Raw genomic sequence first — 53,728 nt, 5'->3', positions numbered from 1 at the left:
GTGGCGGGGGCTCTCGCCGCGCGCGGCGGCGCCCTGTTCATCGACCGGGACCGGCTGCGGGCGCTGCCGGACACCGTCGCCCGGATCGCCGGGGCGCTGCGGTCCGGCGCGGCCGTCGGTGTCTTCCCCGAGGGCAGCACCTGGTGCGGGCGGGCCCAGGGGCGGTTCCGCCGCGCGGTGTTCCAGGCCGCGCTCGACGCCCGCGTCCCCGTCCAGCCGGTCCGCATCCGCTACTTCCTCGCCGACGGCGCGGCCACCGCCCTGCCCGCCTTCGTCGGCGAGGACGCGCTGCTCACCTCGGTGTGGCGGGTGGTCACCGCGCGGGGGCTGACCGCCGAGGCCGACGTCCGCCCCGTCATCCCCCCGCACACCCGCCCCGACCGCGGAGCCCTGGCCCGAGCAGCGGAACGAGCCACGACGGACACCCGGGAGGGAAGCGCGGGGACCGACGCGACGAGCGGCGCCCGCCCCGCACCCGCGGTGCACGGCGGCTGACCGCCCAGGAGGGCGGGGAACCGCGCGGCGAGCAGCGGGGAACCCGCACCCGTGATGTGCGGCGGCGTGGACCGTGCCGAACGCCGGTGACGACCTCCCGGAGCCGGACACGCCGGTGCACACGGTCCCGTCGTCACGCCGCCCCGCGGGACGCAAAGACGGCGGGACCGTGTCCGCCGTTCTCCAGGTGTGCTCCCGGCGCCTCCGACACGGGCGCAGGGGCCGTGAGGGGGGCGCACAAGGGGCAGCCCCAGGGCCTGTCTGACGATTCGCGTCGTCGCCCGAAGGGCGGCCGCGCGCCGTCAGGTGCGTGCTCTCGGCGTGCCGGCCCCAGACCCTCGTGCCGGACGTACTCGGGTCCGGGGCCGGTGCGTCGAGAGTGCGTGCACGGCGGCGCGCGGCAGACGGGAACGGTTCAGACAGGCCCTAGCCGCCGATGACCGAGGCCAGTCGCCGGTAGGAGTCCAGCAGCGCCTCCCGGTCGTACGTGCTGGTGGTGACCAGCACCTCCTGCGCGCCGGTCTCCTTCAGCACGGTCTCCAGTTCATGGGCGACCTGCTCCTCGGTGCCCGCGAGCTGCCCGGTCAGCCCGGACTCGTAGAAGCCGCGCTCCCTGCCGCTCATCGCGAGGGCCTCGACGCGCTCGGCGGGCGGCAGCGGCGGGAAGGTGCCGTGCGTCCGGGAGTACGCCATCGACCATGCCTCCGGCACCAGCAGCCGTCGCGCCTGCTCGGGCGTGGCCGCGACCGCGATCGTGCCGGAGGCGATCACGTACGGCTCGGCGGCCCACTCGGAGGGGCGAAAGCGCGTGCGGTAGAGGTCGATGCCGCGCAGCATCTTCTCGCGGTTCCTGAGATCGCCGATCACCATCGGCAGGCCCGCCTCGGCCGCGATCGCCGCGCCCTCGCCCATGGCCAGCACGAACGGCGGCACGGTCAGGCCCTCGGCGGGCCGGGCGCGCACGCCCGTCGGGGAGGTGCCGCGGAACCAGCCCAGCAGCTCCTGGAGCCGGCCCGCGAAGTCCTCCGCGTCCTCCTTGTCACGGCCCAGCGCCTTGCGCACCCCGGTGGTGAAACCCACCGAGCGTCCGAGACCCATGTCGACACGGCCCGGGAAGAGGGACTCCAGCACGCCGAACTGCTCGGCGACGACCAGAGGGTTGTGGTTGGGCAGCATCACCCCGCCGGTACCCACCCGGATCGTCCGGGTCGCCGCGGCGACGGCGGCGGCCAGCACGGTCGGCGCGGACCCGGCGACCCCGGGCACACCGTGGTGCTCCGACACCCAGAACCGGTGATAGCCGAGCGCTTCCGCCTCCCGCGCCAGCTCCACGGTGTCCCGCAGCGCCTCGCCGGGGGAGCGGCCCTCGCGGATGCGCGAGCGGTCGAGCACGGAGAAACGGGCCGAGGCGATCACGGAAGTCACACAGGGTTCAACGCCGCCCGGCCGCACGCATTCCCGCAGGCCCGTAAATCGCTGGCATGCTCACGCAGCCCACCCCTACGGTGATGCTCCGGCCCCGCACCGTCCGGTGCGCGGGCGCCGGAGTGCCCGGTGCGCGGGTCACGCGTTCTTCGTGGTTCGAGCCCATGCAGCTCCACCCCTGGGGCTGTCGCCCGCCGGGGGCACCGCGTCACCACCTCGACCTCGGGCACCTCCGGCGGTCCCGTCCTTCTCCCCACCTTCCCTCCCGATCCGAGGAGACCTGTCATTTCCCGTTTCAACAGCCGCCGTTCGCGTGTCCTCGTCCCGTCCGCGCCCCTCACCACCACCGGTGCGCGCACGGTCACCCACGAGGGCGGTGCCGCGTACGTGCGGGACGCGAAGAGCGAACTGTTCCTGCTGTCGGTCGTCAACATGGTCGGACAGCGCACCTTCTACGAGAAGGCGGGAGACAGGGACGCCCGGTACCGCGACCTGGTGCGCGGGCTCGCGGTCCAGGACCCGCAGTGGACGGCCGGACTGCTCGGCTGGCTGCGCGGCTCCGCCCAGATGCGCACCGCATCCCTGGTCGGCGCCGCCGAGTTCGTCGCGGCACGCCTCGAAGCGGGCCTGAGCGGTCACTCGCGGCAGGTGGTCGACGCCGTGCTCCAGCGCGCCGACGAGCCGGGCGAGCTGCTCGGCTACTGGACGCAGACGTACGGCCGTTCGCTGCCCAAGCCGGTCAAGCGCGGTGTCGCGGACGCCGTACGACGGCTCTACACCGCCCGGTCGCTGCTGAAGTACGACACCGCCTCCAAGGGCTTCCGCTTCGGCGACGTCCTCAACCTGGTGCACGCCGCGCCCGACCCCGGCAAGCCGTGGCAGGGCGAACTGTTCCGCCACGCCCTCGACCGCCGGCACCACCCGGAGAGCGCCGAGGCGCCCGAGACCGACGCCACCCTCACCGCGCACCGCGCGCTGACGGCGCTGCCCGTCGACGAGCGCCGCGCGGTGCTCGCCTCCCCGCAGGGGCGGCAGCGGCTCGTGCAGGCGGGCATGACCTGGGAGGCGCTGGCGGGCTGGCTGCAGGGGCCGATGGACGCCGCCGCGTGGGAGGCGATCGCCCCCGCCATGGGCCTGATGGCGCTCACCCGCAACCTGCGCAACTTCGACGAGGCCGGGGTGGGCGACGAGGCCGCCGAGCGGATCGCCGCGCGCCTCGCCGACCCGGAGGAGGTACGCCGCTCGCGGCAGTTCCCCTACCGGTTCCTGTCGGCGTACCGGACCGTGCCCTCGGGGCGCTGGGCGGACGCCCTGGAGCGGGCGCTCGCCGCCTCGACCGCGAACGTCCCGGCGCTGGACGGGCGCACGCTGGTCCTGGTGGACACCTCCGGCTCGATGCTCGGCACGGTGTCGGAGAAGTCCATGATCCGGCACGTCGACGTCGGCGCCCTGTTCGGCACGGCCCTCGCCGCCAGGGGCTGCGAGGTCGACCTGTGGGGCTACGCGGACCGCGCCTTCCCGCACCCGCTCGTCCGGGGCGGCCCGGTGCTGCGGCAGACCGAGGAGTTCTGCGCCCGCGTCGGCGAGGTCGGCTACGGCACCGAGACGGTCGCCGCGCTGCGCGAGGCGTACCGCGGCCACGACCGGGTGGTGATCGTCTCCGACATGCAGGCGTTCGCCCACCCGGGCAACGGAGGCCCCGGCGCACGCGAGTGGGGTCCGCGCGGATGGCAGCGCAAGCGGGTGAACCTCTCGGTGTCCGAGGCGATCCCGGCCGGGGTGCCGATGTTCGGCATCGACACCACCGGCTACGCCAATGCCTCTCTCGACGCGGGCGCACCGCACCGTTACGAGGTCGGCGGCTTCTCCGACCAGCTGTTCACCATGGTGGACCTGCTGTCCCGGGGGCTCGACGCGGGGTGGCCCTGGGAAGCCTGAGAGCTGTCGTACGGATCGGGGCGGCCCCTAGGGTGGGCGGAATGACCACCGGACCCCGACGGCCGATCGCCGTGTTCGATCTGGACAACACCCTCGCGGACACCGCCCACCGCCAGCGTTTCCTCCAGGCCCGGCCGCGCGACTGGGACGCGTTCTTCGCGGCCGCGCCCCAGGACCCGCCGCTCCCCGAGGGGGTGGCGCTGGCGCGGGCGAGCGCCGGGGAGTGCGAGGTCGTCTACCTCACCGGGCGGCCCGAGCGCTGCCGCCGCGACACGCTGGCGTGGCTCGCCGCGCACGGACTGCCCGAGGGGCGCGTCCACATGCGCGGCAACGCCGACCGCAGGCCCGCCCGCCGCACCAAGCTGGAGGTTCTGCGCCGGCTCGCCCGGACCCGCGAGGTGCGGATGCTGGTGGACGACGACGAGCTGGTGTGCCAGGACGCCGAACGGGCGGGCTTCAGGGTCGTCCGGGCCCGCTGGGCCGCTTCCTCCGCCGAGCTGAGGACGGCGCAGGAGCGGGAGGGGCGGACCTGACGGCGGGAGGGGCGTGCCTGACGGCGGGAGGGGCGGACCTGACGGCCCTCGGCCCTCTTCCCGGCCCCGGAGCCCTCTTGCCGGACCCCGGGGCCCGCGGACCCCGGCAGCCCTTCTCGCGGGCCGGGTCAGTCGGTCTCCTCCAGGCGGAAGCCGACCTTCAGGCCGACCTGCCAGTGAGCGATCTCCCCGTCCTCGATCTGGCCCCTGACCTGGGTGACCTCGAACCAGTCCAGGTTGCGCAGGGTCTGCGAGGCGCGGGAGACGCCGTTGCGGATGGCCTTGTCGACGCCCTCGGGCGAGGTGCCGACGATCTCGGTGACCCGGTAGGTGTGGTTCGACATGCGGGTGCTCCTCCTGCGAAGACGACAGCCGGTGACGTCAGCGGGTGACGTCGGCGCCGTGTGGCGCGCGTCACTCCACCGTGCCCCAGGCTGCGGCGGAGCGCGAGGCGTCGGCCCGGTGTCCGGATGCCCCTTGACCTACGCATTGGTCCATACCAAAATCCAGCACACCCGTACGAGTCCGTGTGGCTCGATCCCCCACGTCGGGTTCCTCTCCCCTGTCCGTCAGGCAGAACAGGACCGACCCAGTGAAACGCCGTCTCCTCGCACTCGTCTGCGTCTCCGCCTCCCTGGCCAGCGGCTGCGGCCTGCTGCCGGGCGGCAGCGAACGGCAGACCGTCACCGTGTGGCTGATGAAGGACAGTGCCTCCCGGGACTTCCTCGACCGGTTCACCGAGGACTTCGAGCGCGACAACTCCGGCATCGACCTCGACATCCGCATCCAGGAGTGGACCGGCATCGGCCCCAAGGTGCAGACCGCCCTGAAGGCCAAGGGCGCCGAGGCCACGGACGGCCCCGACGTCATCGAGGTCGGCAACACCCAGGTGCCGCAGTACGTCGACGGGGGCGGACTCGTCGACCTGACGCTGGAGTCCGTGCGGGACTGGGGCAGCCGGGACTGGCTGCCCGGCCTCGCCGAACCGGGCAAGCAGCGCGGCCATCAGTACGGCGTCCCCTGGTACGCCGCCAACCGGGTGGTGATCTACCGCAAGGACCTCTTCGCGCAGGCCGGCATCGACACCCCGCCGAAGACCCGCGAGGAGTGGCTCACCGCCACGGAGAAGCTCGACTCCGGCGGCAACCAGGGCATCTACCTCGCCGGACAGGACTGGTACACCCTCGCCGGGTTCATCTGGGACGAGGGCGGCGAACTGGCCGAGGAGGCCGGCGGCACCTGGCGGGGCACCCTGGACAGCCCCGACGCGCTGCGCGGCATGGACTTCTACCGCGAGCTCCAGGCGCTCGGCGACGGCCCGGTCGACGCCGACGAGGAACACCCGCCCCAGGCGGGCGTGTTCGCGCAGGGCGAGGTCGCCCAGATCGTCGCGGTGCCCGGTGTCGCCCGGGCGATCCTCCAGGCCGATCCCGGTCTGGAGGGCAAACTGGGCTTCTTCCCGGTGCCCGGCCGCACCGCCGCCGAGCCGGGCGCCGTCTTCACCGGCGGCTCCGACCTGGTGATCCCCGAGAACACCGACGACCGCGAGAGCGCCATCGCGGTCGTCGAGGCGCTCGCCGGAGACAAGTGGAACACCGAGCTGGCCCGTGCCATGAACTACGTGCCCAACAAGACCACCCTCGCCTCCGCGGTGGCCGGTGAGGAGGGCGTCGCCGCCATGGCCGCGGGCGCCGCCCAGGGCCGGGCCACCCCCACCACCCCGGAATGGGCGGCGGTGGAGGCGGACAACCCCATCAAGGCGTACATGACCAAGGTGCTGAACGGCGCGGACAGCGAGAAGGAGGCCCGCCGCGCGTCCGAGCGCATCACGGAACTGCGGGCGACCCCCCGGGCCTGACCCCGGGGGGCGGGGCCCGCCCCCGCCACCGCGGGGTCAGGCCAGGGGTCCGGGCCGGCGGTTCACCGGACCGTGCTCAGCGACAGTGCGAACCTCCCCTGAGCGTCCGTCCACCAGTGGCTCAGCTCCAGCCCGGCGGAGGCCAGTTCGGCGCGGACACCGTCCTTGCGGAACTTGGCCGACACCTCGGTGCGCAGTTCCTCGCCCGCCGCGAAGTCGACGGCGAGGTCCAGCGCGGGGATCTTCACGCTCTGGTCGCTCCGCGCGCGCAGCCGCATCTCGATCCACTCGCGCTCGGTGTCCCACAGGGCCACGTGCTCGAACGCGTCGGGGTCGAAGTCGGCGTCCAGCTCGCGGTTGACGACGGTCAGCACGTTCTTGTTGAACGCCGCCGTCACCCCGGCGGCGTCGTCGTACGCCCGGACCAGGACCTGCTCGTCCTTGACCAGGTCGGTGCCGAGCAGCAGCGCGTCTCCCGGGGAGAGCATCGCCCGTACGGACGCCAGGAACCCGGCCCGCTCCGCGGGCAGCAGGTTGCCGATGGTGCCGCCGAGGAACGCCAGCAGCCGCGGCCCGGGGGTGTCCGGCAGGCTCAGTTCGGCCGTGAAGTCGGCGATCAGCCCGTGCACGTCCAGCCCCGGGAAGTCCGCCACCAGCGACTTGCCGGCCTGGGCGAGCGCGCTGTCGCTGACGTCGACGGGGACGTACGTCTCCAGCGACGTCAGCGCGGCCAGCAGGTGCCGGGTCTTGTCGGAGGAGCCCGAGCCCAGTTCGATCAGGGTGCGGGCGGGCAGCGCGGCGGCGATCTCGCCGGACTTCTCCAGCAGGATCTCCCGCTCGGCGCGCGTCGGGTAGTACTCGGGCAGTTCGGTGATCTGCTCGAACAGGTCGCTGCCGTGGGCGTCGTAGAACCACTTCGGCGGCAGCGTCTTGGGGTGCGCGGTCAGGCCGTGCCGGACGTCGGCGCGCAGGGCGGCCTCCATGGCGTCCTCGGCCAGGATGCGGGTGAGAACGAACGGGCTCACGGACGGGGCTCCTTCACGGTTGCGTCGGCCGAGGCGTCGCTCGGTTGTTTGAGCGGGGAGAGCAGCACGTCGGCGTCGGTCGCCACGAGCAGCGTGCGGTCGGGGACCTCCCGCCACAGGGGGTCGTCGTCATGGGGCTCCGAGGCCACGACCGTGCCCTCGCCGGGCGCCGTGCGGTACCACAGGGTGTCCCCCCAGGCCGTCGCGGCGACGGACGTGCCGTCGGTCAGCAGCAGGTTGAGCCGGGAGCCCGGGGCGGCGGCGGCCACCTCGGGGACCGTGTCGGCCAGCGCCCGGCCCATGTCGTCCCCGGCCCGCAGCCGGGCCAGGACCAGCGCCCAGACCAGCGCGGAGTCGTTGCGCGCGGCGAGCGAGAGCAGATCCGCCGGCGGCAGACCCGCGGCGACCCGCGCGAGGGAGTCCGGCCAGCCGGTGACGGCGCCGTTGTGGCTGAACAGCCAGCGGTCCCCGGCGAACGGCGCGGCCGCGGCCTCCCCGTCGGGGCTCGGCACGGTCGCGTCCCGCACCGCGGCGAGCAGCGCGCCCGTCCGCACCACCCGTGCCAGGTCGGTCAGTCCGCAGTCCGCCCAGATGGGCCCGAATCTGCGGTAGCGCGCCGGCACGGGGTCGTGCCCGGCGTACCAGCCGATGCCGAACCCGTCGGCGTTGACCGTTCCGTGCCGCTGACGCCGGGGCGCCCACGACTGGCGGAAGAGCGAGTGCGACGGTTCGGACAGCAGCCGCCCGAGCGGCACCTCGGGCCCCACATAGGCCAGATGACGGCACATCAGACGGACTCCGAGCGCGCGGTGCGGAACCCGGAGAAGATCTGCCGGCGGATCGGGTAGTCCCAGTTGCGGAAGGTGCCCCGGCAGGCGACCGGGTCCACCGCGAACGAACCGCCGCGCAGCACCTTGTACTCGGGTCCGAAGAACACCTCCGAGTACTCCTTGTACGGGAACGGCGCGAAGCCGGGGTACGGCAGGAAGTCGCTCGACGTCCACTCCCACACGTCGCCGATCAGCTGCCGTACGCCGAGGGGCGACGCCCCCGCCGGGTAGCTGCCCGCCGGGGCCGGGCGCAGATGCCGCTGGCCGAGGTTGGCGTGCTCGGGCGCCGGGTCGGCGTCGCCCCAGGGGTAGCGCCGGGAGCGCCCGGTGGCGGGGTCGAAGCGGGCGGCCTTCTCCCACTCGGTCTCGGTGGGCAGCCGGCGCCCGGCCCAGCGGGCGTAGGCGTCCGCCTCGTACCAGGACACGTGCAGCACCGGCTCCTCGGGCGGCACCACCTCGGTCACCCCGAAACGGCGGCGCAGCCACTGACCGGCCTCGCGGCGCCAGAACAGCGGCGCTTGCACCGAGTTGAGGCGGATGTGGGCCCAGCCCTCGGGTGCCCACCAGCGCTCCGTGTCGTAGCCGCCGTCCTCGATGAACGCCTGGTAGGCGCCGTTGGTGACCGGCGTCGTGTCGATCAGAAAGGGCGCCACCTCACGCCGGTGCGCGGGGCGTTCGTTGTCCAGCGACCAGGGTTCGGCGGAGGTGCCCATGGTGAACGGGCCGCCGGGCACGAGGACCTCGGCCGGGCCGGTGAACGGCGGCACCGGGTCCGGGTCCGGGGCGGTCAGCGCCTGCGGGCCCCGGCGCAGCTGATGGGTGATCAGCATCGTCTCGTCGTGCTGCTGTTCGTGCTGCGCGATCATCCCGAACGCGAAACCCGCCTCGGTCAGCCGGGTGCCCTGGAGCGTCGCGCCCTCCAGGACGTCGAGGACACGCCCGCGCACCTCGGCCGCGTATCTGCGGGCCTCGTCGGGCGGCAGCAGCGGCAGCCGGGGCCGCTCGGCGCGCGGGTGCTCGAAGGCGTCGTAGAGGCTGTCGATCTCGGGCCGTATCGCCTCCTGCCCGGCGACGGCCCGCAGCAGCCACTGCTCCTCCTGGTTGCCGATGTGCGCCAGGTCCCACACCAGCGGCGACATCAGCGGCGAGTGCTGCGCGGTGAGATCCGGGTCCTCCACACAGCTGGTCAGCAGGGTGGTGCGGGCGCGGGCGGTGGTCAGGGTGGTGAGCGCCCGCTCGCGGAAGGGCTCGGTGTCGAGGGCCGGCTCGGTGGTCATGCGGAGATGTCCTTCCCGTGCGGGACGGACCTCGCCCCGGCGGGCGGGGGGAGGTGCGTGCCGTGGACGCGGTCGAGCAGATCGTCGGCGGGGCAGCGGCCCCGTGCCACGTAACGGTCCGTGTACGCCGCGACGGCGTCCGTGACCTCGGTGCCCGCCCCCATCCGGGGCAGGGCCTCCAGCGCCGCCGCGAAGCAGATCCCGGCGACCTCGCGCAGCTCGGGGTCGGCGAGTCCGAGACGGGCGGCGTCCCGCCACAGCGGATTGTGCGGCGCGGGCAGCGACAGGGACCGCTCGGACAGCGGCTTGACCGCGCGGTAGGCGGTCTCCGCGGCCTCGGGGTCGTCGAACAGGGCCGTCGTCACCGCGAGCGGCACGATCCAGCCGTCGTCGCCGGGCTGCGCGTCGATCATGCGCAGCTCCAGATGGCCGCGCGGTCTGACCGGCGGGAACAGCGTCGTGACGTGGTAGTCCAGGTCCTCCCGGGTGGGCGGCCGGGGCACGCCGGAGCGGGTCCACTCCCGGAAGGTGAGCCCCTCGGGCACCTCCCAGGCCCCGTCCTCCTGCCGTACGCACATCACCGGCGCGTCCAGCACGTGCCGGGCCCAGGCGGTCCGCGGGTCGCCGTCCAGCGGGGGCGCGCCCGCCCGGCCGGGCCCGATCCGCGTCCACGTCAGCTGCCGGGTGGAGCGCCAGCCGGTGGGCTCGCGGCCGGCCAGCGGGGAGTTCGCAAAGGCGGCCACCAGGACCGCGCCCAGCTGGTGGGCCAGCCACCAGCGCCGCCCGAGGCCGAGCGGCCCCGGCTCCTCGTACCCGGCGTCGAGGCACACCTGCACCGACGCCGAGGTGCACATCATGGCGCGGCCCGCCGGACCGGTGCGGTCCAGGCAGGTCTCCATCGCGTCGTAGCGCGGGGACCGCAGATAGCGCCGGGGCGGGCGCCACGGGTCCTGGCCGAAGCCGAGGAGCGCGAGACCGTCCTCACGCAGGACCGCCCGTACGGCGGCGAGGTCGGCGGAGACGGTCGTGATCGCGTCCGTCAGGGACGCGGCGGGCGGCGAGCTCAGCTCCAGCTGGCCGCCGGGTTCCACGGTGAGCGCCGATCCCAGCGGGACGGCGCGCAGTGCGGCGTAGAGCGCCGCGAGACGTTCGGGCGCCACGGGGAGCCACGGCCGGTGCGGCTCGTGGATCAGCCATTCCACCTCGACCCCGACCGTGCCGGGTGGTCCGGTCTTGAAGCATATGCCCCGTACGAGGGCCTCGACCTCGGCCTCGGTGATGGCCCTCCGGGGCTCCGTACAGTCGCCTGCCGAATCGGACATCTCAGGATCCTCCAGAGAATTCCTTCGTGCCGCCGACCCGGTTACCCAGGGCCCCGGCCGGCCTCATCCGTCCCAGCCAAGACCCTCGCAACGATTCGCACAAGGGTGCCCCGCACGACTTCCGGGAGTATGAACCTCCGATTCCGCGACCTCGTCTTGATCTTGCCTGGTCACTCCGGGGCGGGGGCCGGGGCGGCGCCGTCCGTTTCCCGTGAGCCTCGGAAAACCCTTTGCCCGCACGTCCCAGCATTGCGCAGGATGCATGCATGAGCACCACGGGGGAGGGCGCGGGACGCGCGCTCACGGCGCCGACGGGGGTGGCGCCGTGAGCGCGCGTCTGCGCGATGTCGCGCGGCAGACGGAGGAGATCGTCGCGGCCGGGGTCTACCGGGCACCGGCCGGGCACGAGGTGACGATCGCCGGGGCCGTGGCGGCGGCCCGGGCGGGCACCCGCCTGTACGGCCCCGGACCGGTGCCGGTCCCGCCGGCCGATCCGGTCGTCACGACCGTCGAGGTCACCGGGGAGAGCAGTCTGGAGGCCGCTCGCCGGGTCGGCGGCCGCGTCGCCGTGCTGAACTTCGCCTCGGCCCGCAACCCGGGAGGCGGTTTCCTCAACGGTGCCCAGGCCCAGGAGGAAGCGCTGTGCCGTGCCTCGGCGCTGTACACCTGCCTGCGCGCGGTGCCCGGCTTCTACGACCATCACCGCGCCCACCGTGACCCGTTCTACACCGACCGTGTCATCCACTCGCCGGCCGTGCCGGTCTTCCGTGACGACCGCGGCGGCCTGCTGGACGAGCCGTACCCGGCCGGCTTCCTCACCGCTCCCGCCCCGAACGCGGGCGTGGTGCGCCGCACGGCACCGGAGCGCGCCCGCGAGCTGCCGGACGCCCTGCGCGTGCGCGCCGGACGCGTCCTGGAGACGGCCGCCGCCGAGGGCTACGGCCGGCTGGTCCTGGGCGCCTGGGGCTGTGGGGTCTTCCAGAACGACCCGGCCCAGGTGGCAGGTGCCTTCCATGCGCTGCTGAGGCCCGGCGGCCGGTTCGCGGGGAGGTTCGGGCACGTGGTCCTCGGTGTGCTGGACCGCACCCGGGACGCGACCGTCCGCACCACCTTCGAACGCGTGTTCGCGGACCTCTGAGGGTCTGTCTCAGGTCCAGCCGTAGCGCTGGTGCAGACGGTGCCGGACCCGGTTGAACCGCCCGAGGTCCAGGGCGCACGCCTCACGGCGCATGCCCTGCTCGTGCAGGCGCAGCACACGGTCGACGTCGACCCAGGACTCCCGGCCCGAGCGGTCCCAGGGGCCGCAGCCGATCGGGACCCACTCCCGCTGATGGTCGTGCCGCTTGCTCGACAGCTGCACGGCCAGCAGGGTGCCCCTGCGCTCACGGGCCACCACCAGCACCGGCCGGTCCTTGCCCCGTCCGTCGTGCTCCTCGTAGGGAACCCAGGTCCAGACGATCTCACCGGGGTCGGGGTCGCCGTCGTGGGCGGGCGCGTACTCGGTGTGCACCCGGCCCACCGCGTGCGGATCGACCTCGACGGTCGCGTGCGGGCCCCAGCGGCCCGGGCTGTTCTCTTCGATGGAGGCGGTCACGGGGGCACCCTAGAGGGTGCCGCCGCGACCGTGTGCGCCGATCCGGCTCAGCCCTTGTCGACCTGGACCTTCCGTACGGATTTCACCGGGACTTTCTGGACCGGTACGTCCGCGTCCCCGTTCGCCGGCGGAACGACGCCGTTCGCCGGCGAAGTGCCGTTCGGCCCGCTCTGGTTCATCGAGGCGAGCAGTTGCCGGGCCAGCCCCAGCCCCGTGCCGCCCATGGTGAGGGCCTTGGCGAACAGATCCGCCATGCCGTCCGCGCCGTTCAGCAGCACCATGTTGTCGACGCTGCCGAACGCGGACGCGCCGGCCTGGACGATCTCCGGCCACTTCTCCGCGAGTTGCTGGGCGACGACGGCCTCCTGGTTCTCGGCCAGCGCGGCGGCCCGCGCCTTGATGCCCTCCGCCTCCGCGAGGCCCTGGGCCCGCATCGCCTCGGCCTTCGCCAGACCCTTGGCCTGGGTGGCGGCCGCCTCGGCCTCACCGGTCGCCCGGGTCTCACGTGCCTTGGCCTCGGCCGCGGAGATCCGCGCGTCCCGCTCGGCCTCGGCGAGCGTGCGCTTCTCGTACGCCTTGGCGTCGGCGGGCTTGCGCACGTCGGCCTGGAGCTGCTGCTCGCGCCGGTTCGCCTCCAGCTGGGCGACCCGTGTCTCCTGGACGACGACCTCCTGGCGGGCCGCGGCCTCGGCGAGGGGCCCCGCCTGCCGGGCCGCCGCGGACGCCTTGTCCTGCTCGGCCTGGTAACCGGCCTTGAGGATCTCGCTGTCGCGGGTCGCCTCGGCCATCCGCGCGAACGCCTGCTGCTCCGCCTCGGTGGCGAGCCGGTCGGCCTCCGCCTGCGCGATACGGGCGTCACGCCGCACGGCCGCGGTGTGCGGGGCGGACAGGTTCTTGATGTAGCCGGTCGGGTCCTCGATCTCGTGGATCTGCAGCGAGTCGACGATCAGGCCGAGCTTCTCCATCTCCGTGCCACAGGCGGCGCGCGCCTGCCCGGTGAGTTTCTCCCGGTCCCGGATCATGTCCTCGACCGTCAACCCGCCCACGATGGCGCGCAGATGACCGGCGAACACCGTGTGCACCCGCTCCGCCATGAGCTTCTGCTGGTCCAGGAAGCGGCGGGCGGCGTTCGCGATCGACACGAAGTCGTCGCCGACCTTGAAGATGACCACGCCCCGCACCTTGAGCGGGATGCCCTGGTGGGTCACGCAGTCCACGTGCAGTTCGGTCTGGTTGAGGTCGAGGGACAGCTTGCGCACCGCCTGCACCCCCGGCAGCACGAGCGTCCCCCGTCCGGTGACGATCCGGAACCCCATGCCCTCCTCCAGCCCCTCCAGCCTGTGCTTGGAGCCGGAGATGATCAGAGCCTCGTTGGGTTCCGCGACGCGCCACATCAGTTTGAACAGACCGATCAGAACGAGCAGGGCGGCGAGCGCCGTCCCTGCGATGACGCCGACGGACATCGGCATGCACCCCCTGTTCCGGGTGCCTCTCGGCACCGAGCGTACCCGGAGTGTGAGGCACGCCACAGGCGGTGTACAGGGGCTTCCGGGCCGCTGTTGCCCGCTTGGTACAGAGGCCGGCTGCGCCTCAACTGCCGTACACCGCCGAGACGTAGACGGTCCGCGGCGGCAGATACTCCACGACCGTCACCACCGTGCCCCGCTCGATGCGCTCCGTGCCGGTGGCCGCGTAGGCGAGAAAGTGCTCGGCGCCGCCGCGCACCCGGACGATCACCTCGCCCACGAGCCCGGGCCCGACCGTGCCGGTGACCCGCCCCAGGAGCCCGACCATCGTGGTGTCGTCCATGGTCACAGCGTACGGGTCGCAACCGCCTTACGCCGCCGGTGAGTCCACCCCGGCCTCCCACGGCGGCCGGTGCTCGTGCCAGCGCAGCTCCGCCTCCAGCTGTGCGGCGAGGGACACCAGCAGCGGCTCGCTCGCCGCGGGCCCGAGCAACTGGGCGCCCACGGGCAGCCCGCCGGTGACGAACCCGGCCGGCACGTTGACACCCGGCCAGCCCAGGACGTTCCACGGCCAGGCGTAGGGGCAGGCCGCGATCATCGCCCGGTCGGTGGCGAACCCGCCGAGCCCGAGCATGGCCCCGATCCGGGGCGGGGGAGCGGCCGTCGTCGGGGCGAGGACGACGTCGTACGAGGTGAAGAACGCGCCGATACGGCGGTGCAGCACCGCCTCCGCCCGGCGTGCCGCACGCAGCGGGACCCCGCCGAGCAGCCGGCCCAGCCGGGCGGCGTCCCGGGTGCGCGGGTCCAGCAGCGCGGGGGAGGGCGCCTCGCGCACGTACTCGGCGATGCCGGCGGTGGCACGCGGCACGAAGGCCAGCCCGATCTGCCCGTAGGGCGGGTCCGCCTCCTCCACGGTGTGGCCCCACGCCGCCAGTTTCTCGGCGAGTCCGACGACCCGGGCGCGGATCTCCGGGTGCAGCCGGGCGGGCACGGCGGTGAACGGGGGCTTGAGCGCGAGGGCGATCCGCAGCCGGCCCGGGTCGCGGCCGACCGCCGCCGAGACGTCGAGCGGCGCGGGCCGGTGCGGGTCCAGCGGGTGGCTGCCGCTCGCCGAGTCCAGCAGCAGGGCCGCGTCGGCGACCGTGCGGGCGAGGGTGCCGTTGACGGTGATGCCCTGGAACGCCTCGCCGCGCGGCCAGGTGGAGATGCGTCCGCGCTGCGGTTTGATGCCGATCAGATGGGTCCAGGAGGCGGGGATGCGCACCGACCCGGCGCCGTCCGAACCGAGCGCGGCCGGGACCAGGCCCGCGGCGACGGCGGCCGCCGAACCGCCGGACGAACCGCCGGGCGTGTGGCCCGGGTTCCACGGATTGCGGGTCGCGCCGAACGCGGGCCCCTCGGTGAACGGCCACTGCCCCAGCTCGCAGGTGTTCGTCTTGCCGACGATCACGGCACCGGCCGCGCGCAGCCGCCGTACCGCCTCGCCGTCCTCGGCGACCGGCGGGAACTCACCGGGGCAGCCGAACGCGGTCGGCTCGCCCGCCACGTCCATGTCGTCCTTCACCGCGACCGGCACCCCGAGCAGCGGCCGGCGTGTCCCGGCGGCCAGTTCCCGGTCCGCCGCGTCGGCCTCGGCGAGCGCGGCCTCGGCCCGGACGACCCGGAAGGCGTTGAGCGAGCCCCGGGTCGCCTCGATGCGGGCGAGGCTCTGCTCGACGAGCGCGCGCGAGGTCACCTCCCCGCAGGCCAGCGCGCGGGCGGTCTCGACGAGACCTGCGGCAGGGTCGAGCGTCATACGGACACCTCCGGGGCACGTGGGCACGCGGTCCTACCGAACGGTAACGTCCGCGGCCCGCACACGGAACGCCGTCGGCGGAGAAGATCGGCGTGCGCGGGGCGCGGCTATCGTGGGACGGCCGTTTCACGTTCGTCACCCTGTCAACTCCTCCTAAGGACCGGCCAGATGAGTCTCGACGCCGAACTGCGCACCTTCTTCGAGTCCCGGTACGCCGAGTTGCCCGCCGCCTCCCGCGCGGTCATGGAGCGCGCCGCGGCCGAACTCGCCGAGTCCGGACAGGCCGAGCACGCGCTGGGGGCCGGGGACCGGGCGCCCCGCTTCGTCCTTCCGTCCGCGGCCGGCGGCACCGTCGACCTCGACGGCCTCCTCGCCGAGGGCCCGGTCGTGCTCACCTTCTACCGCGGTGCCTGGTGCCCCTACTGCAACATCGCCCTGCGCGCGCTCCAGCTGCACCACGAGGAGATCCGGGCCCGCGGGGCCCGCCTGGTGGCCGTCTCGCCGCAGATCCCCGACGAGTCGATGTCGCTGGCCGAGAAGCACGACCTCGCCTTCGAGGTGCTCAGCGACATCGGCTCCGACACCGCCAAGCAGTACGGTCTCGCCTTCGACCTGCCCGACGACCTCGCGGCCGTCTACGATTCGTTCGGCATCGACCTCCCGCGCGTCAACGGCGGCCACGCCCGCACCCTGCCGCTGCCCGCGACCTATGTCATCGGCCGCGACGGCATCGTCCGCTGGGCCTTCGTCGACACCGACTACACCCGGCGTGCCGAACCGTCCGACATCCTCGCGGCCCTCGACGCCCTGTAGGGGCCTGGCGGGTTATGGACCTGTGAACCCCGCCCTCTTTGGATCTGTCCGCCGTACCAGTACCCGGGCACAGTGGCAGACACCTGGAGCTGAGCGGAGATTCCCTTGAGCGTCGCCTTCCTGGTGACCACCCTGATCGTGGTGGTCACCCCCGGCACCGGCGTGGTCCACACACTCGCCGCCGGACTGTCCCGAGGCCGCAGGGCGAGCGTGGTCGCCGCCCTCGGCTGCACCCTCGGCATCGTGCCGCACCTGGTGGCGACGGTCACCGGGCTCGCGGCGCTGCTGCACACCAGCGCCGTCGCCTACCAGACCGTCAAGTACCTCGGCGTCGGCTACCTGCTGTACATGGCCTGGGCCACCCTGCGCGACCGGGACGCCCTGACCGTCGCCGCCTCCGGCGAACCGCGGTCCGCCGCGCGGACGATCGTCTCCGGGGTGCTGCTCAACCTGCTCAACCCCAAACTCACGATGTTCTTCGTGGCCTTCCTCCCGCAGTTCGTCCCGGCCGGCGCGGAGGGCTCCGCCCCGGCGATGCTGCGGCTCGGCGGCGTCTTCATGGCCCTCACCTTCGTGGTCTTCACGGCCTACGGCCTGTGCGCCGCGGCCGTCCGCGACCGGGTGCTCGCGCGGCCCGGGGTCCTCACCGGGATCCGCCGGGTGTTCGCCGTCTGCTTCGTGGGCCTGGGTGCCCGGCTGGCGGTGGCGTGAGATGCGCTTCCGCCATGCGTCCGCCGTGCGCGCGCAGTACCCCGAACTGACCGCGGGCGCGCTGTACGCCTCCGGCGTCGGGACCCTCGCCGGAACCGGCCCCGCCGTCGAGGCCCACACCGCCCGGGCCGTGGCCCGGCTGGCCGGTTCCACCGAGGGCGAGTTCCCCGAAGTCCTCGCCTGGCGAAGGGCGTTCACCAGGATGGGCCTCAGACCCACGCAGTACCGCTGCGCCTCGGAGTCCCTGCTGCGCCGGCTCCGCAAGGAGGGCGGTCTCCCGCGCATCCACCCCGTCGTGGATCTGTGCAACGCGCTCTCCGTCGCCTGGGCCGTCCCGGTGGCCGCGCTCGACGCCGACCGCATCGCGGGTCCGCTGCTCGAGGTCCGTCACGCCGAAGGCGGCGAACGGTACACGCCGTTCGGGGGCGGCACCGAGCATCCCGTGCCCGGCGAGGTGACCTTCGTCGACTCCGGGGGACGCGCGCACGCCCGCCGCTGGACCCACCGGCAGAGCGGCCACTCCGCGGTCGGCCCGCACACCCGGCGGATCCTGGTGGTCACCGAGGCCATGCACGACGACGGCCCGCTGACCGTCCCGCTCCTGCTGAAGACACTCGCCGAGGAACTGGCCGCACACCGGCCGGCCGTCGTCGAGTCCGCCGTGCTCACCGCGGAGCGGCCGGAGTTCACCTTTGCCGGCGAAGGCGCGTGACACCATCGGCGGCGTGGACGACGAGGTGGCGAGGGGGACGACCGCAGCCGGGGACCCCCCGCACCCCGACGCGCCACGACGGGCCGCCGCCGACGCCGCGCCGGGGGACCCGCAGGGGCGCGGTTCCGACTTCCTCCTGCTCGACGCCGCCGCCGTGCCCGCCACGGGCAAGGCGGACTGGCTGGCCGGGCGGCTGCGCCAGGCGATCGCCGACGGACGGCTGGCCGTCGGCGGCAGGCTGCCGTCCACCCGGCTGCTCGCCGCCGAACTGGGCCTGTCCCGGGGCGTGGTCACCGAGGCGTACCGGCGCCTCGCCGAGGACGGCCGGACCGAGGGCCGCCGGCGCGGCGGCACGGTCGTGGTCGCGGCACCCCGCCCGGAGCCCGCGGCGCCCGAGGCACCGCCGGACCCGGCACCGGACGCCCTGTTCACCGGGGAGCCCACGACGGACGTCTTCGACGCGCTGCGCGCCGCACCGGCCCGCGTCGACTTCACCCCCGGCCGCCCCGACCTCGCGGTCTTCCCCCGTACGGCCTGGCTGCGCGCCGAACGCGCCGTGCTCGCCGAGCTGTCCGCCGACACCCTCGGCTACGGCGACCCGCGCGGCGCCCCCCGGCTGCGCCGCGCCGTCACCGACTGGCTCGCCCGCAGCCGGGGCATCCGGGTCTCCCCGGACGAGGTGATCGTCGTGGCCGGCACCGCCCAGGCGCTCGCCCTGCTGAACCCCGTCCTGCGCGCGGAGGGCGTCGACGCCGTCGCCGTGGAGGAGCCGGGCTCGCTCGGCACCCGTCAGCATCTGCACTACGCCGGCCTGGCCACCCCGCCGGTGCCGGTCGACGAGGACGGCGTACGCGTCGACGCGCTGCGCGCCACCGGAGCCCGCGCGGTGCTGCTCACCCCGGCCCACCAGTTTCCCACCGGGGTGGTGACCAGCGGCGAAAGGCGCCGTGAGCTGCTGCGCTGGGCGCAGGAGGGCGGGCTCATCCTGGAGGACGACTACGACGCCGAGCACCGCTACGACCGGCCGCCGGTGCAGGCGCTGCGCGCCCTGCTCGCCGACCGGGTCTGCTATCTCGGCAGTGTGTCCAAACTGCTCGCGCCCGCGCTGCGGATCGGCTGGACGGTGCCGCCGCCCCGGTACCGGGCCGCGCTGACCGACGCCAAACGCTTCACCGACCTCGGCAACCCGGTGCTGCCCCAGCTGGTGCTCGCCCGGCTGATGGAGTCCGGCGATCTGGAGAGGCATCTGAGGATGCTGCGCGGCCGTCACCGGCGCCGCCGTGACGCCGTGATGGCCGCTGTCGGCGAGCATCTGCCGGGCGCGGTCGTGCACGGTGCCGCCGCCGGTCTGCATCTCACCGTCACCTATCCGCAGGACGTGCCCGACACCGCGCTCGCCGCGGCCGCGCTGGCCCGTGGAGTGAAGTGCCATCCCCTGTCGTGGCACCGCCAGCTCCCGGGCCGCCCCGGTCTGGTCCTCGGCTACTCGGCCACGCCGCCCGGTGTCGCCGCCGAGGGCGTGGCGGCCCTCGGCCGCGCCCTGCGCGAGCTGTCGTCCTGAACGAGTCCGGCGGCGTGCCGCCGGGCCCGTCCGTCCGGCCCGTCCGTCCGGCGGCGTGCCGCCGGGCCCGTCCGTCCGGCCCGTCCGTCCGGCGGCGTGCCGCCCAGCCCGTCCGTCCGGCGGCGTGCCGCCGGGCCCGTCCGTCCGGCCCCTCCGTCCGGCGGCGTGCCGCCGGGCCCGAGGGGCGTCCGACGGCTTGGGACAGCCGCCGGACGCCCCTCGGGTGCCGTTCGCCGGTGACCCGACCCGACCTGGCGTGATGCCGGTCAGCGCGCGCCGAGAAGCCGGTTCATCTCCTCGATCTCGGCGCTCTGCGCGGTGACGACCTCTCCGGCCATCGTCCGGGCCGGGCCGTACCGGCCCCGCTCCTTCTCGGCGGTCGCCATCTCCACGGCGCCCTCGTGGTGTTCGACCATCAGGGACAGGAACTTCGTGTCGAAGTCCCGGCCGGACGCCTCGGCCAGCGCGGTCATCTCCTCGTGGTCCGTCATCCCGGCCGTGCCGGAGTGACCGGCGTGGCCCGTGCCGGACGCGGGCGCGTCCTCGCCCCAGGCGTCCAGCCAGCCGGACATCGTCTCGATCTCCGGCCCCTGGGCCTTCTCGATGCGCGAGGCCAGGTCCCGGACCTCGGCGGAGGAGGCCCGGTCCGCGGCCAGCCCGGCCATCTCCAGGGCCTGCCGGTGGTGCGGGACCATGCCCTGCGCGAAGGACACGTCCTGGGCGTTGTGGGTGCCGCCGGACGCGCCCGCCGGGGCGGGTTCCCGGCCGGCGGAGCTGTCGGCGGAGGGAGAGCCGGAGTGCGAGGCGGAGTGGGAGCCGGAGGTGCCGTCGCCGCCGCAGGCCGCGAGGACGAGGGCCGCGGCGACGGCCGCCGCGCCGGACGCGGCGCGGCGGAAGAGCGTACGAGTGGTGCTGGACATGCGTGGACTCCTGCGGTGTGCAGTGGTGTCGCGCCCGGGGGCGCAGGACATGGCCGGGGACCGCGCGGCGCCGCCGGGGGCGGCGCACGGCGGGGCCGTGTCCTATATCCGCAGGAGCTGCAGCTCGGCGAGCGAGGGAGGGGAGCGGCCGCCCTCGGGGCCGCCCGTCGCGGCGGGCCGCCCGGCGTACGGCGCCGCGGCCCGGTCGGCCGGGCCGGGCAGCGGCGGGTCCAGCGAGGGGCCCGCGCCGACGGCACCGGAGGCACAGGTCGCGTCGGCGTGGTGCAGGTGTCCGCCGCCGTCGCCGTGGCACACCGACTCGGCGTCCCGGTCCGGCCTCATGGCCGTGCCGTCCTGCGCGGCGGCCATGGCCGGGTGGTGACCGGAGACGGAGGCGGTCCCGCCCGGGGCGAGGCCGTGCATGCCGAGCAGCCCGACCAGCAGCCCCCACGCCAGGAGCACGGACCACCGGTTCGGCGGCACCGCGCGGCGGAGCGGGGTCGGGGCTGTCACGCGGCACATGCTACGGAAACCGGTCGAGTCCGGCCGCAGGGGCCCGCCGTCGGCCGCGTCAGCGCACGTGAGGCCCGCCGGTCGTGCGCGGCCACCTGACGCGCCAGGCCGCCCGGCTCGACGCCCGCCGGTGCCGCTGACGCGGAGCGTCCGGACCCCCCGGCGGCATCGGGCACGCCCCCGGGGAACCAACCGGTGGCGCACGATCTCCGCCCCGGGGCTAGCCTGAACCACAGGGACGAGGCGCTCCCCCTGGAGGTTGCAGCCATGGCCGACTGGCGCGGTCGCGCGGTACGAGCGGGCAAGCGGCCCTTCAACCGGCCGCAGCCCGTGCTGGTCGGCCCCGGCGAGGAAGCGCCCGAGCACACGATGGACCCGAGGGCCGACGAGGAGCAGGAACCGGCGTCGGCCTCCCTGGCGCGCAGCGTCGTCGACGCGGGCCTCTACCGCAACGGGCACCGGATCGAGACCCCCTCCTCGCTGGCGGAGATCTACCGCAGGCTGCCGGGCGAGCCGGGCACGATGGCCTGGATCGGCCTGTACCGGCCCGCGGCGGGCCAGCTGCTGGCGGCGGCCGAGCAGTTCGACCTGCACGAACTGGCCGTCGAGGACGCCATCGTCGCCCATCAGCGGCCCAAGCTGGAGCGCTACGGCGACACCCTCTTCGTGGTCCTGCGCGCCGCCCGCTATCTGGACGAGGTCGAGGAGGTGGACTTCGGCGAGATACACCTCTTCATCGGCCCCGACTTCGTCCTCACCGTCCGCCACTCCCAGGCCCCCGACCTCGGCGCGGTCCGCGCCCGCCTGGAGAAGGACCCGGAGCTGCTGGCCCTCGGCCCGGAGGCGGTGCTCTACGCCGTCCTGGACGCGGTCGTCGACGGCTACGCGCCCGTCATCGCCGGCCTCCAGAACGACATCGACGAGATCGAGACCGAGGTCTTCGGCGGCGACCCCAAGGTGTCGCGCCGTATCTACGAGCTGTCCCGCGAGGTCATCGAGTTCCAGCGCGCCGCCCGCCCCCTGCTGGGCATCATGCGCGACCTGGAGGCGGGCTTCGAGAAGTACGGCACCGACGAGGAGCTGCGCCGCTACCTGCGCGACGTCGCCGACCACGCCACCACCGCGGCCGAGCGCGTCGACGGCTTCCGGCAGATGCTGGAGAACATCCTCACCGTCAACGCCACGCTCGTCTCCCAGGCGCAGAACGAGGAGATGAAGCTGATGGCGGAGGCCGGGCACGCGCAGAACAACGAGATCAAGAAGATCTCCTCCTGGGCGGCCATCCTCTTCGCCCCGACCCTCGTCGGCACCGTCTACGGCATGAACTTCGACCACATGCCGGAACTGCACTGGATCTTCGGCTACCCCTTCGCCCTCGGTCTGATGGCGGTGGTCTGCGTCAGCCTGTACCTCGTCTTCAAACGCCGCGACTGGCTGTGACCCCGGCGGGGACCGTCGTGCGGATCATGCCGTTCCGAGCGCCTGCCGCAGCCGGGCCGCCGGGACCGGGGTCCGCTTGCTGCGGGTGAGCAGCAGGCGCAGGAAGTCGTCCAGGACGAGCGAGGCCCGGGCGTGCCGGTCGACCAGCGCGGCGATCCCGGGCGGGACGGCCACGGGGGAGCGGCCCGCGACCCACGCCCGCAGGAACTCCTCGTGCGGGACCTCGCCGCGCAGCCGGTCGAGCAGGTGATGGCGCAGGAGGTGCGCGGGCGCGTAGGCGCGGTCGTAGTCCAGGTGGCCGGTGAGGAAGGCGCTCTCCTCGGGGGAGAGGTCGAAGTCCCGGCTCAGCGCCAGACCGAAGTCCGCGAAGTACACCCGGTGGCCGTCGGTGAGCAGATTGTCGAAGTGCGTGTCGAAGTGGACCAGGCCCCGCGCGCGCAGGAAGGACGTGCCCCGGGCGAGGGCCTCCTCGGCCCACCGGTAGACCCGGGCGTCGGCCGCGCCCCGTGTCCCGCGCGCCTCGGCGAGCCACGCGCCCAGGGTGTGCGGCACATGCTCCAGGAAGAGCACCAGCGACGAGGAGGCCCGGCCGATCGCCTCCAGCCGGCGCCGTACGGCCCGGGAGCCGTCCCAGTGGGCGACCGCCCCGTCGATGCCGCCGAACACGTCGGCGAACCCGGACGGCGGTTCGTCGGGCAGCACCCGCCAGTGGTGCAGCAGCGGAAACCCGGCGTACTCCTCCCGGAGCACCCAGCCGGTGGTCATGAGCTGAGCGGCCAGTTCGCGCCAGGCGCCGAACCCGGCCGAGCCGATCCCGTACTGGTAGAACAGCGGAAGTCCGAAGACGTTGGCGGTCGACCGCAGATGTCCGGGCCGCAGTTCCAGCTCCGTCAGCGGCACCCGCTTGACGAAGACCGGGGTGCCCGCCACCTCCAGCCGTGCCGACCGCCCGCCGACCCCGGAGCCGAGCGGCTGCGCGCCGGCCACCGCCTCGGCGAGCCGGCGGTCGCTGAGCAGCGACAGCCGGGTGCCCACCGTCACATGGGAGGCCAGCCGGTCCCGGTGCGACGCCCCTGACTCCTCCATACGCCCCCTCCGCGCCCCGCACTTCCGCGACGAGAGCCGATCATGTCAGCCGGGGGTCGCCCCGCGCAGCCGGGCGTGCCCGCCCCGGACACGAGGAAGGGGCCGCCCCGGGCATGCGGACGTGCCCGTCCCGAGCATGTGGGAGGGGCCGTCCCGGGCATGCGGGAGGGGCCGTCCCGGGCATGCGGGAGGGGGCGTCCCGGGCATGCGGACGTGCCCGTCCCGGGCATGCGGAAGGGGGCCGCGCCCAAAGGCTGCGGCCCCCTTCCGGGACTGCGGCGCCGCTCAGGCCGCAGCCGCCTCACCCGCGTGGCCGCGCACGAGGGAGAGAACCTCGACCAGCTGCTCGACGACCTCGGCGTCGTCGGCCGGGTGGATCTCGGCGAAGCGGGTCACCGAGCCGGCGACGGCCAGCTTGACGTCCTCCAGGACCTTGGCACCGGCGATGCCCACGGCCTTGCGGGCCTCGTCCTGCGCCCATACGCCGCCGTGCTGGCCGAAGGCGGTGCCGACCACGGCCACCGGCTTGCCCGCGAGGGCACCGGCGCCGTACGGACGGGACAGCCAGTCGATGGCGTTCTTCAGGACGGCCGGGATGGTGCCGTTGTACTCGGGGGAGAACAGCAGCAGGGCGTCGGCGGACCCGGCGGCCTCACGCAGGCGCAGGGCGGACTCCGGGACGGAGCCCTCGACGTCGATGTCCTCGTTGTAGAAGGGGACCTCGGCCAGACCCTCGTACAGCTCGATCTGCGCGCCCTCGGGAGCGTGCTTCACGGCCGCCTCGGCGAGCTGGCGGTTGTGCGAACCGGCGCGAAGGCTGCCGACGAGCGCGAGGATGCGGACAGACATGACTACTCCTGAGGGCTGGAACTGTGCCGTCTAACTATCCGGACCGGGGTCCGTTGAAAGTTGTACCACTAATCCGGACCGCGGTCCAGTTCTCCGGACCGGCTAACCGGACCCTGGTCCATTTCTGTGTACCAGCTAACCGGACCGCGGTCCAGTTTCATTCCCGATGGTTTACGCTGGTGTCATGTCCGCCGACCTCCCCCTCCTGTCGTCGCCGCCGCAACAGCCGGACACGGGCGTCGAGTTGATCCAGCTCGGAGCGCCCGACGACGAGCCGTGCCTGCGCGCCGACGCCGCCCGCAACCGGGCCAGGCTGCTGGACGCCGCCGCCCGCCTGATCGCCGAGCACGGCGCGGCCGGCGTGACGATGGAGGCCGTCGCCGCGGCCGCCGAGGTCGGCAAGGGCACGGTCTTCCGCAGGTTCGGCGACCGCACCGGACTGCTCACCGCGCTGCTCGACCACTCCGAGCGCCGGTTCCAGGCCGCCTTCATCGGCGGGCCGCCCCCGCTCGGTCCCGGCGCGCCGCCCGTGGAGCGGCTGCGGGAGTTCGGCTGTGCCGTCCTGCGCCGCACGATCGAGCAGCTGGACCTGATGCTCGCCGCCGAACCCAGCAGCGACCGCCGGTTCGCCGCGGCGGCCCGGCGCGCGCTGCACGCCCACGTCGCCATGCTCCTGCGGCAGCAACTGCCCGGGGCGGACGCCGAACTGCTCGCCCACACCCTGATGGGCTACCTCAGCCCCGTGCTCGTCCACCACCTCGTGAGGCAGTGCGGGATGCCCGTCGAACGCCTGGAGGCCGGCTGGCTCGACCTGGTCGCGCGGGTGACGGGCACCGAACCGCCCCGCTGATCCCGTGCACGGCCCCGCGAAAACCTCAACTGCCGTCTACGCGCGGCAAGTCGGTAGAAAACTCAAGCACCGGATCCCGGCCGAAGCCCCCTGCCCCGGCTCTGCCAAGATGCCTGAGTCATGGTGCAGATACCGAAACAGTCCGCCTCGTCGCCGTCCGTGCAGCCCGCCGTCCCCACCAGCGCGGACGTGGCGCGGCTGGCCGGGGTCTCGCGTGCGACCGTCTCCTACGTCCTGAACAACACCAGCGCCGTCCGGATCAGCGAACCCACCCGCCGCAGGGTGCGCGAAGCCGCCGAGGAACTCGGCTACGTACCGCACGCCGCGGCCCGCAGTCTGCGCGCCGGGCACAGCCGCACCGTGCTGATGCCCGCCCCCGCCGTCCCCGTCGGACCGCTCTACAGCCAGTTCCTGAGCGACCTCCAGTGGGCCCTCGGGCGACTGGACTACACCGTCGTCCAGTACGGCACCGTCGGTCTCACCGGCGACGACGCCGCCCGCGCCTGGGCCGAACTGCGCCCCGTCGCCGTCCTGGTGCCCGGTTCCGGCCTCGGCCCGCAGGGCGTGGCCGTGCTCAAACGCTCCGGCGCCCGGGCCGTCGTCACCATCGGACCCGCCTCCGTCGACGGCGCCCACGCCCTGCTGATGGACCACGAGGAGGTCGGCCGCGCGGCCGGCGCCCATCTGCACGCCCGCGGCCGCCGCCGTGTCGGGGTCGTCGTCCCGGCCGAACCCGGTCTGGACGCCTTCTCCGCACCCCGGCTCGCCGGGGTGCGCCGCGCCCTGCACGGCACGGGCGCCGACGTGCGTGAACTCCCCCTCGCCTACGAGGAGGAGTCCGCCGCCGGGCTCGCCGCGCGCTGGCGCGGCCTCGGTCTGGACGCGGTGTTCGCGTACAACGACGAGTACGCGATGCTGCTGATGCGCGCCCTCCAGGACGAAGGCGTCCGGGTCCCCGAGGACACGGCCGTGATCGGTGCCGACGACCTGATGCTCGGACGGCTCCTGAGACCGAGGCTCAGCACCGTCCACATCGAACTGCCCTCCGCGCGCGACCTCGCCGAACTCGTCGACCGCGCGGTCCGCGACCCGGGAGCCGCTCCCGAGACCCACAAGGTCCTGGGGGCCACGGTGATCCCCCGCGACTCCACCTGACCCGCGGGGATCACACCCCGGCCGGGACCCGGCCCGTGGGGGTCACGCCCCTGGGACCCGGCCCGCGGGGTCACGCCCCCTGGGACCCGGCCTGCTGCGCGGCGACCGCCTTGCGCACCTCGTCCATGTCCAGCTTCCGGGCCTGCCCGATCACGTCCGCCAGCGCCGCCTCCGGGAGCGCGCCCGGCTGCGCGAACACCGCCACCTGGTCACGGACGATCATCAGCGTCGGGATCGACTGGATCCCGAAGGCCGCGGCCAGCTCCGGCTGCGCCTCGGTGTCGATCTTGCCGAAGACCAGGTCCGGGTTGTCCTGCGCGGCCTTCTCGTAGACCGGGGCGAACTGACGGCACGGCCCGCACCAGGACGCCCAGAAGTCGATGAGGACGAACTCGTTCTCCGTGACCGTCCGGTCGAAGTTCTCCTTGGTGAGCTCCACAGTGCTGCTCATGGCGTGAATCCCTCTTCCTGGTGTCGGGTGAGCCGTCCGCACCAACGCGAGAGGACGGGCGGGTATTCCAGGCGTGCACCGTCACGCAATCGCGCGCGTACCCGTGTGGCCACGCCGCACACCACCCGCAAGACTGGCCCCATGACGGAAACGGATTCCAACGCGTACGACGTCGTGGTGCTCGGAGCCGGGCCCGTGGGGGAGAACGTCGCCGACCGCACCCGCGCGGCCGGCCTGTCCACCGCGGTCGTGGAGAGCGAGCTGGTCGGCGGCGAGTGTTCCTACTGGGCCTGCATGCCCAGCAAGGCCCTGCTGCGCCCGGTCATCGCCCGCGCCGACGCCCGCCGCCTGCCCGGTCTGAGCCAGGCCGTCCAGGGCCCGCTGGACACGGCCGCGGTCCTCGCCCGACGCAACGGCTTCACCGGGGACTGGCACGACGACGGCCAGGTCCGCTGGATCGAGAGCATCGGCGCCGACCTGTACCGCGGCCACGGCCGCCTCGCCGGACCGCGCACGGTGGAGGTCACCGCCCCCGACGGCACCCGGCACACCCTCACCGCCCGGCACGCCGTCGCCGTGTGCACCGGCACCCGCGCCCAGCTCCCCGATCTGCCCGGCCTCGCCGACGTCAGGCCCTGGACCAGCCGCGAGGCCACCAGCGCCCGGGCCGCGCCCGCCCGGCTGATCGTCGTGGGCGGCGGCGTGGTCGCGACGGAGATGGCGACCGCCTGGCAGGCACTCGGCTCGCAGGTCACCGTACTGGTCCGCGGCAAGGGCCTGCTGAACCGGATGGAGCCCTTCGCCGGGGAACTGGTGGCCGAGGGGCTGAAGGAGGCCGGCGCCGACGTCCGCACCGGCACCTCCGTGGAGTCCGTGACCCGTGAGAACGGCACGGTGGTCGTCACCACCGGCTCCGGGGAGCGTATGGAGGCCGACGAGATCCTCTTCGCCACCGGCCGCGTCCCGCGCACCGACGACATCGGCCTCGACACCGTCGGCCTGGAGCCCGGCACCTGGCTGCCCGTCGACGACAGCCTCCGGGTGACCGGCACGGACTGGCTGTACGCCGTCGGCGACGCCAACCACCGCGCCCTCCTCACCCACCAGGGCAAGTACCAGGCCCGCATCGCCGGCGCGGCCATCGCCGCCCGCGTCTCCGGCGAAGCGGCGACGGAGCCCTGGAGCGCGCACACCGCCACCGCCGACCACGCCGCCGTCCCGCAGGTCGTCTTCACCGACCCGGAGGCGGCCGCCGTCGGACTGTCCCTCGCCGAGGCGGAGCAGGCCGGCCACCGGGTCCGCGCCGTCGACACCGAGTTCTCCTCGGTCGCGGGCGCGGGCCTCTACGCCGAGGGCTACCGCGGACGCGCCCGGATGGTCGTCGACCTGGACGACGGGACCCTGCGCGGGGTCACCTTCGTCGGACCCGGCGTCGGCGAGCTGATCCACTCGGCGACCGTCGCCGTGGCCGGACAGGTCCCGGTCGGCAGGCTCTGGCACGCCGTACCGTCGTATCCCACGCTCAGCGAGGTCTGGCTGCGGCTGCTGGAGGCGTACCGGGACAACTGACGGCCCGGGGCGGGCTGTTCAGCCGGGCAGGTCGAAGCCGAGGGCCCGCGCGGCGGCCGCGGGCGTCGGCTGGGCCCAGCGCTCGGCCATGGCCTGCGCGGACGCGAGCGAGCGCAGCTCGGCCCGGTCGAGGTACAGCGTCCCGTCGAGGTGGTCCGTCTCGTGCTGGACGATACGGGCGGGCCAGCCGGTGAACACCTCGTCGAGCGCGCGGCCGTGCTCGTCCTGCCCGGTCAGGCGGACCATCGCCGGCCGGGCCACGACCGCCTGCCAGCCCGGCACGCTCAGACAGCCCTCGAAGAACGCCGCCCGCGACGGGCCGACCGGCTCGTACGACGGGTTCACCAGCACCCGGAACGGCTGGGGCACCCGGCCCCGCGCCAGCCGCACCTCCTCCGGCACCGGCGCCGGGTCCTCGACGACGGCGATCCGCAGTCCCACTCCCACCTGCGGCGCCGCCAGGCCCACTCCCGGCGCCGCCCGCATCGTCACGCGCAGTGCCTCCACGAACCGGGCCAGCAGAGCGGGCCCGAGCTGTCCGTCGTACGGCTCGGTGCCCTGCCGCAGCACCGGGTCGCCGGCCGCGACGATCGGCAACGGGCCTTCTGCGGCGAGGAGTCGTTCGACCTGCTCGGCAACGGTCGCGTGCGTGTGGGGAGATGCCATCCGGCCAGGATGCCACGCCGCCCCCTGACACCTGTCACCGAACCTGTGGCGCAGGTCACTTCACTTCGCGGGAACTCGCTGCCGGTCGCTCCCGACTACTGGACCGCAACGGCTGACACCCACCGTTTTCCAGCCACCGGAGAGACCCACCGATGACCACCGCTCCCTCGCCCGAGACGGACGAGGCTCCCCAGACCGCGACCCCGGCCGGCCGGCCGGGCGCCCTCAGACCCCTGCGTGCTCTCGTGCTGCGTCTGCACTTCTACGCCGGCCTGCTCGTCGCCCCCTTCCTGCTCGTCGCCGCCACCACCGGTTTCCTGTACGCCGGCTCGTTCCAGGCCGAGAAGATCCTGTACGCCGACGAGATGACCGTCCCCGTCGGCGACACGAAGCTGCCCGTCTCCCAGCAGGTCGCCGCCGCCCGCAAGGCGCACCCCGACGGCGACGTCACCGCCGTACGGCCCTCCGCGCAGGACGACGCCGCCACACGCGTGATGCTCTCCGGTGTCCCGGGCGTGGCCGAGGACCGCTCCCTCGCCGTGTTCGTCGACCCCTACACCGGCGAGGTGCGCGGGTCTCTGGAGCAGTACGGGGGCAGCGGCGCACTGCCGCTGCGGACCTGGATCGACGAGTTCCACCGCGATCTGCGTCTCGGGGAGAGCGGCCGTCTCTACAGCGAACTCGCCGCGAGCTGGCTGTGGGTGATCGCGGGCGGCGGACTGGTGCTGTGGTTCGCGCGGGCGCGCGCCCGGCGCAAGGTGCGCGGCACCAGCGGCCGTCGGCGCACGCTCGGCCTGCACGGCACCATCGGCGTGTGGGCCGCGGTCGGCTTCTTCTTCCTCTCCGCGACCGGCCTGACCTGGTCCACGTACGCCGGCGCGAACATCGACGAACTGCGCACCGCCCTCGGCCACTCCACCCCCTCGGTGACGGCCACCGTCGGCGGCGACCACGCCCAGCACGCCGGAGCGGGAGGCTCCGGCGGTGACGCGGCCGCGGACGGGGTCGGCATCGACAAGGTCCTGGCCGCGGCGCGTGCGGAGGGGCTCGGCGACCCGGTGGAGATCGTCCGGCCGGCCGACGCCTCCTCGGCGTACGTCGTCAAGCAGATCGAACGCACCTTCCCCGGGAAGGGGGACTCGGTCGCCGTCGACCCGGCCACCGGCGAGGTCGTCGACGTGCTGCGGCTCGACGAGTACCCGCTGCTGGCGAAGCTGACCCGGTGGGGCATCGACTTCCACACCGGCACCCTGTTCGGGCTCGCGAACCAGATCCTGCTGATGGCGCTCGCGCTCGCGCTGATCGTGCTCGTCGTGCTGGGCTACCGCATGTGGTGGCAGCGCGGGCGCGGCAGCGCGTTCGGGCGGCCGATCCCGCGCGGTGCGTGGGCCGAGGTCCCGCCCCAGGTCTTCGTCCCGATGCTGGCCGCCGTCACCGTCCTCGGCTACTTCGTCCCGCTCTTCGGCATTCCGCTCGCGGCCTTCGTCGCCGTCGACGTGCTCCTGGGCGAGATCGCCCACCGGCGGGGCCGGCGCCGGTACGGCAGAGGGGTGACGGCGGACGCCGAGTAGCGCGACCGGGGACCGCCCGTGCGCGAGACGGGCGGGGAACGCCCGAAGGGCCCGGCATCCGGGGGGATGCCGGGCCCTTCGGGCGTCCGGGCGGAGGTGCCGCCGCCCGGTCAGTGCCCGTCCGCGGCCTCCAGCGCGGCCAGTTCGGCGTCGGCGCGCTCCCTGATGCGGGCCAGGGCGCGGCCGGCCGCGGCGAGGTCCTCCTCGGGGATCCCGTCGTAGATCCGGGCCGAGATCGGCGCGGTCTCGGCGGTCGTGGCGGTGTGGAGCGCGCGGCCGGCGTCCGTGATCAGCAGGCCGTCCCCCTCCGGCGCGACCAGGCCCCGGTCGGCCAGCTCGCCGACGGTCGCACGGATCTCCGCGGCCGGGACCTTCAGCGACGCCGTGGCCTGCGCCACGACGGCGTCGTGGCCGACGGGCCCCTCGGCGACCGCGAACAGCCGCAGTGTCACCGACTGCCGGAACGTGATGCCGTGCCGGGCGAGGACGCGTTCGAGGACGGCGCGGCTCGCGTAGTGGGCGAGGGCGATGGCGCGGGGGTCGAGAGCGGGGACGGACGTGGCTGCGGTGGTGGTCATGACTGCTCCTGCCTGTTCTCGTGGGATGGATCAAGCGGTGCGTCGAGCAGGGTCGCGAGGTCGCGGGCGAACTCCCGGGTGCGCTCGCCGTCGAGCCCGCCCAGCGGTGCCAGCAGCCGCTCCAGCAGGGCGTGGACGACCTCGACGGCCTGCAGGGTCGTCGCGCGGCCCTGCTCCGTGAGCGAGAGCCGGACCGCGCGGGGGTCCCGGGGGTCCCGCTCCCGCCGGACGAGCCCGGCGCTCTCCAGGGAGCGCGCCAGCTTGGACACGTACAGCGGTTCGAGCCCGGTGCGGTCGGCGAGCTGCCGCTGGCTGGGCCGTTCACCCGTGCGGGCCATGCCGTGCAGCGAGGCGACGACGGAGTACTGGGCGTGGGTGAGCCCCAGCGGGGCCACCGCGCGGTCGACGGCCGTGCGCCATTTCATGGACAGCCGCCACACCAGGAAGCCGGGCGTCGCGCCCTCGGAACCGTTGCTCATGATGAATACAGTACATGGCTACTATGTACATGGCTACTATTTCTTCGGGGAACCCCACGATCGCCCGGTCGCCGCACTGACGGGAGGGTGCCCGCGGGTCTAGGTTGTCCGTCATGAGCAATCTCGACCGCGAGGCGGTTCCCGCCGTGTGCGGCGGCCGCGGATTCGTGGTGGCGGAGCCCGTACGCGAACTTCTCAGCCCGCGCAGCGTCCGGCTCGGCGAGTCGACCGAGGTCCGCCGGCTGCTGCCGAACCTGGGCCGCCGCATGGTCGGCGCCTGGTGCTTCGTCGACCACTACGGACCGGACGACATCGCCGACGAGCCCGGCATGCAGGTGCCCCCGCATCCGCACATGGGTCTGCAGACCGTCAGCTGGCTGCACGAGGGCGAGGTGCTGCACCGCGACTCGACCGGCAGCCGGCAGCTCATCCGCCCGCGCGAACTGGGCCTGATGACCTCCGGCCGGGCGATCAGCCACTCCGAGGAGAGCCCCCGGTCCCACGCCCGCCTGCTGCACGGGGCCCAGCTGTGGGTCGCCCTGCCCGACAGCCACCGGCACACCGACCCGCACTTCGAGCACCACGGCGACCTGCCGGTCGTCACGGCGCCCGGCCTGAGGGCCACCCTGATCCTCGGCGGCCTCGACGGCGCCGCGTCGCCCGGCACGACGTACACCCCGATCGTCGGGGCCGACCTCGCCCTGACCCGCGGGGCCGACGTACGTGTCCCCCTCGAACCGGACTTCGAGTACGCCGTACTGTCGATGTCGGGCGAGGCCCATGTCGACGGCGTCCCCGTCCTGCCCGGCTCCATGCTCTACCTCGGCTGCGGCCGCACCGCACTCCCGTTGCGCGCGGAGTCGGACGCCGGTCTCATGCTCCTGGGCGGCGAGCCGTTCGAGGAGGAACTGATCATGTTCTGGAACTGGATCGGCCGGACCCAGGAGGAGATCGTCCAGGCGCGGCGGGACTGGGCGCAGGGCACCCGGTTCGGCGAGGTGAAGGGCTACGACGGCGACCCGCTGCCGGCCCCCGCCCTGCCGGCGACACCGCTGAAGCCGCGGGGAAGGGTGCGGTGACCACCCGGGCGGGGTGACCGCGGGAGCCCGGTCCGGGCCCGGTTCACAGGGTCGACGCGTGGTCCGGGACGTAGGTCTGCAGGTCGCGCGGGGGGCGCTCGTAGCCGGTGGACGGCGGGCGCTCCGGCAGCTCCAGGACCGGTGGCGGGATCTCCTTGTAGGGCACCGTGTCCAGCAGGTGCGCGATCATGTTGAGCCGGGCGCGGCGCTTGTCGTCGCTCTCCACGATGTACCACGGGGACTCGGCGACGTCGGTGTGGACCAGCATCTCGTCCTTGGCCCGGGAGTACGCCTCCCAGCGGGTGATCGACTCCAGGTCCATCGGGGACAGCTTCCACTGCCGCAGCGGATCCTCCAGGCGGCGCCGGAAGCGGTCCTGCTGCTCGGCGTCGCTCACCGAGAACCAGTACTTGCGCAGCAGGATGCCGTCCTCCACGAGCATCCGCTCGAAGATCGGGCACTGGTGGAGGAAGCGCCGGTACTCGTCCTGGGTGCAGAAGTCCATCACGTGCTCGACCCCGGCCCGGTTGTACCAGGACCGGTCGAACAGCACGATCTCCCCGGCGGCCGGCAGATGCTCGATGTAGCGCTGGAAGTACCACTGGGTGCGCTGGCGCTCGGTCGGCCTGGGCAGTGCCGCGATCCGGGCGAAGCGGGGGTTGAGGTGCTCGGTGACCCGTTTGATGGTGCCGCCCTTGCCCGCCGCGTCCCGGCCCTCGAAGACCACGACCAGCCGCGCGCCCTCCGCCCGCACCCACTCCTGCAGCTTCACCAACTCGGTCTGCAGGCGCAGCAGTTCGTCCTCGTACGTCTTGCGGGACAGCTTCGCCGTCTTCTTGTCGCTCATGTGGCCGCTCCACTGCCGGTCGAACACCAGGACGCCACCGTACTTTCCCGCTCCCCGCCCCGCACGCGGACATCCCGGCTTCACCCGGACTTTGGGACAACGTTCCTTTCCGGGCGTCGACTTCGGGCCGCTCCCGCCCTCGTCAGACCGGACCGGAGTGCTCCGCCGAGGTGTCCGGGAGGGCGAGGTGCGAGGTGAACCAGTCGCGGGCCAGCGAGGCGACCGTGGCGAGCGCTCCGGGCTCGGTGAACAGATGCGTGGCCCCGGGCACCACGGCCAGCCGGTGCTCGCAGTGCAGCCGCTCCGCGACGAGCCGGTTCAGGCTGAGCACCTGGGTGTCCGATCCGCCGACCACCAGCAGGGTCGGTGCCCGCACCCGTGACAGCACGGGGGCGGAGGCGAGGTCGGGACGGCCGCCCCGGGACACGATCGCGAGGATGCCGTCGTCGTCCGCGGCGGCCTCCAGACAGGCGGCCGCCCCGGTGCTGGCCCCGAAGTAGGAGACGGGAAGCCCGGTCTCGCGGCGCAGCCAGCCGGCTGCGGCCCGCAGCCGCCGGGCCAGCAGCACCGTGTCGAAGACGTTGCCGCGGTCGTCCTCCTCGTCCTCGGTGAGCAGGTCCAGCAGCAGGGTGCCCAGGCCCGCGCGGCCCAGCTCGGCGGCGACGTACCGGTTGCGCGGGCTGTGCCGGCTGCTGCCGCTGCCGTGCGCGAACGCCACCACGGCCGGGGCGTCACGGGGGAGCGCGAACCGGGCGGCGAGCCGCGCCCCGTCCGCGGGCACCTCCAGTTCCGGGTCCTCGGGCACGTCCGCGGCCGCCGGTGCCGCGGCGGCCGCGTGTGCCAGCAGGGACGTGACCTCGCTGTCGGAGGTCTGGCCGAAGTCGCGGTACCAGGCGCCGACCGAGCCGAACGCGCCGGGCGTCTCCAGGCACACGACCTCGTCGGCGACGTCGCGAAGCCGTGTCAGCGTGCGGCCGGGTGCGACCGGGACGGCCAGCACGATCCGGGCGGCGCCCTGCCCCCGCACCACCCGGCAGGCGGCCAGCGCCGTGGCGCCGGTGGCCAGGCCGTCGTCCACCACCACGGCCGTCCGCCCGCGCAGTCCGGCCGGCGGGCGTCCGGCCCGGTAGACCCCCACCCTCCGCTCCAGCTCGGCGCGTTCGGCCTCCTCGACCGCCGCCTGCTCGGCGGAGTCCACCCCGGTCGTCACCAGGATGTCGTCGTTGAGGACACGCACGCCGTGCTCGCCGATCGCGCCGAAGGCGAGCTCGGGCTGCCAGGGCACCCCGAGCTTGCGCACCACGAGCACGTCGAGCGGCGCCTCCAGCGCGCGGGCCACCTGGTAGGCGACCGGGACACCGCCGCGGGGCAGGCCCAGCACCACCGTGTCCGCGCCGCGCAGGCCGCTCAGCGCGTCCGCCAGGCGGCGTCCGGCGTCCACGCGGTCGTCGAAGCGCATACGGCCACCTCCTCGCGGTGCCGTCAGCCCGTCTTGTGACCGCCCCAGCGCGGGCCGACCAGCTCCCACTCGCGGCCCCAGCGGTCCAGACACCGCTTCTCCAGGCGCCACCGTGCGACGGCTCCCACGCCCACGGCCGCACCGGCGAAGGCGACGGCCGCGGCCGTGCCGAGCAGGCCCGCCTCCACGGCGGCCTCGGCCCCGGTCGGCGGCCGGGTGGCGAGGGACCCCTGTGCGTCCTGCCAGACCACGACCCGGGCCCCCGGCCTGGTCCCGCCGTCCACGAGGGCGACGCCGGTGCGGGCCCTCCCGTCCGGCGCGGTCCACCGGACCTTGGCCCTGACCTCGTCGGACACGGTCCCCGCGCGCGGGGCGTCGGAGGGCACGTCCTGCACGACGACGGCCTGCACCGGCCTGCGCTCGGCGCGCTGCTCGGCGAACGTGGCGCCGGCGGCGAGTGCCGTCACGGCTCCGGCCACGGCCCCGCCGACGAGGGTGAGCAGCCACACGGCCAGCAGGACCCAGCCCTCGACGACGTCGTGACGCCGCCGGAGCGGGTTCGCCCGCCATCGCCAGAACCATGGCCTGGAGTGCCTGTTGCCGCGCATCCGTTCGCACCTCCCTCCCAGGGTCACACCCCGGGCCCGTGACGGCGACTCCACGGGCCCGCGGGCCGGGCCGGGTGCCCGGGGCCCGGCCCGCCACGGCGGGCGTCTCAGGTGGTCACAGGCCCCGCCAGCTCGACGATGTCGTCCGCGGCCACGTCGTGCAGCCGGACGGCGAGATCCTCCAGGGCCCGGCTGGCGGCGAGTTCGTCGCCGATCTCCGGCACGGGCCGGTCCATGGGGTTGCGCCGGGCCGTGCCCCGGCCGGTGACGCTGTCGCTCTCGTCGGCGTCGCTCGTGGCCAGGACGGCACGGGCCCGGGTGTCGTCGCCGTCCTCGGTGATGTAGATCTGCACGGTCCACTGCTTGTCTTCCATGGCGATCACTCCCGTACGGCCCCTTTTGTCCTTCCTGTACAGCCTGCGCTCCCGGGGCATTCCGGTCCAGATCCCTCTTCCGGGGCCTTGTGCGTCCGGCGCCCCTTCCGTCTAGACTGCTGGTACAGCGATTGGACTGCCAGTCCAGGACGGTTCGGTGAAGGGAGCGACCCATGGAGGCCGATCAGGCCCTCGACCGCGAGCGGGACGCGATCGTCGGCGCGCTCACCCCGCTCGTCGACGGCATCGTGGCGACCTTCGGCCCCGTCTGCGAGGCGGTGCTGCACGACTACCGCCGGCCGGAGAGATCCGTGGTGGCGGTCGCCGGTTCGGTGACGGGCCGCACGGCCGGCGGCGCGATGAGCGAGATCGGCATGCGCGTCCTCGCCCGCGGCGACCAGGCGGAGGACGAGCTCAACTACCGCACACGCACGGCCGACGGCACGCTGGTCAAGTCGTCCACGATGGTGCTGCGCGACTCCTCCGGCGCGGTCTTCGGCGCCCTGTGCCTCAACCTGGACACGGACGCGCTCTCCCGGGCCCACACCCTGCTCGGCGCGCTGGCCGGCCTCGGCGCCGAGCCCGCGGCGAACGTGCCCGTCACCACCTTCGGCCACGACATCGACTCGGTCGTCGACGCCATCGTCGACGCCCACCAGCTGCACGCGCACCACCACTGGGCCGGCCTGGACCGCGCCGCCCGCCTGGAGCTGTTCCGCAGCCTCGACGAACACGGCGTCTTCGCCGTCCGCAGGGCGATCGAACAGGTCGCCGTCCGTCTCGGCATCTCCCGCGCCTCCGCCTACACCTATCTGTCCCGGTCCAGAGCCAGGGGCCGGACCGACACCGACACCGACACCGACCCCGCTCCGAAGGGAGCCCGCCCGTGACGACCACCGCCCCTCCGGTCACCCTGGAGGACATCCGGGCCGCCGCCGCGCGCCTCGACGGCGTCGCCCACCGCACCCCCGTGCTGCGTTCACGCACCCTCGACGCCCTGGCCGGCCGCGAGGTGTTCCTCAAGTGCGAGAACTTCCAGCGCGTGGGCGCCTTCAAGTTCCGCGGCGCCTACAACGCCGCCTCCCGTCTCGCCCCCGGGCAGCTGGCCCGGGGCATCGCCGCCTACTCCTCCGGCAACCACGCCCAGGCCGTCGCCCTCGCCGCCCGCGAGCTGGGCACCACCGCGGTGATCGTCATGCCCGAGGACGCGCCCCGCTCCAAGCGCGAGGCGACCGAGGGCTACGGCGCCGAGGTCGTCACCTACGACCGCTACACCGGCGACCGGGTCGCCCTCGCCGAGGCCCTCGCGGCGGAACGGGGGCTGGCGCTGATCCCGCCGTACGAGCATCCGCACATCATCGCGGGGCAGGGCACCGCCGCGCTGGAGCTGATCGAGGAGACGGGGGAGCTGGACACCCTGGTGGTCCCCGTCGGCGGCGGCGGCCTGATCGCCGGCAGCGCCACCGCGGCCAAGGGGCTGCACCCCGGGACCCGGATCGTCGGGGTGGAGCCCGAGAGCGGGGACGACACCAAGCGGTCCCTGGAGGCGGGCCGGCGCGTCAGCATCCCGGTGCCGCGCACCATCGCCGACGGACAGGCCCTGCACACCCCCGGCGAGCTGACGTTCTCCGTCAACCGGCGGCTGGTCGACGAGATCGTCCTGGTCGGCGACGACGAGATCCGGGCCGCGATGCGGTTCGCCTTCGAACGGCTGAAGATCGTGCTGGAGCCCAGCGGCGCCACCCCGCTGGCCGCGCTGCTGGCCGGCCGGGTCGGCGGCGCCGGCCGCTCCTCGCGCCGGACCGGGCTGATCCTGTCCGGGGGCAACATCGACGCCGACCGGTTCGGGCGGCTGTGCACCGGGGGCGAATGACCGTTTCCCGAATGGCGGCGGCCGGTTCGGCGGGCGGACGATGAGAGGGAGGGGCCCGGTCCTCACCGGAGTCGTTCCCGGCCCGGGAGCGGCAGACGGGGACCGGACCCGGCCGTCGGGAGACGGCCGGAGAGGAGGAGCGTCATGCTGGAAGTGAAGACGCTCGACAAGCCGGACGAACGGCGCGACTTTCCCCGCGGCCACCTCGAAGCGGTCCATCTGACCGGCCTCGACTTCGCCGTGGGCACCTTCGAGCCGGGCTGGCGCTGGTCGGAGTCCGTGGGCCCGATCGCGGGCACCGAGAGCTGCGAGGTCCATCACAACGGCTACGTCGTCCAGGGGCGGATGCACATCCGCATGGACGACGGCGGCGAGAGCGAACTGGGCCCCGGCGACATCTTCGTCTGCCCGCCCGGGCACGACGCCTGGGTCGTCGGCGACGAGCAGGTCGTGGTGTACGACTTCGCCGGATCCATGGCCAGGGACTACGCGAAGGCGAAGGACAGCTGATCCGCCGGCCGACGGAAGGCCGCGGGGTGCCGGTGCCTCTCGGCCCGGCACCCCGCGCCGCCGTTCACACCGGCAGCAGCCGGCCGACGATCTCGCCCAGCTGCCGGGCGTTGCGGCACTCGTGCATCTCCACCAGCTCCGCGTACTGCGGAGCGACCGAGTCGCCCGTGCCCCACTGCGGGCGCGGCTCCGGGTTCAGCCAGTACACGCGGCGGGCCCGGCCGGCGATCCGCCCGAGCGCGGGCAGATCGGGATCGGTCATGTTGGTACGGGCGTCGCCCAGCACGAACACGGTCGTGCGGGGTCCGACCGCGTCGCCGTGGCGCTCCGCGAACTCGCCCAGCGCCATCCCGTAGTCGCTGCTGCCGTGCCATCCGGTGAGCCTGGCCTCGGCGCTGATGCGCGCGCCGAGACCCTCGGGGTCGGCACGGCCGTGCACCAGCAGACCGGTCACCTCGTCGACCCGGTTGACGAAGGCGAACACCCGCACCTTGCTGAACTGGTCGTGCAACGCCTGCACCAGCAGCATCGTGAAGTCGGAGAAGCCGGACACCGAGCCCGACACGTCGCACAGCAGCACCAGCTCGGGGCGGGCCGGCCGACGTCTGCGCAGCACCGGACGCATCGGCACCCCGCCGGTCGACAGCGAGCCGCGCAGCGTCCGCCGCAGATCGATGCTGCCCCGCGCGGCCCGGCGGCGGCGCGCGGCCAGCCGGGTGGCCAGCTTGCGCGCCAACGGGTGCACGGTACGGCGCAGTTCGGCGAGCCGGTCCTTCCCGGCGTACAGGAAGTCGACCCGGTCGGGGGTCGGGGCGACGGCCCGCCGGGCGATCTCCTCCCGGCCGCGGCGCTCGGCGACCCGGCGCCGGGCCTCCGAGGCGGCCAGCCGGCGGAACTCCTCGATGCGCCGGCGGATCTCGTCCTCCAGCAGCCGGTCGGCGAACCCCGTCCGCGCGCCGCTCGCCCGTACGTCGTCGCGGACCCGGGCGAACAGGGTCTGCGGGCGGATCCGGTCCATCGCCTGGTACGACGACCAGCCGTCCGAGCCGGAGGAGCCGCCGTACCCGCCGAAACCGTCGACGGCCTCCACCGCGAGACGGGCGAGGGCCGCCCGGTCGTCGTCGGCGAGCGCCCTCGCGAGCCTCTCGCGCAGCTCGTCGCGGTCCGCGCGGGACTCCTCGGGCCCGCCGACCGCGCGCGGGAAGTAGAGGTCGAAGACGGGGTCGAAGACCTGCCGCTGGGCGGGGTGGTGCAGCAACGTCGCCGCCAGGCCCTCGCGCAGCAGCTCGCGGTCGGCGAAGCCCAGCTCGGCCGCCGCCCGCGCGGCGTCCACGCTCTCGCCGGTGCCGATCCGCAGACCGTGCGCGCGCAGGGCCGCGACCAGGCCGGTCAGCCTGGCCGTGACGTCCGCCGGGGCCGTCACACGGCGTCCAGGTCGAGCTTGGCGGCCGCCCTCAGGACGTCGTCCTGGTGCTTGAGGACGACGCCGAGGGTGTCGCGCACGACCGTCTCGTCCAGGGTGTCCGCGCCCAGCGCGAGCAGGGTGCGGGCCCAGTCGATGGTCTCGGCGACCGACGGGACCTTCCTCAGGTCCATGGCGCGCAGCGCGCCCGCGACCCGCACCACGGACGCCGCCAGGGACTCGTCCAGCTCGGGCACCTTCAGCCGGACGATCCGCCGCTCCAGTTCCTCGTCGGGGAAGCCGATGTGCAGGAACAGACAGCGGCGGCGCAGCGCCTCCGACAGCTCACGGCTGGCGTTGGAGGTGAGCACGACGAACGGGCGGCGGGTCGCGGTGACCGTGCCCAGCTCCGGGACGGTGACCTGGAAGTCGCTGAGGACCTCCAGGAGCAGGCCCTCCACCTCGACGTCGGCCTTGTCCGTCTCGTCGATCAGCAGCACCTTGGGGTCGTCGCCGCGGATGGCGGTCAGCAGCGGACGGGGGAGCAGGAACTCCTCGCTGAAGATGTCGGTGCGGGCCTCGTCCCAGGTCTCGTCGCGGCCCGCGCTGATGCGCAGCAGCTGCTTGGCGTGGTTCCACTCGTACAGCGCACGGGACTCGTCCACGCCCTCGTAGCACTGGAGCCGTACCAGACGGGCGCCCGCGACCGCCGCCACGGCCTTGGCCAGCTCGGTCTTGCCGACCCCCGCGGGGCCCTCCACCAGCAGCGGCTTGCCCAGCCGGTCGGCGAGGAAGACCGTGGTGGCCACGGAGGGGGAGGCGAGGTAGCCCGTCTCGGCGAGACGGGCGCTGACGTCGTCGACGGAAGTGAACAACCGGGCCTCCGGCAGTCGGAAGAGAACGGACCAGCCTATCTAAGCGCTTGTTCAGTCCGCTGTCACGGTCTCGCCGACGCCGTGCGGGAGCCCTCGCCCCGCCTATGCGCGGTCCAGCGCCGTGCACACACAGACCCTGTTGCCGTCCGGGTCGGCGAGCACCGTGTACGAGGGGGCGTTCGAGGCGTCCACGACGGTGCCGCCCGCGGCGACGGCCGCCGCGATCCGGGCGTCGGCCGCCTCGGGCGCCAGCCACAGGTCGATGTGCCAGCGCTGGCGAGGCGTCTCGTGCGGGTCGGTGGACTGGAACCACACGTTGGGCACACGGTCCGTGGGGTCCAGGACCGTGTCGTCCACCAGGCGGCCGGGCTCGCCGGTGAGCAGCGCGGACCAGAACGGCGCCAGCGCGGACCGGTCGGCGGCGTCGAGCCCCAGCTCCACCTGCGCCACCTCGCCCGGCACGGCGGTGAGCCCGTGCTTGCGGGCGATCTCGCTGACCGCGGCGGCGAGTTCCAGGTCCGCCGCGGTCACCCCGCGCTCCCCGGTGGCACCGTCCACCGTGCACAGCGCCACGTCCACGCCGCCACGCCCCCAGCGGATCTCCGGCTCGCGCCCGGCCTCGCCCGCCGCCTTCGCGACGGCGGCCACGAACACGGCCGCCGTCACCCGGTCGGCGACCCGGAAACGCGTGGCGATCGGCTGGGCCAGCTTGCGCCAGTCACCGAGGCGGGCGTCGAGCGCCCGCAGGACGTCACGATTGCTGAGTGTCTCCATGGAAGGCATCGTCCCAGCGGCCGTGCCCGGCGCGGCGGAGCACCGCCGTGTTGCGCCGCCCCCTCTCCGTACGACCGGGGCGCCCGGCCCAGGACCCGCTCCGCACCGGTGACCGCCCCGCGTTCCCGGTCGCCCCGTCACCACCGTCATGTCCAACTTCCCCGGGAGGAAAGGCGATTGACGGAGCCTTCGGGAAGCCGGCGGCTCCCCGTGGCGCCTGGGGCGACGCCGGCGGCGCCGGTACAGTAGGCACCCAGAGGAAAGCGACTGCCCCGGAGGGACCCGCATGGCCGCCGCACTCCCCGGCTCCGATCCCCGGCTGGCCTGTCCGATCGCCCCGGTCGTGGACATCGTCTTCAGCCGCTGGACCACCCCGATCCTGTGGGTCCTGCACACCTACGGCCGCCAGCGGTTCGTCGAACTCGAACGCCGGATCACCCGGATCACCCCGAAGGTGCTCACCCAGCGGCTGCGTCAGCTCGAACGCGACGGGCTGGTCGTCCGCACCTACCACGCCGAGGTCCCGCCCCGCGTCGAGTACGAGATCAGCGAACTCGGCCGCAGCCTCGCCCCGCTCTTCGCGCACCTCGCCGACTGGTCCACCGAGAACCTGCCCCGGGTGGAACAGGCCCGCGCGGCCTACGACGCCGGATCCTAGGCGGTGTCCCCGCCCGGGTCCGCGTCCGGGCCCGGCACCGGGCCGCCGACGAGCACCACTTCGAGGGTGCGCGGGCCGTGGACGCCCTCCACACGGTCGAGTTCGATGTCGCTGGTCGCGGAGGGCCCCGAGATCCAGGTCGACGGGCGTACGGGGTCGAGACGTCCGAGCGCCTGGGGCACGGAGCCGACGACCTGGCCGGGGACGCGGACGACACAGACATGGTGGTCGGGGATCAGGGTGATGCGGCGGCGGCCCTGGTCGGGGGAGCCGTCCAGGACGATCGTGCCGGTCTCGGCGACGGCCAGGGCGCAGCCGGTGAGCACGCTGTCGACCCGGTCGAGGGCCTGCGGGGTGCTCACGGAGCGGTCGTGGATCCGGGTCGCGTCGACCTCCGCGAGCCAGTACGGCGGCAGGCCCGGCGGCACCAGCAGGGTCTGCGTGCCGCGTTCGGCCAGCAGCCGTGCGAGAAGACCGGGCAGCTCGGTGTCCGTGCAGCGGTGCACCACCGCCCGGTAGTCCGCCAGATTCTCCGCCAGCAGCTCCACCGTCTCCGCGGCACTCCGCCGCCCGTGCTCGCGCGGACGGTCACGCGGGTCATGCGGGACGCCGTCGTCGCCCGGCGCGTCCGCCAGCGCCCTCCGCACCCGGCCCAGGATCCGTTCCCTGCTGCTCACTCGGTCTCCTTCTTGCCGCCGTCGGTGCGCTGCCACCAGTCGCGGAACGACTCCGCGGGGACGCGGGGCAGTTCGCGTGCGGCGCTCCAGGCGCGGCCGGGGCCGGGCAGGGTGCGGGGGTGCAGACGGCGGGTGCGCGAGGCGAGGCGCTGGCCCGTGCGCAGGACACCGGGACGGACGAGGGCCCAGCGGGCGGCGCGCATGGCCGCGCGTTCGGCCGCGTGTCCCTTGGCGGGCTTGAGGACGACCTTGTCGCCGCCCCGGGTGACGGTGCCGCCCTCCACGACGCGTTCACGCAGATGCACGAGCACTTCGGGGATGTCGATGGCGACGGGGCAGACGTCGTAGCAGGCGCCGCACAGGGAGGACGCGTACGGCAGCGAGGCGTCGATCTCGCTCGCCGTGCCGCGCAGCTGGGGGCTGAGGATGGCGCCGATGGGGCCGGGGTACACGGAGCCGTAGGCGTGGCCGCCGGCCCGTTCGTACACCGGGCAGACGTTGAGACAGGCCGAGCAGCGGATGCAGCGCAGGGCCTGCCGGCCGACCTCGTCGGCGAGCGTGTCGGTGCGGCCGTTGTCGAGGAGGACCAGGTGGAACGCGCGGGGTCCGTCCTTCTCGGTGGTGCCCGTCCACATCGAGGTGTACGGGTTCATGCGCTCGGCCGTGGAGGAGCGGGGGAGGGTCTGCAGGAACACCCCCAGGTCCCGCCAGGCGGGTACGACCTTCTCGATGCCGACGACCGAGACGAGCGTCTCGGGCAGGGTCAGGCACATCCGCCCGTTGCCCTCGGACTCCACCACGACGAGGGTGCCGGTCTCGGCGACCATGAAGTTGGCGCCGGAGATGCCGACCTTGGCGCGCAGGAACTTCTCCCGCAGGTGCAGCCGTGCGGCCTCGGCCAGTTCGGCGGGCGCGTCGGTCAGTCCCTCGGGCGCCGGGCGGCCCCACGCACCCATCTCGGAGCGGAAGATGTCGCGGATCTCGCCGCGGTTGCGGTGGATGGCCGGGACCAGGATGTGCGAGGGGCGGTCGCGCCCCAGCTGCACGATCAGTTCGGCCAGATCGGTCTCGTAGGCGCGGATGCCCTCCGCCTCCAGCGCCTCGTTCAGCCCGATCTCCTGCGTGGTCATCGACTTGACCTTGACGACCTCCCGCTCGCCGGTCGCCTTCACCAGGCCGGTGACGATGCGGTTGGCCTCGTCGGCGTCGGCGGCCCAGTGCACGACGCCGCCCGCCGCGGTGACCGCCTCCTCCAGCTGCACCAGGTAGGTGTCGAGATGCCGCAGCGTGTGGTCCTTGATCCGCCTGCCGGCCTCCCGCAGCTCCGCCCAGTCCGGCAGCTCCGCCACGGCCCTGGCCCGTCTGGCCCGGATGGTGCGGGTGGCGTGCCGCAGATTCCCGCGCAGAGCGGTGTCGGCCACCGCCTCGCGCGCGGCCGCCGGAAAGGCCGGCATCCCCATGAACGTGCCGCTCATACCGCGGGTGCCTCCTTCGTGCTCGCCAGGATCTCCGCGAGGTGCACCGGCCGCATCGCGGTGCGCAGCCGCGCCATCGTGCCGCCGATGTGCATGAGGCAGGAGTTGTCGGCCGCGCACAGCACGTCCGCGCCCGTCGACACCGCGTTGCGCACCTTGTCCGCGCCCATTGCCGCCGACACGTCCGCGTTCTTCAGCGCGAACGTGCCGCCGAACCCGCAGCACTCCTCGGCGCCCGGCAGCTCCACCAGCTCCAGCCCCCTCACCGCCTCCAGCAACCGCCGCGGCCGCTCGCCCAGCCCCAGGCCGCGCAGCCCGTGGCAGGTGGGGTGATAGGTCACCCGGTGCGGGTAGAAGGCGCCGACGTCCGTCACGCCCAGCACGTCCACCAGGAACTCCGTCAGCTCGTACGTCCTCGGCACGACCGGCGCCAGCGCCGCCGCGAGCGTGTCCCCGCGCCCCTCGGCCCGCGCCCGCTCGCCCATGCGCGGGTACAGCTCCCGCACCATCGCCCCGCACGAACCGGACGGCGTCACGATCGCGTCGTGGCCGCCGAAGACCTCGGCGAAGTGCCGCGCCAGCGGCTCCGCCTCGTGCCGGTAGCCGGTGTTGTAGTGCGCCTGCCCGCAGCACGTCTGACCCGTCGGGAAGTCGACGTCCACACCCAGCCGGGTGAGCAGCTTGACCACCGCACGCCCCGTGCCGGGATACAGCGTGTCGTTCACGCAGGTCAGGAACAGGGCGACACGCATCGCGGCTCCTCGTGATCGCTCGTCGGACGGTTGCAGGTTAATCGGCCCGCCGGGGCTGCGGGCTCACCCCGCCCGCAGGCGGGCCTCCGCCTCACGCCGGCGGGCGGCACCCCGGGGCTCGTAGCGGTTCGGCGGCTGCGTCCGGGTCAGCAGCCGCCGCATGCCGGCCGGGCCGCCGGCCGGCCCGTGCGTCCGCGCCTGCACGAGTACGTCGCCCGGCGGGCCCCTCGGCCTCGCCGACCGGCCCACGGCCGTGTTCCGCGCCGGCGGCCTGCTCGCCCCCGGCGTGCTCCGGGCGCTGTACGCGGCCGGGGCCGACGTGCCCGGTGACCTGGCGATCGTCGGCCACGACGACATCGAGTCCGCCGTCACCGAGGCCGTCCCCCTCATCTGCGTGCGCCGGCCCGCCGTCACCATGGGCGACCTCGCCGCCGGACTGCTCATCGAGGAGACCGAGACGGAACCGGGCACGGCACCGCACGGACACCGCCGTGTCGTCCTCCCGCCGGAACCGGTGGTCCGCCGCTCCAGCCTGTCGGCCCGCCGACCCCGGGCCCCGTGCGGCCGGCGCACCCTCGGACGAGCCCTCACCGGGCCTGTCACCGGGCCTGTCACCGGGCCTGTCACCGGGTCCGCCGCCCGGCCGGTCCGGCGTTCGGCCGTGGTGGCCGGTCCCCGGGTCGGCCGTGGTCCGGGCATGTGCTGAACTGGGGCGTGACCTGCACTCCGACCGTATCGGGAGCACCGTTGACCGTCAGCTACCGTCAGCCCGGCGTCGTCCTCACCGACCGCCGCTTCACCGTGCCGCTCGACCACGACGACCCGGCGGGGGAGACGATCGAGCTGTACGCCCGTGAGGTCGTCGCGAGCGACAAGGCGCGGCAGGGCCTGCCGTGGCTGGTCTACCTCCAGGGCGGTCCCGGCTTCGGCGCCAACCGGTTCGTCGGCAGGCCGGCCTGGCTCGGCCGCGCCCTGAAGGAGTACCGCGTCCTGCTGCTGGACCAGCGCGGCACCGGCCACTCCACGCCCGCCAACCGCCAGACGCTCCCGCTGCGCGGCGGCCCCGCCGAGCAGGCCGGATACCTCACGCACTTCCGCGCCGACTCGATCGTCCGCGACTGCGAGGCGATCCGCCCCGAGGTGACCGGCGGCGCCCCGTGGACCGTCCTCGGCCAGAGCTTCGGCGGCTTCTGCACGGTGAACTACCTCTCCACCGCCCCCGAGGGCCTGACCGCCGCGCTGATCACCGGCGGCCTCCCCTCGCTGCACGCCCACGCCGACGACGTCTACCGCGCGGCCTACCCCCGCGTCGAGCGCAAGGTCGCCGCGCACTACGCCCGCTATCCGCAGGACGTCGAGCGGGCCCGCCGCATCGCCGACCACCTCCTCCGGCAGGAGGTGCGCCTGCCGAACGGCTACCGGCTCACCGTCGAGGCGTTCCAGTCCCTCGGCATCCTCCTCGGCGGCGGCGACGGCAGCCACCGGCTGCATTTCCTGCTGGAGCACGCCTTCGTGCCCACCCCGCAGGGCCCGGAACTCTCCGACGCCTTCCAGGAGGAGGTCCAGGGCCTGCTGTCGTACGCCGGTCATCCGCTGTACGCGCTCGTGCACGAGGCCATCTACGGCCAGGACACCCGCCCCACCGCCTGGTCGGCCGAACGGGTCCGCGCCGAGTTTCCCCGGTTCGACGCCGCCAAGACCCTCACCGGCGACGGCCCCGTCCTCTTCACCGGCGAGACCGTCCACCCCTGGATGTTCGACTGCGACCCCGCCCTGCGCCCCCTGCGCGAGACGGCCGCTCTCCTCGCCGCCCGCACGGACTGGAAGCCGCTCTACGACCCGGCCCGCCTCGCAGCGAACGAGGTTCCGGTGGCCGCCGCCGTCTACCACGACGACATGTACGTCGACACCGCCCACTCCCTGGAGACCGCGCGGTCGATCAGGGGCCTGCGCCCCTGGGTGACGGACGAGTTCGAGCACGACGGGGTGCGGGCGGGCGGCCCGCGCGTCCTCGACCGGCTGCTGGCCCTGGTGAGGGACGAGGTCTGAGACGACGCCCGGCCACCGGGCGCGCACGGCCGGGACCGGCGCCCCGCACGGCGTTACCCTGCGCCCATGACAGAGATCCCGCAGCTGAAGCCCATGCCCGAGGACTGGCGGCGTGCCCTCGCCGTCGTCGCCCACCCGGACGACCTCGAATACGGCTGCGCCGCGGCCGTGGCCCGGTGGACCGACGACGGCCGTGAGGTCGCCTACGTCCTCGCCACCCGGGGCGAGGCCGGCATCGACACCCTGGAGCCGGAGAGGTGCGGCCCGCTGCGCGAGCAGGAGCAGCGGGCGAGCGCCGCGGTCGTGGGCGTGTCGAGCGTGGAGTTCCTCGACCACCGCGACGGTGTGGTCGAGTACGGCGCGGCCCTGCGCCGGGACATCGCCGCGGCGATCCGCCGCCACCGCCCCGAGCTGGTGATCACCCTCAACCACCGCGACACCTGGGGCGGCGTCGCCTGGAACACGCCCGACCATGTGGCGGTCGGCCGGGCCGTGCTGGACGCGGCGGCCGACGCGGGCAACCGATGGATCTTCCCCGAGCTGGCCGAGCAGGGACTGGAGCCGTGGAACGGTGTGCGCTGGGTCGCCGTCGCCGGGTCCGGCACGCCCACCCACGCCGTGGAGGTGACGGCCGGCCTGGACCGCGCGGTGCGCTCGCTGCTGGCGCACCGCAGCTACATCGAGGCGCTGACCGACCGGGAACCCGAGACCTACGCCCGGGAGTTCCTCACCGGCAACGCCGAGGCGACGGCGGAACGGTTCGGCGGGCGGCCCGCGGTGGCCTTCGAGGTGTTCGCCCGGTCATAATCGCCTCGGTCCTGATCACGAACGGGGGAACGGTCGTGCACGACGGGGACATCGGGGCGGATGCCTTCGAGGAGCACCGCGCCCATCTGCGGGCGGTGGCCTACCGCATGCTGGGCTCGCTCGCCGAGGCGGACGACGCGGTGCAGGACACCTGGCTCCGCTACAGCGGGGCCGACGTCGAAGAGGTGCGCAACCTCGGCGGCTGGCTCACCACCGTGATCAGCCGGATCTGTCTCAACATGCTGCGCTCCCGGGCCTCCCGGCGCGAACAGCCCATCGACGAGACGTTCGTGCCCGACCCCGTCGTACGGCCCCTGTCGGAGATCGACCCGGAGCGGGAGGTGCTCCAGGCGGACTCGGTGGGCCTCGCCCTGCTGGTGGTGCTGGAGAACCTGGAGCCGGCCGAGCGGCTGGCGTTCGTGCTGCACGACATGTTCGCCGTGCCGTTCGACGAGATCGCCCCTGTCGTGGAGCGCAGCGCCGACGCCACCCGGCAGCTCGCCAGCAGGGCCCGGCGGCGGGTGCGCGGAGCCACCCCGTCGGCCGACCCCGATCTCGGCCGGCAGCGCAAGGTCCTGGACGCCTTCATGGCGGCGGCCCGCGGGGGAGACTTCGACGCCCTGCTCGCCGTGCTCGACCCGGACGTCGTGCTGCGCGCCGACTCCGGCCCGCTGGCCGGCGGCGCGGCCGCGTCGAAGGCGGTGCGTGGTGCCCGGCCGGTCGCCGAACAGGCCATGATGTTCCGCCGGTTCGCGCCGCACGGACGCTTCCTGCTGGTCAACGGCACGGTCGGGATGGCCAACGTGGTGGACGGGAAGGTGCAGTCCGTCATGGGGGTCACCGTCGTCGGCGGCCGTATCACGCAGATGTACATCCTGGCCGACCCGGAGCGGCTCGCCCGTCTCGACCCCGCCGCGTTCGGCGAGGTCTGAGGGCGCGTCGGGACCGGTGCGGCGCGGACGGCGGGGACCGGTGCGGCGTCAGACGGCGGGAGCCGGTGCGCGGCGCGGGCCCACCACCCGTCCGTCCGGCAGGAGTTCACCGGTGTCGTCGAAGACGATCGTGCCGTTGCACAGCAGGGTCCAGCCCTGTTCGGGGCAGGTCGTGACGACGACGGCGGTGTGATGGCGCGGGCTCTCGGCGGCGGGGCACTGCGGCTGATGACTGCACATGACGTCTCCTCGGTCCGTGGGGCTCCTGCCTCGGCTCGATGGCTTCCCCCAGTGGTAGCCGAGGTTGTTTTCGGCCGGATGAGGAGACCCCCACAACAGCGGAAACTCAGCGGTGAGTTCGCGCGTCGGCGGGCGTTTCCGGCTCGGACGCGGCGGTCCTCGGGCGCAGATGCAGCCGCAGCCCGTCCGGCATCAGGGTGAGCCGCTCGGTGACCGTCAGCCGGTAGCCGGGGTCGGGCACCAGCTCGTAGCGGCGCAGCAGCAGACCGAGGACGAGAGTGGCCTCGTGCAGGGCGAACTGCCGTCCGATGCAGGCCCGGGCGCCGGTGCCGAACGGCTTGAAGGTGTGCGGCGGCCGGGCGCGGACGGCGCCGGCGTCGAAGCGGTCCGGGTCGAAGCGCTCGGGGTCGGGCCCCCACACCTGCGGATCGCGGTGCAGGGACGCGACCAGCACCAGCGCCCACGCCCCGCGGCGCATCGGGTGCGTCCCGGCGAGCACGGTGTCCTGCCGGGCCTCCCGGGCGAACGCGGGCGCCGTCGGCCACAGCCGCAGCGACTCGTCCAGCACCCGTCGTACGTACCGCAGCCGGGCCACCTGCTCGTAGCCGGGGGCGCCGGTGGCGCCCCACACCCGGTCCACCTCGGCGCGGGCGCGGGCGGCGGCCTCGGGGTGCAGCGCCAGGTGGTGGAGGGCGAAGGACAGCGCGCCCGAGGTGGTCTCGTGGCCCGCGACGAGGAAGGTGATCACCTGGTGCCGTACGTTGCGCGCGGCGAGCCGCTCGCCGGTCTCCGGGTGGGCGGTGTCGAGCATCCGGTCCAGCAGGTCGCCGCCGCCGGACGCCCCGGACGTGCGCCGGGCCCGCACGAGGTCGTCCACGGTCCGGTTCAGGAAGGCGATGTCGGCGTCGTTGCGGCGCGCGGCCCGGCGGATCAGCAGCGGTGACGGCACGGTGTTCAGCCGCTGCGCGTAGCTCAGCGTGCCCACCATCGCGGTGACGAACGGGTGCGGTCTCTCCCGCTCGAAGGAGCCGAAGTCGTGCCCGAAGCCGGTCCGCGCGATCGTCTCCAGCGTCAGCTTGGTCATGTCGCCGGGCACGTCGACGGACCGGCCGGCCGCGGCCGCCGTGTCCCAGCGGTCGGTCAGCCGCGCGGCCACGTCCAGCATCATCGGGTGGTAGCCCGCCATCGCCTCCCGGCTGAAGCCGGGCGCGAGCACGTCGTGCGCCAGCTGCCAGTTCGGCTCGTGGTTGTAGGCGGTGAACAGTCCGTCCCCGGCGACCGGGCGCAGGTTGGCGATGCCGAGCCCCACATGCTTGGCGAACCGTGTCTCGTCCGCCAGCTCGGCGGCCAGGTCCGCGCCCCCGACGAACACGAACTCCCGGCCGAACACCCGCCGGCGGAAGATCGGGCCCAGCTCGCGGCCGAGGCGTATCGAGTCCTGCACGGGTGTGTGCCGGTCGACGCCCAGCACATCGCCCAGCAGGGGGAGGCGGCGGGGCGGGTGGGGGATGCGGTGCAGCTGCGGCCAGCCCTGCTCCGCGCTGCGGAATCCCCTGGGCAGACCGTCCGGTGTCGTCTCCGCCATGGTGCCAACTCCCTTTATCCAGCGGCAGGTCGAGCGGTGTTGTACATGGGTTCAACAGTGCGCCCCAGTCTCGGCCCGTTGTTGAACCTGCGTCAAGTAAGGTGCGGACATGGCCGCGAAGCAGGGTGAGCGCACACGTCGCCGGCTCAGCACCGAGGAGCGCCGCGAGCAGCTCCTGTCGGTCGGGGCGAGGCTGTTCTCGGAGAATCCGTACGACGACGTCCGGATCGAGCGGGTGGCCGAGATCGCGGGAGTCTCCCGCGGCCTGCTCTACCACTACTTCCCGACCAAGCGGGACTTCTTCGCGGGGGTCGTCGAGCGGGAGAGCGCGCGCATGCTGCGGATGACGGCGGCGGTGCCGGGCATCCCGGTCCGTGACCAGCTCGCCGCCGGTCTCGACACGTTCCTGGAGTACGTGGAGTCCCACGCCCACGGCTACCGCGCCTTCCATCGCGCCGACGCCGCCGGCGACCAGGCCGTCCGCCGCGTCTACCGGCGTGCCCTGGCCGCCCAGGAGCGGCAGATCCTCGCCGCCCTCGCCGCCGACCCCGAGTTCGGCCCCGCCTTCGCGGCTCTTCCCCGGATCCCGCTCGCCGTGCGCGGCTGGCTCGCGTTCACGACCGCGGTCTGCCTGGAGTGGCTGCGCGGCTCGCCCCTGACCCGCGCGGAGGTCCGCGACCTGTGCGCGCGGGCGCTGCTGGGGGTCGTGGGCGGCTGAGGGGGGCGCCCCGGCGGGGCCGCCGCGGCGCGAAAGCGTTCCCCCTGCTTGGCGGCACGCCCGAACTCCGATAGGTTAGGTGAGCCTTACCTAAGGAGGGTTTACGGATGGGTGACAGCCACACGTGGACCGCCGCGCCCGGCGCGGCGGAACAGGCACGGTCGGTGCTCGCGACGGCGTGGTCCTGCGCGGTGACGGCGGACGGCGGCCGGGAGGAGTTCGTGGGCGCGCACACCGTCGCCGAGGACGGCCGGGTGCTGCTGGAGGTCCCCGAGGACAGCGCCCTGCTCGCGGCCGCGATCTGCGCACCCCGCGGAGAGCCCTCCGCCGTCCTGGAGTTCGCCGACGTCGCCCCCGTCCCCGTGCGCCACCGCATCCGCGCCCGGCTCTGGATCGCCGGCTGGTTCGCCCCCGCGGAGGGCGGCCTCGCACTGCGGCCCACCCGCGTGGTGCTGCGCCGCTCCTCCGGCGCCGAACTGGTCGGCGTGGACGAGTTCGCCGCCGCCCCCGACCCGCTGGCCGGCGCCGAGGCGCATCTGCTCGCCCACCTCGCCGACGCGCACCCCGACGCCGTCGAGCGGCTCACCCGCCTCGTGGAGCCCGACAGCCTGCACGGCGCGGTCCGGGTCCGCCCCCTCGCCGTCGACCGCCACGGCCTCACCCTGCGGATCGAACGCGTCCGCGCCCACGGCGACGTACGCCTGGCCTTCCACACCCCCGCCGACACCGTCGCCCAGCTCACCGAGCGCATGCACGTGCTGCTCGGGCAGGCCGCCGCTGCCGCCTGCCCCCGCGCCCTACAGCGGCAGCGCGCAGACCGCGAGCGGTGACGCGTACGGCTGCCCCGCGAGCCGCAGCCCGCCGCTCGCCCCGTCCACGTGGAAGACGCTCACCGTGCCCGAGCGCTGGTTCGCCGCGAACAGCAGCCTGCCGTCGGGCGACAGCGCGAGGTGCCGCGGGAAGTCCCCGCCCGCCGGTACGGTGTCCAGCAGCACGAGCCGCGCCCCGTCCTCCTGGACGGCGTAGCGCGTGATGCTGTTGTGGCCGCGGTTGGCGAGGTAGGCGAACGCCCCGTCCGCGGTGACCACGAACTGCGCCGGATGATTCGTGCCCTCGCCCGTTCCCGTCGGCTGCGGCTCGCCGATCGTCAGCCGGCCCGTCGCCCGCTCGTACGTGCACACCGCCACCGTGTCGTCGGCCTCGTTGGCCAGATAGGCGTGGCGGCCGCCCGGATGGAAGGTGAGATGGCGCGGCCCGGCACCCGGCCGGGTGTGCGCCTGGCCGATCTCCTCCAGCGTGCCCCTGCGCCGGTCCAGGCGGTAGCTGTACACGGTGTCCGTGCCGAGGTCCACGGCGAGGACCGTCCCGGGGTCGGGGCCGGTGAGGAACTGGTGGGCGTGCGGGCCCTGCTGCCCGGGGCCCGGCGCCGGGCGGGAGTGCGTGACGACGTCGGTGGGCTCACCGGGCACGCCCGACGCGTCGACGGGGTGCACGGCCACACCGCCCGACCCGTAGTTCGCGCAGAGCAGCCAGCGGCCGTCCGGGTGCACCGACACATGGCACGGCCCCGACCCGCCGGTGCGGCGGCTGCCCAGCACTTCGCGGTCGGCGAGCCGCACCGCCGTCACCGACCCCTGCTCGCGTTCGTTCACCGCGTACAGGGTGCGGCCGTCCGGGTGCACGGCGAGATACGACGGATCGGCGACGCCCGGGACGGTGCCGGACCCGCTCACACGGCCCGTGCGCGGGTCGTAGGAGGCCACCCCGATCCCTTGGCCCCCGCCCTCGGCGGAGGTGTAGGTGCCCAGGAACAGCGGGCGCGGCCCCGTCGCCCGCGCGCCGGGCGAGGCGCTCGGCCGGTCCGGGGTCGCGGGCCCGCCCGCCGAGGGGCGCTCCCGCCCGGAGGGCGCCGGCCCGCCGCAGCCCGCCGCCGTGAGGGCCGCTCCGGCCGCCAGGAACCCGCGTCGGCTCCAGCCCATCCTCCACCTCTCGTCGACGTCCGTTCCGGCGGACCACCGTGCCCGTGACGCCCGGCCGGGGCCGGACGGGGCGCCTCAGCCGCGGCGCCCGCGGCCGAGGCGCCGCGTCCGGTCCCGTACCCAGACCAGCCACGGCAGGCGCTCGCGCTGCTCCTGCGAGAAGCGGTCCAGCTCCTCCAGCAGCCGGCGGGAGCGGTGCTCGGTGTCCATCTCGTCGATGATCCGGTTGACCTCGGCCAGCACGGCCCCGCGCAGCTGCCACTGTGCGGCGTCCTGGCGCACGTCGTCCAGCAGCAGCACGGCGAGCTTGTCACGGGTGGCGGCGGCCTGGCGCAGCTCGGCGGTCAGCCGTTCCTCGGCGCTCTCGGCGTTCTCGCTGACATGGGTGGTGACGAGCACGGCGAAACTCACGATCGCGTCGGCGACCTCGGACAGCAGCTGCTCCAGGACCGCCCCGGTCTCCCTGGGGAAGAGCGGCTCCGGCTCGCGCTCCTTCGCCAGGTCGGTGAGGGTCCGCGCGAGCACCCTGAGCACGACCGTGCAGATCTCCAGCGTGTCCAGACCGGTGCGCAG

At 74.3% G+C, this 53,728-nt stretch carries 56 protein-coding genes and 1 pseudogene (2 of these 57 cut by a window edge); 25 read left to right on the top strand and 32 right to left on the bottom strand.

Translation table 11 applies throughout. The features are described from left to right. On the top strand, window positions 1–495 hold the 3' portion of the coding sequence (locus ACIQGV_RS15685) for a lysophospholipid acyltransferase family protein (RefSeq protein WP_402494857.1). Its footprint begins 354 nt before the window's first position; 495 of the gene's 849 nt are visible here — the last part of the coding sequence; its start codon lies beyond the left edge, outside the window; it ends in the stop codon at window positions 493–495. A gap of 426 nt (window positions 496–921) precedes the next feature. Here the strand turns inward: ACIQGV_RS15685 and ACIQGV_RS15680 are convergent, their stop codons facing one another. Beyond that, window positions 922–1,920 carry an LLM class flavin-dependent oxidoreductase gene (locus tag ACIQGV_RS15680; RefSeq protein ID WP_402494855.1) on the bottom strand — a complete coding sequence of 333 codons (999 nt, stop codon included), beginning with the start codon at window positions 1,918–1,920 and terminating at the stop codon, window positions 922–924. A gap of 285 nt (window positions 1,921–2,205) precedes the next feature. Between ACIQGV_RS15680 and ACIQGV_RS15675 the strand changes: the two genes are divergently transcribed. Continuing rightward, window positions 2,206–3,858 carry a TROVE domain-containing protein gene (locus tag ACIQGV_RS15675; protein ID WP_402494999.1) on the top strand — a complete coding sequence of 551 codons (1,653 nt, stop codon included), beginning with the start codon at window positions 2,206–2,208 and terminating at the stop codon, window positions 3,856–3,858. Between the two features lie 41 nt (window positions 3,859–3,899). Next, window positions 3,900–4,391, top strand: a complete 492-nt coding sequence (locus tag ACIQGV_RS15670; RefSeq protein ID WP_402494853.1) for a hypothetical protein — start codon at window positions 3,900–3,902, stop codon at window positions 4,389–4,391. A 128-nt stretch (window positions 4,392–4,519) separates the two neighbouring features. Here the strand turns inward: ACIQGV_RS15670 and ACIQGV_RS15665 are convergent, their stop codons facing one another. After that, the gene (locus ACIQGV_RS15665; RefSeq protein WP_402494852.1) at window positions 4,520–4,735 is read right to left on the bottom strand and encodes a dodecin; all 216 of its coding nucleotides are present in this window, start codon (window positions 4,733–4,735) and stop codon (window positions 4,520–4,522) included. Between the two features lie 248 nt (window positions 4,736–4,983). On the opposite strand from ACIQGV_RS15665, the gene ACIQGV_RS15660 reads away from it, so the two are divergent. Then, window positions 4,984–6,249, top strand: a complete 1,266-nt coding sequence (locus ACIQGV_RS15660) for an extracellular solute-binding protein (RefSeq protein ID WP_402494851.1) — start codon at window positions 4,984–4,986, stop codon at window positions 6,247–6,249. A 62-nt stretch (window positions 6,250–6,311) separates the two neighbouring features. On the opposite strand, the gene egtD is transcribed toward ACIQGV_RS15660, so the two are convergent. From egtD to egtA, 4 genes are read right to left on the bottom strand one after another with little or no spacing between them, the layout of a single operon-like run. Then, entirely contained in the window at window positions 6,312–7,274 is a 963-nt protein-coding gene (gene egtD / locus ACIQGV_RS15655) for an L-histidine N(alpha)-methyltransferase (RefSeq protein ID WP_402494849.1), read from the bottom strand. Then, window positions 7,271–8,062, bottom strand: coding sequence for an ergothioneine biosynthesis protein EgtC (gene egtC, locus ACIQGV_RS15650; protein ID WP_402494848.1), 792 nt, complete (start codon window positions 8,060–8,062; stop codon window positions 7,271–7,273). The genes egtD and egtC overlap by 4 nt, the downstream gene beginning before the upstream one ends. Next, window positions 8,062–9,381, bottom strand: a complete 1,320-nt coding sequence (gene egtB / locus ACIQGV_RS15645) for an ergothioneine biosynthesis protein EgtB (RefSeq protein WP_402494847.1) — start codon at window positions 9,379–9,381, stop codon at window positions 8,062–8,064. Before egtB ends, egtC begins: the two co-directional genes overlap by 1 nt. Continuing rightward, window positions 9,378–10,703 (bottom strand): ergothioneine biosynthesis glutamate--cysteine ligase EgtA, encoded by a 1,326-nt coding sequence (egtA, locus tag ACIQGV_RS15640; protein WP_402494844.1) that lies wholly within the window; start codon window positions 10,701–10,703, stop codon window positions 9,378–9,380. The genes egtB and egtA overlap by 4 nt, the downstream gene beginning before the upstream one ends. Window positions 10,704–11,028: 325 nt before the next feature. Between egtA and ACIQGV_RS15635 the strand changes: the two genes are divergently transcribed. Next, window positions 11,029–11,841, top strand: coding sequence for a TIGR02452 family protein (locus ACIQGV_RS15635; protein ID WP_402494842.1), 813 nt, complete (start codon window positions 11,029–11,031; stop codon window positions 11,839–11,841). A gap of 9 nt (window positions 11,842–11,850) precedes the next feature. Here ACIQGV_RS15635 and ACIQGV_RS15630 read toward each other — a convergent pair whose 3' ends face one another. The 4 genes from ACIQGV_RS15630 to ACIQGV_RS15615 form a co-directional block, all read right to left on the bottom strand. Then, the gene (locus tag ACIQGV_RS15630; protein WP_402494839.1) at window positions 11,851–12,297 is read right to left on the bottom strand and encodes a type II toxin-antitoxin system PemK/MazF family toxin; all 447 of its coding nucleotides are present in this window, start codon (window positions 12,295–12,297) and stop codon (window positions 11,851–11,853) included. 47 nt (window positions 12,298–12,344) lie between these two features. Continuing rightward, window positions 12,345–13,766, bottom strand: a complete 1,422-nt coding sequence (locus ACIQGV_RS15625) for a flotillin family protein (RefSeq protein WP_402494838.1) — start codon at window positions 13,764–13,766, stop codon at window positions 12,345–12,347. A 121-nt stretch (window positions 13,767–13,887) separates the two neighbouring features. Next, on the bottom strand, window positions 13,888–14,106 hold the full coding sequence (locus ACIQGV_RS15620) for a hypothetical protein (RefSeq protein ID WP_402494836.1): 219 nt from the start codon (window positions 14,104–14,106) through the stop codon (window positions 13,888–13,890). 27 nt (window positions 14,107–14,133) lie between these two features. Next, on the bottom strand, window positions 14,134–15,558 hold the full coding sequence (locus tag ACIQGV_RS15615; RefSeq protein ID WP_402494835.1) for an amidase: 1,425 nt from the start codon (window positions 15,556–15,558) through the stop codon (window positions 14,134–14,136). A gap of 168 nt (window positions 15,559–15,726) precedes the next feature. Between ACIQGV_RS15615 and ACIQGV_RS15610 the strand changes: the two genes are divergently transcribed. The 4 genes from ACIQGV_RS15610 to ACIQGV_RS15595 all read left to right on the top strand — a co-directional run bounded on the left by ACIQGV_RS15610 (window position 15,727) and on the right by ACIQGV_RS15595 (window position 19,355). Further along, window positions 15,727–16,371, top strand: coding sequence for a peroxiredoxin-like family protein (locus ACIQGV_RS15610; protein WP_402494833.1), 645 nt, complete (start codon window positions 15,727–15,729; stop codon window positions 16,369–16,371). A gap of 105 nt (window positions 16,372–16,476) precedes the next feature. Next, entirely contained in the window at window positions 16,477–17,082 is a 606-nt protein-coding gene (locus ACIQGV_RS15605) for a LysE family translocator (RefSeq protein WP_402494831.1), read from the top strand. Between the two features lies 1 nt (window position 17,083). Continuing rightward, window positions 17,084–17,794, top strand: coding sequence for a B3/4 domain-containing protein (locus tag ACIQGV_RS15600; protein ID WP_402494829.1), 711 nt, complete (start codon window positions 17,084–17,086; stop codon window positions 17,792–17,794). A 13-nt stretch (window positions 17,795–17,807) separates the two neighbouring features. Next, the gene (locus tag ACIQGV_RS15595; RefSeq protein WP_402494827.1) at window positions 17,808–19,355 is read left to right on the top strand and encodes a PLP-dependent aminotransferase family protein; all 1,548 of its coding nucleotides are present in this window, start codon (window positions 17,808–17,810) and stop codon (window positions 19,353–19,355) included. Between the two features lie 266 nt (window positions 19,356–19,621). On the opposite strand, the gene ACIQGV_RS15590 is transcribed toward ACIQGV_RS15595, so the two are convergent. Beyond that, on the bottom strand, window positions 19,622–20,275 hold the full coding sequence (locus ACIQGV_RS15590; RefSeq protein WP_402494825.1) for a DUF305 domain-containing protein: 654 nt from the start codon (window positions 20,273–20,275) through the stop codon (window positions 19,622–19,624). Between the two features lie 102 nt (window positions 20,276–20,377). Continuing rightward, entirely contained in the window at window positions 20,378–20,788 is a 411-nt protein-coding gene (locus ACIQGV_RS15585; RefSeq protein WP_402494823.1) for a DUF6153 family protein, read from the bottom strand. 267 nt (window positions 20,789–21,055) lie between these two features. Between ACIQGV_RS15585 and ACIQGV_RS15580 the strand changes: the two genes are divergently transcribed. Continuing rightward, on the top strand, window positions 21,056–22,228 hold the full coding sequence (locus tag ACIQGV_RS15580; RefSeq protein ID WP_402494820.1) for a magnesium and cobalt transport protein CorA: 1,173 nt from the start codon (window positions 21,056–21,058) through the stop codon (window positions 22,226–22,228). A 24-nt stretch (window positions 22,229–22,252) separates the two neighbouring features. On the opposite strand, the gene ACIQGV_RS15575 is transcribed toward ACIQGV_RS15580, so the two are convergent. Both ACIQGV_RS15575 and ACIQGV_RS15570 read right to left on the bottom strand, forming a co-directional pair. Then, window positions 22,253–23,314, bottom strand: coding sequence for a protein kinase family protein (locus ACIQGV_RS15575; protein WP_402494818.1), 1,062 nt, complete (start codon window positions 23,312–23,314; stop codon window positions 22,253–22,255). A gap of 285 nt (window positions 23,315–23,599) precedes the next feature. Continuing rightward, window positions 23,600–24,163: an NAD(P)H-dependent oxidoreductase gene (locus tag ACIQGV_RS15570; RefSeq protein ID WP_402494815.1), complete on the bottom strand. Its 564-nt coding sequence runs from the start codon at window positions 24,161–24,163 to the stop codon at window positions 23,600–23,602. 184 nt (window positions 24,164–24,347) lie between these two features. On the opposite strand from ACIQGV_RS15570, the gene ACIQGV_RS15565 reads away from it, so the two are divergent. Together ACIQGV_RS15565 and ACIQGV_RS15560 are read left to right on the top strand one after the other, a co-directional pair. Beyond that, on the top strand, window positions 24,348–25,013 hold the full coding sequence (locus ACIQGV_RS15565; protein ID WP_402494814.1) for a TetR/AcrR family transcriptional regulator: 666 nt from the start codon (window positions 24,348–24,350) through the stop codon (window positions 25,011–25,013). A 120-nt stretch (window positions 25,014–25,133) separates the two neighbouring features. Further along, window positions 25,134–26,168, top strand: coding sequence for a LacI family DNA-binding transcriptional regulator (locus ACIQGV_RS15560; protein ID WP_402494811.1), 1,035 nt, complete (start codon window positions 25,134–25,136; stop codon window positions 26,166–26,168). Between the two features lie 70 nt (window positions 26,169–26,238). Here the strand turns inward: ACIQGV_RS15560 and trxA are convergent, their stop codons facing one another. Further along, entirely contained in the window at window positions 26,239–26,619 is a 381-nt protein-coding gene (gene trxA, locus ACIQGV_RS15555; protein ID WP_402494810.1) for a thioredoxin, read from the bottom strand. A 141-nt stretch (window positions 26,620–26,760) separates the two neighbouring features. Between trxA and ACIQGV_RS15550 the strand changes: the two genes are divergently transcribed. After that, window positions 26,761–28,188 carry a dihydrolipoyl dehydrogenase family protein gene (locus ACIQGV_RS15550; RefSeq protein ID WP_402494809.1) on the top strand — a complete coding sequence of 476 codons (1,428 nt, stop codon included), beginning with the start codon at window positions 26,761–26,763 and terminating at the stop codon, window positions 28,186–28,188. Between the two features lie 18 nt (window positions 28,189–28,206). Here ACIQGV_RS15550 and ACIQGV_RS15545 read toward each other — a convergent pair whose 3' ends face one another. Continuing rightward, on the bottom strand, window positions 28,207–28,854 hold the full coding sequence (locus tag ACIQGV_RS15545; protein WP_402494808.1) for a peptide deformylase: 648 nt from the start codon (window positions 28,852–28,854) through the stop codon (window positions 28,207–28,209). A 152-nt stretch (window positions 28,855–29,006) separates the two neighbouring features. On the opposite strand from ACIQGV_RS15545, the gene ACIQGV_RS15540 reads away from it, so the two are divergent. Beyond that, window positions 29,007–30,425 (top strand): PepSY-associated TM helix domain-containing protein, encoded by a 1,419-nt coding sequence (locus tag ACIQGV_RS15540; RefSeq protein ID WP_402494807.1) that lies wholly within the window; start codon window positions 29,007–29,009, stop codon window positions 30,423–30,425. A gap of 110 nt (window positions 30,426–30,535) precedes the next feature. On the opposite strand, the gene ACIQGV_RS15535 is transcribed toward ACIQGV_RS15540, so the two are convergent. Both ACIQGV_RS15535 and ACIQGV_RS15530 read right to left on the bottom strand, forming a co-directional pair. After that, entirely contained in the window at window positions 30,536–31,003 is a 468-nt protein-coding gene (locus ACIQGV_RS15535) for a MarR family transcriptional regulator (protein ID WP_402494805.1), read from the bottom strand. Further along, entirely contained in the window at window positions 31,000–31,482 is a 483-nt protein-coding gene (locus tag ACIQGV_RS15530) for a MarR family winged helix-turn-helix transcriptional regulator (RefSeq protein ID WP_402494804.1), read from the bottom strand. Before ACIQGV_RS15530 ends, ACIQGV_RS15535 begins: the two co-directional genes overlap by 4 nt. A 113-nt stretch (window positions 31,483–31,595) precedes the next feature. Between ACIQGV_RS15530 and ACIQGV_RS15525 the strand changes: the two genes are divergently transcribed. Continuing rightward, complete coding sequence (locus ACIQGV_RS15525; RefSeq protein WP_402494803.1) at window positions 31,596–32,561, top strand: pirin family protein; 966 nt, start codon at window positions 31,596–31,598, stop codon at window positions 32,559–32,561. Window positions 32,562–32,604: 43 nt separating this feature from the next. On the opposite strand, the gene ppk2 is transcribed toward ACIQGV_RS15525, so the two are convergent. The 4 genes from ppk2 to ACIQGV_RS15505 form a co-directional block, all read right to left on the bottom strand. Beyond that, window positions 32,605–33,408, bottom strand: a complete 804-nt coding sequence (gene ppk2, locus ACIQGV_RS15520) for a polyphosphate kinase 2 (protein ID WP_402494802.1) — start codon at window positions 33,406–33,408, stop codon at window positions 32,605–32,607. Between the two features lie 142 nt (window positions 33,409–33,550). After that, window positions 33,551–34,867, bottom strand: a complete 1,317-nt coding sequence (locus tag ACIQGV_RS15515; protein WP_402494800.1) for a phosphoribosyltransferase family protein — start codon at window positions 34,865–34,867, stop codon at window positions 33,551–33,553. A 23-nt stretch (window positions 34,868–34,890) separates the two neighbouring features. Further along, a complete protein-coding gene (locus tag ACIQGV_RS15510) occupies window positions 34,891–35,475 on the bottom strand; it encodes a hypothetical protein (protein WP_402494798.1) in 585 nt (194 codons plus the stop codon). Between the two features lie 107 nt (window positions 35,476–35,582). Beyond that, window positions 35,583–35,849: a DUF1876 domain-containing protein gene (locus ACIQGV_RS15505; protein WP_402494797.1), complete on the bottom strand. Its 267-nt coding sequence runs from the start codon at window positions 35,847–35,849 to the stop codon at window positions 35,583–35,585. A gap of 173 nt (window positions 35,850–36,022) precedes the next feature. On the opposite strand from ACIQGV_RS15505, the gene ACIQGV_RS15500 reads away from it, so the two are divergent. From ACIQGV_RS15500 to ACIQGV_RS15490, 3 genes are all read left to right on the top strand, one after another. Continuing rightward, on the top strand, window positions 36,023–36,739 hold the full coding sequence (locus ACIQGV_RS15500) for a transcriptional regulator (RefSeq protein ID WP_402494796.1): 717 nt from the start codon (window positions 36,023–36,025) through the stop codon (window positions 36,737–36,739). Beyond that, window positions 36,736–37,722 (top strand): pyridoxal-phosphate dependent enzyme, encoded by a 987-nt coding sequence (locus ACIQGV_RS15495; protein WP_402494795.1) that lies wholly within the window; start codon window positions 36,736–36,738, stop codon window positions 37,720–37,722. Before ACIQGV_RS15500 ends, ACIQGV_RS15495 begins: the two co-directional genes overlap by 4 nt. 144 nt (window positions 37,723–37,866) lie before the next feature. After that, the gene (locus tag ACIQGV_RS15490; protein ID WP_402494793.1) at window positions 37,867–38,232 is read left to right on the top strand and encodes a cupin domain-containing protein; all 366 of its coding nucleotides are present in this window, start codon (window positions 37,867–37,869) and stop codon (window positions 38,230–38,232) included. A gap of 64 nt (window positions 38,233–38,296) precedes the next feature. On the opposite strand, the gene ACIQGV_RS15485 is transcribed toward ACIQGV_RS15490, so the two are convergent. The 3 genes from ACIQGV_RS15485 to ACIQGV_RS15475 all read right to left on the bottom strand — a co-directional run bounded on the left by ACIQGV_RS15485 (window position 38,297) and on the right by ACIQGV_RS15475 (window position 41,283). Further along, a complete protein-coding gene (locus tag ACIQGV_RS15485) occupies window positions 38,297–39,655 on the bottom strand; it encodes a VWA domain-containing protein (protein WP_402494791.1) in 1,359 nt (452 codons plus the stop codon). After that, on the bottom strand, window positions 39,652–40,509 hold the full coding sequence (locus tag ACIQGV_RS15480) for an AAA family ATPase (RefSeq protein ID WP_402494790.1): 858 nt from the start codon (window positions 40,507–40,509) through the stop codon (window positions 39,652–39,654). Before ACIQGV_RS15480 ends, ACIQGV_RS15485 begins: the two co-directional genes overlap by 4 nt. A 102-nt stretch (window positions 40,510–40,611) precedes the next feature. Beyond that, window positions 40,612–41,283, bottom strand: a complete 672-nt coding sequence (locus ACIQGV_RS15475) for a VOC family protein (RefSeq protein ID WP_402494788.1) — start codon at window positions 41,281–41,283, stop codon at window positions 40,612–40,614. A gap of 286 nt (window positions 41,284–41,569) precedes the next feature. On the opposite strand from ACIQGV_RS15475, the gene ACIQGV_RS15470 reads away from it, so the two are divergent. Next, window positions 41,570–41,941, top strand: coding sequence for a winged helix-turn-helix transcriptional regulator (locus ACIQGV_RS15470; protein ID WP_402494786.1), 372 nt, complete (start codon window positions 41,570–41,572; stop codon window positions 41,939–41,941). Here ACIQGV_RS15470 and ACIQGV_RS15465 read toward each other — a convergent pair. From ACIQGV_RS15465 to ACIQGV_RS15455, 3 genes are read right to left on the bottom strand one after another with little or no spacing between them, the layout of a single operon-like run. Beyond that, window positions 41,938–42,618 (bottom strand): lactate utilization protein C, encoded by a 681-nt coding sequence (locus tag ACIQGV_RS15465; RefSeq protein WP_402494784.1) that lies wholly within the window; start codon window positions 42,616–42,618, stop codon window positions 41,938–41,940. The genes ACIQGV_RS15470 and ACIQGV_RS15465 overlap by 4 nt on opposite strands. Next, a complete protein-coding gene (locus tag ACIQGV_RS15460) occupies window positions 42,615–44,093 on the bottom strand; it encodes a LutB/LldF family L-lactate oxidation iron-sulfur protein (RefSeq protein WP_402494783.1) in 1,479 nt (492 codons plus the stop codon). The genes ACIQGV_RS15465 and ACIQGV_RS15460 overlap by 4 nt, the downstream gene beginning before the upstream one ends. Further along, window positions 44,090–44,845: a (Fe-S)-binding protein gene (locus ACIQGV_RS15455; RefSeq protein ID WP_402494781.1), complete on the bottom strand. Its 756-nt coding sequence runs from the start codon at window positions 44,843–44,845 to the stop codon at window positions 44,090–44,092. The genes ACIQGV_RS15460 and ACIQGV_RS15455 overlap by 4 nt, the downstream gene beginning before the upstream one ends. 226 nt (window positions 44,846–45,071) lie before the next feature. Between ACIQGV_RS15455 and ACIQGV_RS15450 the strand changes: the two are divergent. The 4 genes and pseudogenes from ACIQGV_RS15450 to sigJ form a co-directional block, all read left to right on the top strand. After that, window positions 45,072–45,389: pseudogene (locus tag ACIQGV_RS15450) on the top strand (substrate-binding domain-containing protein); the annotation flags it as partial. A gap of 203 nt (window positions 45,390–45,592) precedes the next feature. Next, entirely contained in the window at window positions 45,593–46,894 is a 1,302-nt protein-coding gene (locus ACIQGV_RS15445) for an alpha/beta fold hydrolase (protein ID WP_402494779.1), read from the top strand. Window positions 46,895–46,960: 66 nt separating this feature from the next. Next, complete coding sequence (locus ACIQGV_RS15440; protein ID WP_402494777.1) at window positions 46,961–47,701, top strand: PIG-L deacetylase family protein; 741 nt, start codon at window positions 46,961–46,963, stop codon at window positions 47,699–47,701. Window positions 47,702–47,736: 35 nt separating this feature from the next. Next, on the top strand, window positions 47,737–48,633 hold the full coding sequence (gene sigJ, locus ACIQGV_RS15435; protein ID WP_402494775.1) for an RNA polymerase sigma factor SigJ: 897 nt from the start codon (window positions 47,737–47,739) through the stop codon (window positions 48,631–48,633). A gap of 48 nt (window positions 48,634–48,681) precedes the next feature. Here sigJ and ACIQGV_RS15430 read toward each other — a convergent pair whose 3' ends face one another. Together ACIQGV_RS15430 and ACIQGV_RS15425 are read right to left on the bottom strand one after the other, a co-directional pair. Continuing rightward, window positions 48,682–48,873 carry a DUF5999 family protein gene (locus ACIQGV_RS15430; RefSeq protein ID WP_402494774.1) on the bottom strand — a complete coding sequence of 64 codons (192 nt, stop codon included), beginning with the start codon at window positions 48,871–48,873 and terminating at the stop codon, window positions 48,682–48,684. Window positions 48,874–48,979: 106 nt separating this feature from the next. Further along, entirely contained in the window at window positions 48,980–50,458 is a 1,479-nt protein-coding gene (locus ACIQGV_RS15425) for a cytochrome P450 (protein WP_402494772.1), read from the bottom strand. Between the two features lie 109 nt (window positions 50,459–50,567). Here ACIQGV_RS15425 and ACIQGV_RS15420 point away from each other — a divergent pair, with 109 nt between their 5' ends. Next, a complete protein-coding gene (locus ACIQGV_RS15420; protein ID WP_402494771.1) occupies window positions 50,568–51,176 on the top strand; it encodes a TetR/AcrR family transcriptional regulator in 609 nt (202 codons plus the stop codon). Between the two features lie 107 nt (window positions 51,177–51,283). Then, window positions 51,284–52,006 (top strand): DUF2470 domain-containing protein, encoded by a 723-nt coding sequence (locus ACIQGV_RS15415; RefSeq protein WP_402494769.1) that lies wholly within the window; start codon window positions 51,284–51,286, stop codon window positions 52,004–52,006. On the opposite strand, the gene ACIQGV_RS15410 is transcribed toward ACIQGV_RS15415, so the two are convergent. Together ACIQGV_RS15410 and ACIQGV_RS15405 are read right to left on the bottom strand one after the other, a co-directional pair. Continuing rightward, window positions 51,974–53,155 (bottom strand): lactonase family protein, encoded by a 1,182-nt coding sequence (locus tag ACIQGV_RS15410; protein WP_402494768.1) that lies wholly within the window; start codon window positions 53,153–53,155, stop codon window positions 51,974–51,976. The two genes, ACIQGV_RS15415 and ACIQGV_RS15410, sit on opposite strands and share 33 nt — an antisense overlap. A gap of 75 nt (window positions 53,156–53,230) precedes the next feature. Beyond that, window positions 53,231–53,728 carry the 3' end of an aromatic acid exporter family protein gene (locus ACIQGV_RS15405; protein WP_402494766.1) on the bottom strand. 729 nt of this gene lie beyond the right edge of the window, so only the last 498 of its 1,227 coding nucleotides appear in the window; the start codon falls outside the window, past its right edge; the stop codon is at window positions 53,231–53,233.

Source organism: Streptomyces sp. NPDC093094, from assembly GCF_044754345.1.
Lineage (GTDB): Bacteria > Actinomycetota > Actinomycetes > Streptomycetales > Streptomycetaceae > Streptomyces.
Note: the sequence above shows the minus strand (reverse complement) of the source record. Positions and strands in the feature narration are given on the sequence as shown.

What these genes read in the sequence shown, in the direction of transcription:
- egtA (WP_402494844.1), bottom strand. Translation starts at nt 10,703, where the DNA reads ATGTCCGATTCGGCAGGCGACTGTACGGAGCCCCGGAGGGCCATCACC.
- ACIQGV_RS15510 (WP_402494798.1), bottom strand. Translation starts at nt 35,475, where the DNA reads ATGCGCGGCAACAGGCACTCCAGGCCATGGTTCTGGCGATGGCGGGCG.
- ACIQGV_RS15430 (WP_402494774.1), bottom strand. Translation starts at nt 48,873, where the DNA reads ATGTGCAGTCATCAGCCGCAGTGCCCCGCCGCCGAGAGCCCGCGCCAT.
- ACIQGV_RS15615 (WP_402494835.1), bottom strand. Translation starts at nt 15,558, where the DNA reads ATGACGCTCGACCCTGCCGCAGGTCTCGTCGAGACCGCCCGCGCGCTG.
- ACIQGV_RS15505 (WP_402494797.1), bottom strand. Translation starts at nt 35,849, where the DNA reads ATGGAAGACAAGCAGTGGACCGTGCAGATCTACATCACCGAGGACGGC.
- ACIQGV_RS15560 (WP_402494811.1), top strand. Translation starts at nt 25,134, where the DNA reads ATGGTGCAGATACCGAAACAGTCCGCCTCGTCGCCGTCCGTGCAGCCC.
- ACIQGV_RS15565 (WP_402494814.1), top strand. Translation starts at nt 24,348, where the DNA reads ATGTCCGCCGACCTCCCCCTCCTGTCGTCGCCGCCGCAACAGCCGGAC.
- ACIQGV_RS15600 (WP_402494829.1), top strand. Translation starts at nt 17,084, where the DNA reads ATGCGCTTCCGCCATGCGTCCGCCGTGCGCGCGCAGTACCCCGAACTG.
- ACIQGV_RS15515 (WP_402494800.1), bottom strand. Translation starts at nt 34,867, where the DNA reads ATGCGCTTCGACGACCGCGTGGACGCCGGACGCCGCCTGGCGGACGCG.
- ACIQGV_RS15460 (WP_402494783.1), bottom strand. Translation starts at nt 44,093, where the DNA reads ATGAGCGGCACGTTCATGGGGATGCCGGCCTTTCCGGCGGCCGCGCGC.
- ACIQGV_RS15545 (WP_402494808.1), bottom strand. Translation starts at nt 28,854, where the DNA reads ATGGCATCTCCCCACACGCACGCGACCGTTGCCGAGCAGGTCGAACGA.
- ACIQGV_RS15455 (WP_402494781.1), bottom strand. Translation starts at nt 44,845, where the DNA reads ATGCGTGTCGCCCTGTTCCTGACCTGCGTGAACGACACGCTGTATCCC.
- ACIQGV_RS15590 (WP_402494825.1), bottom strand. Translation starts at nt 20,275, where the DNA reads ATGTCCAGCACCACTCGTACGCTCTTCCGCCGCGCCGCGTCCGGCGCG.
- ACIQGV_RS15500 (WP_402494796.1), top strand. Translation starts at nt 36,023, where the DNA reads ATGGAGGCCGATCAGGCCCTCGACCGCGAGCGGGACGCGATCGTCGGC.
- ACIQGV_RS15610 (WP_402494833.1), top strand. Translation starts at nt 15,727, where the DNA reads ATGAGTCTCGACGCCGAACTGCGCACCTTCTTCGAGTCCCGGTACGCC.
- ACIQGV_RS15415 (WP_402494769.1), top strand. Translation starts at nt 51,284, where the DNA reads ATGGGTGACAGCCACACGTGGACCGCCGCGCCCGGCGCGGCGGAACAG.
- ACIQGV_RS15490 (WP_402494793.1), top strand. Translation starts at nt 37,867, where the DNA reads ATGCTGGAAGTGAAGACGCTCGACAAGCCGGACGAACGGCGCGACTTT.
- ACIQGV_RS15620 (WP_402494836.1), bottom strand. Translation starts at nt 14,106, where the DNA reads ATGGACGACACCACGATGGTCGGGCTCCTGGGGCGGGTCACCGGCACG.
- ACIQGV_RS15530 (WP_402494804.1), bottom strand. Translation starts at nt 31,482, where the DNA reads ATGAGCAACGGTTCCGAGGGCGCGACGCCCGGCTTCCTGGTGTGGCGG.
- ACIQGV_RS15470 (WP_402494786.1), top strand. Translation starts at nt 41,570, where the DNA reads ATGGCCGCCGCACTCCCCGGCTCCGATCCCCGGCTGGCCTGTCCGATC.
- ppk2 (WP_402494802.1), bottom strand. Translation starts at nt 33,408, where the DNA reads ATGAGCGACAAGAAGACGGCGAAGCTGTCCCGCAAGACGTACGAGGAC.
- ACIQGV_RS15540 (WP_402494807.1), top strand. Translation starts at nt 29,007, where the DNA reads ATGACCACCGCTCCCTCGCCCGAGACGGACGAGGCTCCCCAGACCGCG.
- egtB (WP_402494847.1), bottom strand. Translation starts at nt 9,381, where the DNA reads ATGACCACCGAGCCGGCCCTCGACACCGAGCCCTTCCGCGAGCGGGCG.
- ACIQGV_RS15535 (WP_402494805.1), bottom strand. Translation starts at nt 31,003, where the DNA reads ATGACCACCACCGCAGCCACGTCCGTCCCCGCTCTCGACCCCCGCGCC.
- ACIQGV_RS15670 (WP_402494853.1), top strand. Translation starts at nt 3,900, where the DNA reads ATGACCACCGGACCCCGACGGCCGATCGCCGTGTTCGATCTGGACAAC.
- ACIQGV_RS15420 (WP_402494771.1), top strand. Translation starts at nt 50,568, where the DNA reads ATGGCCGCGAAGCAGGGTGAGCGCACACGTCGCCGGCTCAGCACCGAG.
- ACIQGV_RS15625 (WP_402494838.1), bottom strand. Translation starts at nt 13,766, where the DNA reads ATGCCGATGTCCGTCGGCGTCATCGCAGGGACGGCGCTCGCCGCCCTG.
- ACIQGV_RS15525 (WP_402494803.1), top strand. Translation starts at nt 31,596, where the DNA reads ATGAGCAATCTCGACCGCGAGGCGGTTCCCGCCGTGTGCGGCGGCCGC.
- ACIQGV_RS15410 (WP_402494768.1), bottom strand. Translation starts at nt 53,155, where the DNA reads ATGGGCTGGAGCCGACGCGGGTTCCTGGCGGCCGGAGCGGCCCTCACG.
- ACIQGV_RS15425 (WP_402494772.1), bottom strand. Translation starts at nt 50,458, where the DNA reads ATGGCGGAGACGACACCGGACGGTCTGCCCAGGGGATTCCGCAGCGCG.
- ACIQGV_RS15440 (WP_402494777.1), top strand. Translation starts at nt 46,961, where the DNA reads ATGACAGAGATCCCGCAGCTGAAGCCCATGCCCGAGGACTGGCGGCGT.
- ACIQGV_RS15665 (WP_402494852.1), bottom strand. Translation starts at nt 4,735, where the DNA reads ATGTCGAACCACACCTACCGGGTCACCGAGATCGTCGGCACCTCGCCC.
- trxA (WP_402494810.1), bottom strand. Translation starts at nt 26,619, where the DNA reads ATGAGCAGCACTGTGGAGCTCACCAAGGAGAACTTCGACCGGACGGTC.
- ACIQGV_RS15475 (WP_402494788.1), bottom strand. Translation starts at nt 41,283, where the DNA reads ATGGAGACACTCAGCAATCGTGACGTCCTGCGGGCGCTCGACGCCCGC.
- ACIQGV_RS15550 (WP_402494809.1), top strand. Translation starts at nt 26,761, where the DNA reads ATGACGGAAACGGATTCCAACGCGTACGACGTCGTGGTGCTCGGAGCC.
- egtC (WP_402494848.1), bottom strand. Translation starts at nt 8,062, where the DNA reads ATGTGCCGTCATCTGGCCTATGTGGGGCCCGAGGTGCCGCTCGGGCGG.
- ACIQGV_RS15580 (WP_402494820.1), top strand. Translation starts at nt 21,056, where the DNA reads ATGGCCGACTGGCGCGGTCGCGCGGTACGAGCGGGCAAGCGGCCCTTC.
- ACIQGV_RS15575 (WP_402494818.1), bottom strand. Translation starts at nt 23,314, where the DNA reads ATGGAGGAGTCAGGGGCGTCGCACCGGGACCGGCTGGCCTCCCATGTG.
- ACIQGV_RS15570 (WP_402494815.1), bottom strand. Translation starts at nt 24,163, where the DNA reads ATGTCTGTCCGCATCCTCGCGCTCGTCGGCAGCCTTCGCGCCGGTTCG.